Here is a 54671-nt window from a genome sequence, read left to right as displayed (position 1 = left end):
GTCCAGACCACCGGCGAGGGAGAGGGGCTTTTCTTCTGCGGCGGCAAGGCGGTCCCCATTCAGTGGAGCCGGAAAGACCGGAACAGCGCGTTTGCCTACACGCTGGAGGATGGCCGCGCTCTGGCCCTGGGCCAGGGGAGCAGCTATGTCTGCATCATCAGCCCTAAGACCAGCACGGTGGAATACGAATAAGCGAAGGGACCGCCCCGTTTCCGAGGCGGTCCTTGGTTTTATTTGCGGCAGGCGCAGCAGCATTCCTCGTAGTTCTCAGGCATCCGCACCGTGTTGGGCGGGAAGAACTCGCCCACCGGGAAGGAGATGTTCCGGAAGATGCCGCAGGGGTCTTCGGTACCGCTGCCGCAGGAGCACTCCTTATCGGGCATACAATAGTCGTATACGGGGACCAGGAGCTGGGAGTCCCGCTCCAGCCGGACGATGGAGAACTGGCCCAGAGTGACGTAGATGCGGCGGCTGTCGTCGCCGCTGGAGAGCTCCCCGTCGAAGCAGCTGTTGACGAAGGAAGGCACCTCGCACAGCTCGCAGTCGCAGTCCCGCTTGCCGCAGCAGTCCATGATCCGGGCATCCAGGACGATGGGGTCCACGGCCTCGACTACGGCGATGGGGAGATTGGAACGGCTGGTGAGCTGGAGGTCCGGCTCGCCGGTGCGGAGCTCGGAGGAGAAAATTTTGGCGTTCCCCTCGCTGCCGAAGAGGATGGCCCGTTTGTCGAAGACACAAAGGCCCTCTACCGTAACAGGGGCGGGGCAGCTCAGATACGCTTGCAGGGTGACGGAGTAGAAGAAACGCATGTCGACGGTGTAGAAGCCCCGGTTGAAGCTGACGGGCTCCACGTCCACATAGACATAGAGCAGCTTGGCGCTGCCGCCCTTGACGGACAGGGCGCGGTTAATGACATCCACATATTGAAGCTTGGGATAGAAGCGCAGGTCCTCGATGCAGTCCTTGTCACGGCAAGAATCGTACACTTTCCGTGTATGAATGCAAACTGCCTCTCGGATGCCGCTGAGGTCCTCCACGGGACCGGGCATGACTTTCTCGGGCATTGCAATACCTCCTAATAAGTAGCTGGCGAAAGAACAAGGTCCTTTCAATCCAGTGTATGCGCCGCCGCCCGGGAGGTGAGGGAGGAGGCGCTATTTCAGTTCCTCCCGCAGGAGGGCGTACATGCAGTAGGACTGCACCCGCCCGTTTTTATAGACGCCCCTGCGCATAGTGCCCTCGCAGACGAAGCCCGCCTTTTCCAGCACCCGGCGGGAGCCCAGGTTTTCCGCAAAGGGCTCTGCGAAAATGCGGAGGATGTCAAAGCGGTCAAAGGCTTCCCGGCAAATCTGCCGCACCGCCTCCGTCATGATGCCCCGGCCCCAATAATCCTCTGCCAGCCAGTAACCCAGCTCAGCGGATTTTTCGTATACATCGTCCTTTCTGGAGACGCTGATACTGCCGGCGGCCCGGCCGTTGACGGCGATGGCCCGCATGAGCTGCCGGGTTTCGCCCTGAGCGATGCAGTCTTCCACAAACCACTTCGCGTCCGCCAGGGTGTAGGGGGAGGGGAAGATGTTCCGCAGATTCGCCGCAATGTTCGGGTTATCCGCCGCCTCCGCGACGGCCTCTATGTCTGCCCGCCGCCAGGGCCTCAATATAAAGGATGTCATAGTCTGCCTCCCAAGATAAAATTTGACATTTATTATATCACGGGGACGGACGGCTGTCCACCACCTTGGGGCCGGTTCAGGCCACAATTTAATGTTTCTCTTGACATGAGCGGCAAATAAACCTATAATAATGAGCGACAACTGAATAGAATGAATGTCTTCAAGGCAGGGTGAAATTCCCGATCGGCGGTAAAGTCCGCGAGCATGTAAATGCTGATTTGGTGAAAGTCCAAAACCGACAGTATAGTCTGGATTAAAGAAGGTGTATTGGATATGTCAGTATTAATCTGATACTATGCACTTTTTGCCTATCCGTCAAATGCTTTGTCGACATTTTTCAATACACCTTAAAATGGTAACACCTAAAGGCATTTCATTGCTTTTAGGTGTTAATTTTTTTAGGAGGTATTTTCATGAACAGTACAACAAAAAAGATCACAACAATCAGTATGCTCTGCGCTTTTGCCTATGCCGCCACTTTCATTGGGCGCGTTCCGCTTGTACTCTTTCTGAAGTACGACCCAAAGGACATTATCATTGCAACCAGCGGATTGATTTTTGGCCCGCTTGCCTCATGTTCCGTCGCATTTATTGTCTCTTTAGTTGAGATGTTTACGATCAGTGAAAACGGCATTTTAGGTTTCTTAATGAATGTTATTTCAAGTTGTTCCTTTGCGTGTACCGCTGCATTTGTTTACAAGAAAAAGCGCAAAATATCCGGAGCCATTGTTGGGTTATTATGCGGGTGGGGGTGTATGGTTGTAGTAATGCTGTTTTGGAATTATCTAATCACCCCTGTTTATATGGGCTATCCAAGAGAAGCCGTCGTAGAACTGCTAATCCCGGTGTTTCTGCCTTTTAACTTGATTAAAGGCGGCTTAAATGCAGCACTGACCATGATTTTATATAAACCTGTTGTTATAGCTTTAAGGCGGGCTCATTTAATCGAAGCAAATAGATTAAAACCTTAGGCCTTGTTTGAAAAATGGCAAAACGCCGTCTTTGGGCATCTTTTTCCGCCAGGACTGCGTTGATTTGACTTGAAATCCGTCAGGATTCCCGCGTCAAATCGCCTTGCCTGGCAAAAAAATCTGCCCCAATCCGGCATTCCGCCAATTTTCAAACAAGGCCTAAGCAAAATTGAATGTTAGGGAATAAAATTCTTCTGGATGTTGAGCTGCTTCTTTCGGAACGCACCTGGCTTCCGCGGCTGCTCGATCACGCATCTTTTGTTACAGTCCTTTTTTCAGGGAGTGAAAAACGCTTGGCATTCTCCGTTTGGAAAACAAAGGAAATAACATAAAGAAAAGGCTTGCAAAACTTTCAGTATCTGGTATAATAGATACATTCTGATTATACAAAAGGAAGGAAGCTCGGAATGGATTACACAATTCTCATGTTGATCGTCATGGTGGCGATCATGTATTTCCTGATGATCCGCCCGGAGAACAAGCGGAAAAAGAAAGCCCAGGAAATGCGGGACAGCCTGAAAAAAGGCGACGTGATCACCTCCATCGGCGGTATTATCGGCCGGATTGTCTCTGTCGGAAAGGACACCATCGTCATTGAAACCAGCGACGACCGGGTCCGCATGGAACTGACCAAGTGGGCCGTCAGCTCCGTGGGCGTGCAGAGCGGAGAGCAGCCCGAGGAGAAGAAGGAGGAGAAAAAGCCCGCCAAGAAGGAAGAGGAAAAGAAGGAATCCGACAGTGGAAAGAACGACTGGAACCCGGAAATCTGAATTCTCATAAATCCGGTTCCATTTTGCCTCCGCCTCATGGCATAAAACCATCCTCCCCTGGAATATGCTCCTTTTGAGAGCATGTTTCGAGGGAGGATTTCTTATGGCGAAGGGACGAAAAAAACTTGCGGTGTGGCAGGGCTTTTTGGCAGGGGGACTGCTGTCGCTGGGCGTGTATCTGCTGGGTTTGATGTTTTTGGCGCTGCTGATGGTAAAGGGTACGCTGTCGGAGGGCGGAAGCTTTCCTATGGTGGCGGCGCTGTGCATTGTGGCCGCCCTGGCCGGGGGCCTGCTGACGGTGCGCCTGACCTTGAGGAGAGCGGGAGGCGTTCTGACGGCGGTCATGTTCCTGTCCGTGCTCCTCCTGGCGGGCTTGGGTTTTTGGGAGGAGATCGCCTGGCTGGGCCAGGGAGGCGTCCTATTGCTCTGCGGCCTGGCCGGGGGACTGTTGGCCGGGGTTGCCGGGCCCAAAAACCGGCGGCGGCGGAAATGAAAAATGAGGTTCTTGTTGGATTGCACAAAAGTGCCGTTCTTTTCCAAAATATCCCTCCGGCGGCGCAGCCGGCCCGCCGCCGGAGAGGGGAGGGGAGGGGGACGCAGATATGGGATGCGCGGAGGATGCGGCCCCCTAAATATGGGCAGCGGCGCAGCCGGCCCGGCTGGCTGCGCCGCTCTGTTTGAGCGGTTTACATAATGCGGTTTACATAATATTTTGTCATAAATCCCAAAAAGATTCTTTTTTGGGGGAAACATCTTGCAGAAAGCAAAAAAATGAGCTATATTATTAATGTAAATAAATCTTATGCGGTTGCACACCTTCTTACTTGCCGTTACCGGCAGGAGGGTGTTTTCTTATCTGACTGCAAGTTATCCGACTTTTCTAAAAATGCGTATAAGCCGCCGGCCCTCCTCATAGGATGAGATGAGGTGAGGCGCTTTGAAGTGGAAAAGGCGGGAGACGGCGGAGTGGAGGCGGCAGTTGTCCCGCCTGTTGGTTCTGGCGCTGTTTTTTTTCGCCGGCATTCTTTTGGGACAGGTTTTTTCCAGTCGGGTTCCGGATACCACGGGCGATGAGCTGGCCCGCTACCTGAAGGATTTCTTGAAGGTGGGAGAGGAAGACCCGTCTCCCCGGGCGGCGCTGTCGGCGGCGGTTTTGTATTTTCGTTATCCGCTGGCGGCGTTTTTGCTGGGATTTGCGTCCATCGGTGTGCTGGCGCTTCCGTTAGTGACCGGGGCTTTCGGCGGCTTTTTGTCCTTTTCCGTCTGCTGTTTCACGGCGTCCTTTGGCCCGGACGGGGTGTTGCTGGCGCTGGCGGTGTTCGGCCTCCGGTGCGTGGTGACGCTGCCCTGCTATTTCCTGCTGGCCGTTCCGGCGCTGGAGCGCTCGGCAGCCTTAGCCTGTCTCTCTCTGGGCGGCGGGCGGAGAGCCGGTCCCGCTCTGTATGGCCGGGAGTGGTGGGGCCGCCTGGCGGTCGTCGCGGGGGTGCTGCTGGCAGGGGTCTGTGCCGACCTGATGCTGACCCCCTGGTTTTTGCGGCAGCTTTTAGAGCGGATGCTGATTGGATAGGAAACACGGTTTCTGATTGGTAAGACTGGTAAAGAGAGAAGGGATTGCTACGGACGAGATCGCGCGTTATGAGGAATATCTGGTGCGGGAGAAACACGCCTCCCAGAATACGGTGTCTTCTTATCTGCGGGACATATCCCAGTTTGCGGATTATTTGCAGGCCCGGGGCCCGGAGCTGCTGGAGGTGACCGCCGAGACGGTTCAGTCCTATATGGACTGGATGCTGAGCCGGGGTAAATCCGCCGCTTCTGTGACCCGATTTTTGGCCTCCGTCAAATCCTTCTACAATTTTCAGATATTTAGCGGCAAGGTGAAGGCGAATCCCGCCAAGGGCGTCGCCGCCGCCAAGGCGGAGCGGAAGTATCCGAAGATATTGACCTCCAAGGAGGTAGACTTGTTCCTGGAACAGCCCCAGTGCGTGGACGCCAAGGGATTTCGGGACCACGCCATGCTGGAGTTGCTGTATGCCACAGGCATCCGGGTCAGCGAGCTGATTACCCTGGACCTGGAAGACCTAAACCTGGCGGCCGGCTTTATTCACTGTTCCAGCAAGGGCAAGGAACGGATTATCCCCTTATACCGCACGGCGGTGAAGGCCCTTCAGGACTATGCTTGGAAGATTCGGCCCCAGCTGATCTCCGATGAGGAAGAGACCGCCCTCTTTGTCAATATGAACGGGGAGAGGATGAGCCGTCAGGGCTTTTGGAAGATCATCAAGTATTACCAGGAAAAGGCGGGGATTGAGAAGGAGATCACGCCTCACACCTTGCGGCATTCCTTTGCGGTCCATCTGTTGGAAAACGGTGCGGACCTGCGGTCTATCCAGGAGATGCTGGGTCATGCGGATATCTCTTCTACGCAGATTTACACGCACGTCGTGAAGGGGAACTTGAAGGACGTTTATCAGAAAGCCCACCCGAGGGCCTGATGGGTACATAAAAACCGTCCCCGCAATGTAACCGTTTGAAATGTATGAAGGTACGGCAATCAAGGTGCTGTACCTTCGTTTTCTATGCCGGAACCGGAGGAAAGGCCCCCTTTCCTTCGCCGATGCACGCCGCGCCTAGGAGCATGGGGTTGGAAAAATCCAGCCCATGCCTTTTCCCTAGGCCCGCAAATCAACCGTTTTTTCTGTTGCGCATTCCAGTCAAATTTGCTATACTAACTAAGAATGCAAGCCGAAAGGGGCGGAGTATGCGGATATTAGGCATCGATCCCGGCTTTGCCACCATTGGCTTTGGACTGGTGGAGGCGGAACGGGGGCAGGCGCGGATGATAACCTATGGGGCCATTACCACCCCGGCGGGGCTGCCCCTGAGCCGGAGGCTTTACCAAATCGGCACCGACATGGAGGAGCTCATCAGCCGGTTAAAACCGGAGGTTATCTCCATTGAAGAGCTGTTTTTCAATACCAACATTACCACTGGCATCGCCGTGGCCCACGGCAGGGGGGTGCTGCTCTATGCCGCCGAAAAGTGCGGCGTGCCCCTGTACGAATACACCCCTTCCCAGGTAAAGCTGGCGGTGACGGGCTACGGCAAGGCGGAGAAACGGCAGGTGATGGACATGACCCGGCGCCTCTTGAAGCTGGAAAAGGTCCCCCGGCCCGACGACGCCGCCGACGCCCTGGCGCTGGCCTTATGCCACGCCCGGAGCTTTACCTCCCGGCTGCCTCGGAATGAGGGCGCGCCGGAGACGGTCTGACGAAGATAAAACGGAGGCGCTATGTTTTATTATCTGGACGGCACGGTAGCGGAGATTCTGCCCTATCTGGCGGTTATTGACTGCGGAGGCGTGGGCTATGCCTGCAAAACCACCAACAACACCCTAGCCGCGCTGAAAAAGGGCCAGCGGAAAAGGCTCTACACCTATCTGAACGTGGCGGAAAACATTTTCGAGCTGTACGGCTTTGCCACCCAAAGCGAATTGAAAAGCTTTCAACTGCTCATTGGCGTCTCCGGCGTAGGGCCTAAGGCAGCGCTGGCCGTCTTGTCCGCCGGCACGCCGGAGACATTGGCTATGGCCATCGTCACGGGAGATGAAAAGGCCCTGACCGCCGCGCAGGGGATAGGGAAGAAGATTGCCCAGCGCATTATTTTGGAATTAAAGGACAAGATGGCCAAGGAGTCCGCCGGGGGACTGGATTTTTCCGGCGGCAAGGGTGCGCCCGCTCCGGCGGTGTTTGGGAACAAGGCGGCGGAAGCCGCCCAGGCCCTGGCGGTGCTGGGCTACTCCAGCCAGGAGGTCTCCGTGGCCTTGAAGGGCCTGGATCTGGATTTGCCGCTGGAGGAGATTGTCCGGCAGGGGCTGAAGCGCATGGCTAAGCTCTAAACAGAAGAGATCGCAGTAACTGTATAGCAAATATCCTTTACAATATATTTTACGCTTTTTCGGCAAGGTTTTGCTTTTTAGCCCCCTAAATTTCCGGAAAGCTAAAACGCTTTACACGGCTTCTGCGGAACTATGCCGTAAGGAAGGTGCGTTTTTATGGCGAAATACGAGTACCGCTTCCATGGAAACTTTGACACGGCGCTGGACCGGCTCCACCAAGGCATCCTCAGCGGCAGCGTCACCGCCAGCTTTGAGGACGGCAGCGACTATTCTGCCGGAGGCGTCCGCTGCGCCGTGCGGGTCTATGAGCGCTACAGTCTTGCCGGGGGAAACCGGCTCAGCCTGACGCTGACGCTTCTGGGGCAGGGGGAGGAGCTGTTTCTCTCCGCCATTGCCGCCGGAGGCAGCCAGGGGATGTTTCTTAAGCTCAACACCTTTGGGGAGGAGTCCTTCCTGGAGAAGGTGCGGGAGCTGGCCGAGCGGCTGTGACCGTTTCAAGTGGAGGGAGGCGCCTGCGGTGATTTTATCCAGGCTGGTTGCTATTGGATTTTTGGGGAGCATTTTCGCGATGTTCCGTTTTGCCAAATACTGCCGTCTGCTGAACGGTCATGACCTGGAGCAGGAGGAGGCGGAGCGGTATCAGGCCAGGGCCCAGCGGTGGCTGGCGGCCGCGGGCACCCTGCTGGGTACGGCGGTGCTTTCCATCATCGCCGGCGGCATCTTTCAGTGAAATTTCCCGGGAAAAGGACGTGAGCGTTTGAGCATCGACTTTGGAAGCGATATTTACGAAGAGCCTATTGTGGCGAAAACCTTCCTCCAAGAGGACGCCCAGGAGAGCTCCCTGCGGCCCAAAAGCCTCCGGGATTACATCGGTCAGGAGAAGGCCAAGGAAAACCTGTCCATCTTCATCGAGGCCGCCCGGAAGCGGGAGGAGTCCCTGGACCACGTCCTGCTCCACGGCCCCCCGGGCCTGGGCAAGACCACCTTGGCGGGCATCATCGCCCAAGAGATGGGGGTCAACATCCGCATCACCTCCGGCCCCGCCATTGAGAAGCCGGGGGATTTGGCGGCGCTGCTGACCAACCTGAATGAGGGAGATCTCCTCTTTGTGGATGAAATTCACCGGCTGAACCGCTCTGTGGAGGAAATTTTGTACCCGGCCATGGAGGATTACGTGCTGGACATCATCGTGGGGAAAGGCCCGTCCGCCAACTCCATCCGGCTGGATCTGCCCAGGTTTACCCTTGTCGGAGCCACGACCCGGGCGGGCCAGCTTTCCGCGCCCCTGCGGGACCGCTTCGGCGTGACTCTGCGGCTGGAACTCTACACGCCGGAGGAGCTTGCGAAAATCGTTACCCGGTCCGCCGGAATTCTGAACGTGGACATTGTGCCGGAAGGAGCCTATGAAATTGCCCGGCGCTCCCGAGGCACGCCCCGAATCGCCAACCGGATGCTCCGCCGGGTGCGGGATTTCGCCCAGGTCCGGGCGGATGGCGTTATCACAAAAGACGTGGCGGACAAGGCCCTTTGTGCCCTGGAAATTGACTATCTGGGCTTGGACCCGGTGGACCGGAGGATGATGGAGGCCATCATCGACAACTACGGAGGCGGGCCTGTGGGCCTGGATACCCTGGCCGCCACCATTGGGGAGGAATCCGTCACGTTGGAGGATGTCTATGAGCCTTATCTGATGCAGCTGGGCTTTTTGACACGGACCCCCCGGGGGCGCTGCGTGACGCAGAAGGCCTATCAGCACCTGCATAAGCCCATTCCCGGCGGCGCGGCCCCGGAGGACGTGATGGAGCAGCTGCGGTTGTGAGCGGCGTGTATCTGGCCTCTGTCCGCCTCCGCCGGGAGCTGCCTGGGGAAAGCTGGCTCCGGCTTCTGGGGCCGGTAAATTACTTAATAGAGGGCGGCGTCCTGAACTTCGACCGGCCCGTCACCTTCCTGGTGGGGGAGAACGGGACGGGGAAATCCACCCTGCTGGAGGGAATCGCCGTGGCCTGCGGCTTCAACCCGGAGGGCGGCACCCGGAATTTCAATTTCTCCACCCGGGCCACCCACTCCGTGCTGGGAGAGTATCTGACTCCCGCCCGGAAACGGTATCCCAGGGATGGCTTCTTCCTCCGGGCGGAGAGCTTTTACAATGTGGCGACCAACATTGACGAAATGGATGAGGAGCCCTCCTTTTCCCCGAGGCTGATTGACAGCTACGGCGGCGTATCCCTCCACAGCCAGTCCCACGGGGAGAGCTTCCTGGCCCTGGTTCAGAACCGTTTCGGCGGGGAAGGGCTGTACCTGCTGGACGAGCCGGAGGCGGCCCTGTCGCCCTCGCGCCTCCTGACGCTGATGGGGGAGATGGACCAGCTGGTGAAGGCGGATTCCCAGTTCATCGTGGCGACCCATTCGCCGATTTTGATGGCGTTTCCCGGGGCCAGAATTTACGAGCTGAGCGAAGAGGGCATCCGTGCGGTGGAGTACCGGGAGACAGAGCACTACCAATTGACAAAGCGCTTCCTGGACGATCCGGAGCGGATGTTGCGGTATCTTCTGGAGGAGGAAATATGACGGAGTTTTTGTTCTGGCTGTTCATGCTGGCAACCGCCCTGCTGATTCCCGGGAGCATGCTTCTCCTGGGACGGAGCTTTGCGAAAAAACCGCCGGGGGAGATCAACGGCGGCTATGGCTACCGTACGGCCCGCTCCATGCGGAACCGGCAGACCTGGGAGTTCGCCCATGCCTACAGCGGGCGCTTCTGGGTCCGGGCAGGGCGGCCCACGCTGGCGGTTTCCCTGGTGTGGATGGCGCTGCTGTTTGGGCGGGACATTGGCACGGTGGGGAAGCTTGGCACAATTTTATCTGGAATACAACTGATCCCGTTCCTGGCGGTGATCCCCGCCACAGAGCGGGCGCTGAGGCGGGAATTTGACAATTTTGGAAGAAAGAGGTAACGAATCTATGGGCAAGCTATTTGGCACCGACGGCATCCGGGGCATCGTGGGGGAGAACCTGACGGCGGACCTGGCCTTCCGGGTGGGGCAGGCCGTGGGCACGGTTTTGATGGAGGAAAAGGGGGGGCAGCGCCCCACGGTGGTCCTGGGCAAGGACACCCGCATCTCCTCCGATTTGCTGGAGGCGGCGCTGATTGCGGGGCTGTGCTCCGTGGGTAGCGACGTAAAACCCGTGGGGGATATTCCTACGCCCGCCGTGGCCTACCTCACCCGGCAGGAAAAGGCGGACGCGGGCATCGTGGTTTCCGCCTCCCACAACCCCTATGAGCACAACGGCATCAAGGTTTTCAACAGCCAGGGCTACAAGCTCTCCGACGCGCTGGAGGAGCGGGTGGAGGAAAAAATCCTTTCTAAAGAACCCATGGCTCTCAAGACCAGGGGGGAACTGGGCCGCCGCCATCACGGCATGAAGCAGCTCAAGCGGGATTACATCGACTTCGTGGCCTCCACCATTGACTCGGATTTGGCGGGGCTGCGCATCCTGGTGGACTGCGCCAACGGCGCCGCCAGCGCCACGGCCCCGGAGCTGTTCGGACGGTTCAAGGCCCACACCGTCTTCCTCCACCGGACCCCCGACGGCGTGAACATCAACGACCGCTGCGGTTCTACCCACCTGGAGGACCTGGCGGCCCAGGTGGTAAAGGAGGGCTATGACATCGGCGTGGCCTTCGACGGCGACGCGGACCGCTGTTTGCTGGTGGATGAAACCGGCGGCGTGATAGACGGCGATAAGGTCATGGCCGTCTGCGCCCTGGACATGAAGCGCCGGGGCGCCCTCCGGGGAAACGCCATCGTGGCTACGGTGATGAGCAACCTGGGCCTCCACGAGTTCTGCCGCAATCATGGAATCGACCTGGCCTGTACCGCCGTGGGAGACCGGAATGTACTGGAGGAAATGCTCCGCCGGGATTTCCGCATCGGCGGCGAGCAGTCCGGGCACACCATCTTTACCGCCTTGGAGACCACCGGAGACGGGCAGGTGACGGCCCTTCAGTTCCTCCAGGTCCTGGCCCGGGCGGGGAAGAAGGCGTCGGAGCTGGCCTCCGTCTGCGCCGCCTATCCCCAGGTGCTTATCAACGTGGAAGTGCCCCACAGCGGCGGCGTGAAGGAGAAGATCATGGCCTCCCAAGAATTGGCGGAGGCGGTCGAAAAACAGGAGGCCGCCCTGAACGGGGAGGGCCGGGTGCTGGTCCGCGCCTCGGGGACAGAGGCCCTGATTCGGGTAATGGTAGAGGCAAAGACGACCGAAATTGCGCATAATACGGCCGATTTTCTGGTTAGCCTTATAAAATCACTAAAATTTTAGGGAAATCTCGCGTTTATTTTGATAATTTGCTTGACATTTTCCTTGGCAGATGGGTATAATACAACATGCACAATACTTATGAGAACGACATGCCGGAGATGGGGATGCAGAGCGATGAGGAATTGTGCCTCCTAGCCGCGTCGGGAAACCGCCTGGCGGAGGAAGCCCTCGTTACCCGGTATAACCGCCTGGTCCGCACCTGCGCCCGCCCCTTCTTCCTGGCGGGCGGCGACAGCGAAGATCTTACGCAGGAAGGTATGGTGGGTCTCATCACGGCCGTCCGGGAATACGACGCCGGGAAAGAGGCGTCCTTTCGTACCTTCGCTGAAATCTGCATCCGCAGCCGACTCTACTCTGTGCTCCGCGCCTCGGCGCGGGATAAGCAGCAGCCGCTCAATCAATCGCTATCCCTAGACGACTCCCATTTTGACAGCAATCCCCTCACCTCTGGGACCAATAATTTGGCGCAGCGTAATCCCGAAGATTTCCTGATCGACAGGGAACACACGGCAGCCCTCTTATCCGGTGTCCGGAAACAGTTGTCCGAGTTTGAAGCAAAGATTTTGGGGTTCTATCTGGACGGTCTTTCTTGCAGGGAAATTGCAAAAGCGGTGAACAAACCCCCGAAATCCGTGGACAACGCCGTGCAGCGCATTCGACGCAAGGTGGCGCGGCAATTACTTTCCGGCGATCTCAGCAAACGCTGAACGCAATATAATTTTCTTTTCAAAGAGAGGGTAAAATCATGTACGAAGACAAGACCTTAGTATGCAAAGAGTGTGGTCAGGAGTTCGTGTTCACCGCCGGTGAGCAGGAGTTCTATGCCGAGCGCGGCTTCCAGAACGAGCCCCAGCGCTGCAAGGCCTGCCGCGACGCCCGCAAGAACGCCGCCCGCGGTCCCCGGGAGTATTTCACCGCTGTCTGCGCCGCCTGCGGCGGCGAGGCCCGCGTGCCCTTCGAGCCCCGCTCTGACCGTCCGGTCTATTGCAGCGAGTGCTTTGCCAAGATGCGCGAGGAGCAGCGCTAATCGGTTTTTCCGGTTTTCGTCTCTTGTGCCAATTCGCTGAAAACGTCCCCACGCGAAAGCGTGGGGACGTTTTTTGGGCACGGAGGGTCAAAGGTCTGTCTCAAAGACTAAATCCATATCCTTTATCTTTCCGTAATCGCTGATATTCGTCGGAATATACCCAACATAGCGGCAGCCCTTGGCCGCGTATTCGTCAATGATATCCCGGTGCTCCTCTGATTTTGCTCCGCAAAACTTGCCAATATGAACGTTTACATATACATATTTTTTCACAGCTGCGCCTCCCATTTCATATAAGAGCAGCACCTAAAAATCATGAGAAACGTTCTGCGGTCCAGGAATCGCAGGGGCGCGTTGCCGTTCTTGACGGGCGTCAGCCCGCCTGTGTCCTCCGCCCTGCCCTCGATTCCTTTTTTCTCATTATTTCTGGAAACTACCCTAGTTTTATTATACCACAAGCGGATATGAAAGGCAACTATAGGCAAAATCTGCCATTTGCAAATCACCTCTGGATTTATGCGGTGTTCCATGGTTTTCCTTGAAAGAGTCGGAGAGCTATCGGGAGGAAAGAAAAGCATAAGGGCCGCTTTCGGCTTTTGTCGGATTTTCTATTGAATTCGGGCAAATAATAGAGTATAATAGCGGAACGATGGCTGTCTGCGGAAATTTGTTCCAAGGAACCGGACAGCCGAACGCTGAAACCTATTTCAACACGGAGGAATCCAGAAATGATCGAGATTACAAAAGACACCATCATCGGCGATATCCTGGACATCGCCCCCCACACCGCGCCTATCTTCCTGTCCATCGGCATGCACTGCCTGGGCTGCCCCTCCTCCCGGGGAGAGACCGTGGAAGAGGCCTGCATGGTTCACGGCATCGACGTGGAAAAGCTGCTGGCCCTGGTGAACGAAGAGGCCAACAAAAAGCCGGAGTGACGCCGTCTTGCGGGACTTGGAACTGACGCCCCGCCTCCGGCGGCTGGCGGACTGGGTGCCTCCCGGCGCGCGGCTGGCCGATATTGGCACGGATCATGGATATCTGCCCGTGTGGCTCCGGCTCCACGGGCGCGTGGCCTCCGCCATTGCCTGTGATCTGCGGGAAGGGCCTTTGGCCCGTGCCAGGGAGACCGGGAGGACCTGGGGAGCGGACGGCATTGACTACCGGCTCGGGAACGGCCTGGCGGTGGTCTCTCCGGACGAGGCGGATGCCGTCGTCATTGCCGGGATGGGGGGCGAGAACATCGCCGCCATTCTGGCCCGGGCTCCCTGGACCGCCGGGGGGAAGCACACGCTGCTGCTCCAACCCCAGACCCGGGCGGAAGTTCTGCGGGCGTTCCTTGCGGAGAACGGCTATGCCATCCGCCGGGAGGCCCTGGTGGAGGACCGGGGCGTCCTTTACCCGGTGATGGAGGCCGGGGGAGGGGAGATGTCCCTGACTCTGGGGCAGCTTCACGGCGGGGCGGCCCTGCTCCACGACCCGCTGGGGGAGCGGTACATCATCCAGAAAATCATCCGCCTGCAAACAGCGGTGGCGGGAATCAACCGCTCCGGCAAAGGGCTGGAAAAAGCGGACAGACTGCGGGAAATCATCACCGCGCTGCTGTCCATGAGAGAGGAGTGGCGGCGTGCCAACGGTTCGTGAAATTGAGGCGGCTCTTTTTGAACTGGCGCCCCGGGAGGGGACGATGGAGTGGGATAACGTGGGGCATCTGCTGGGGGATCCCCGGCAGAATGTCAACCGCTGCATGGTGGCGCTGGACATCACCCACGCGGTGGCGGAGGAGGCCATCGCGGCGGGCTGTCAGTTGATCGTTTCCCACCATCCCATTATGAACTGCAAATGGTCCCAGGTACAGACGGTACGGGACGATACCTTCCAAGGCAGTTTGTTGACGCGGCTGCTGCGGGCCAATGTGTCCGCCATCTGCATGCACACGAATCTGGACATTGCGGAAGGCGGCGTCAATGATGTGTTGGCCCAGGTTCTCGGCCTCCAGAAGCTGGAGCGCTTCACCAGCGAGGGGGTGTGCCGCTGCGGCTGGCGGGCGGAGCCCATGGCGCTGCCGGAGTTTGTCCGCTTTGTCTCTAAGACCCTAGGCTGCAACGGCGTGCGTTACGCTGACGCCGGGAAGCCCGTTCACCGGGTGGCCGTGGGCGGCGGAGCCTGCGGGGAGTTTGAGGACGCCGCCATTGCCGCCGGATGCGACACCTTTGTTACCTCTGATTTGAGCTATCACCAGTTCGTGGACGCTAAGGTTAAGGGCATCAACCTCGTCGACGCGGGACACTTCCCAACAGAAGACCCGGTCTGTGAGAAGGTGATTGCCTTTTTGGCCGGACGGTTCCCAGATCTGCAAATTCAAAAATCCGCTTCCCATAAGGAAGCGATTCAGTACTATGTGGAAGGAGAATAAACGCCATGTCAGGACATTCCAAGTGGCATAATATCCAGAAAACCAAGGGCGCGGCGGACGCCAAGCGCTCCGCCGCCTTCACCAAGATCGCCCGTGAAATCATCGTCGCCGTCAAGGAGGGCGGCTCCGGGGACCCCAATAATAACTCCCGCCTGGCCACGGTCATTGCCAAAGCAAAAGCAGTCAACATGCCCAACGACAACATCAAACGGACCATCGACAAAGCCCTGGGAGCGGGGAATACCGACAGCTATGAGGCCGTCACCTATGAGGGCTACGGTCCCGGCGGTGTGGCCGTCATCGTAGAGGCCCTGACCGACAACCGCCAGCGCACCGCGCCGGAGGTCCGCCATGCCTTTGATAAGTGCAACGGCAACCTGGGAGCCATCGGCTGCGTGTCCTGGTCCTTCGACAAAAAGGGCGTCATTGTCATTGACAATGAGGAAGGGGAGCTGGACGAGGAAACCGTCATGATGGACGCGCTGGACGCCGGCGCGGCGGACTTCGAGGCGGACGGCCCGGCGCTGGAAATCACCTGTGATCCCGATGCGTTCAACGATGTGGTAAAAGCCTTGGAAGAGAAGGGATATAGCTTCGTCAGCGCAGAGGTGGAAATGGTTCCCCAGAACTACATCACACTCAGTGGTGAAGGCGACGTGAAAAACATGCAAAAGCTCATCGACATGCTGGAAGATAGCGACGATGTGCAGAATGTGTGGCACAACTGGGACAACGACTAACGATAAGGCGCGGGACAGGCCGGAGAGAGCCTGTCCCACTTTAAGGCTCCAATATTAAACAAAAAATTTGTTTTGCTTAAATTATGCAATCTAGAAGGGGCCGCCGTCCACAGGGACAGCGGTCCTTTTTCATCCTTTCCTGCGCCGGTAGAGGAGGGCGGCACAAATTCCTACTAGAAGAGCGGCTAGGGATGCCGCGACTGCGAGCAGGGCGCCTACACTGAGGGAAGCGGGCCCTTCTCCCGGAAATTCTCCGCCGGAGAAGCCGCCTCCGGGCGGCCCCGGCGAACCTTGCCGGAGGATTTCTACGGATTGGGCTTCCATTGCCGGTATGGCTGGGGGTTCCTGCGATTGGCCGGGAGGCCCTTCCGCAGAAGGCTGTTCGTCCGGTTGTTCCGAACTGCCGCCGGGAGGGGAGGGGCGTTCCCCTCCGCCAAAGCCGCCCCGGTCCATGGTGCCCATATCAGAGAGCGTGATAGAGGACGCGTCTACCAGGGCGGAAGCGTCCGCCGCCTGGCCGTCCTCCGTGGAGGGGATGGTTCCCGCCAGTTGTCCAGCAATGCTCTCTGCCCGGAGGCGGCAGAAAGTGCGGAGGGTTTCCACGCCGGCTTCAAACTCCTCATAGGTATAAAACCGGGTGGGGTCTTTTTCCACGTAGGGTGCAATCAGCTCCACCGCGGTATCGATCAATCCGGCGGTATCCACAGTCTCTAGAAATTCTTGAAAGTATTGGTGGTACAGCGCGGTATACTCCTGACTATCAAAAATCCAATCGACCATGGGACGGCTGTCGCCGCCGGATACAGGCGTGTCAATGGGTGCGTTAACCTCGCTGCCTGCGTCTCCGCCCTGGAAGGTGCCGTAGGCCAGGTTATAGTCCCAGGGAATCATAGAGAGACGGCCCTCTTCTTCGTAAAGATAGTAATTGTGAACCATAGATCCGGTGTAGCTGTCGCCGTTGCGGACAAAATTGTGGACCACAAAATAGCGGAGGACCTTGTCGATATCCAGAACGCCCTCCAGACTCTCTCCCTCGCTGAGGGCTTTCAAGGAGGCGATCAGCCGGGCCTGATCCGCCTTGGTGATGTCCGTTTTGGCGTTTTGGAAGATGTTGGAGTAGCTGTCCGGGTCGTCGTCAATGTACCGGAGCTTTACGTCGTCGCTGCCCATGCCGCCGCCGGGACCACCGCCGCGATGGCGTTCGCTTTCGGAAGTATTCTGCGTGCTATCGAATGGCTGAGCCTCGGGCGGAGAGGGGAAGGAACCGTTTTCGCTAAAGTCCATAACATTCTTCATATCAAATTCCCGGCCATTTCCCCGCCCTCCGCCAAAGCTCATGCTGTCCGGCTTGTAAAGCTCGCCGGAGTCATTGCCGTAATTTCGCCGGAGGAAGCCGTCCTCCACGCCCTCCACTGCCAGGTACAGCCCCCAATCCTGGCCGTTCACCGTGATGTAGACATAGCTGCAAAGGGGCGCGTCCACACCAAAGGCTCCCATCATTTGATAGGTAAGGTAGTCCTTCATATAGGTGGTGTCCTGAATGATGTTGTTCAGGCTCAGCTTATCCAGGCCGTAATAGGTCCTGCCGCTGTCGTAGTGGTCGAACTCCAGCTTGAAGCTGTAGCGGTCGCTGTCCATGGAGGAAACCATGGTGAGAGAGGTGTTTCCCTTGGCCCGGATGGCGGTGTTTTGATAGGCTTCGCCGTCGATGACGACCGCGCACTGGGCGTATTCCTCGTTCTCACAGGTCTCCAGGAACCCGTCCCAGTCATCCATAACGATGTCGATGGTGTGGACTTGCTCCGTATCGAAAAGCCGGGTCTCATAGCCCATGACCGACGCGGCGGGCCGGATGCCCAGGGCTTCGCCGTTCATGAACCCGAATGTAAGCAGCAGGCAGAGGACCAGGGCGGCGGCACAGAGTTTGTCTACGTATTTGTGGGTTGACATGGAGGACCTCCTTTAACCCATGTAATCTCCGTTGTAGCTTACCAGCACCGCGCTGCGGACGCCGGGGAGGTCCGCCAGGGCGTTGATAAAGCCGGTGTTGCCGTCCTTCAGGCGGATCTCCAAATTCAGCTCCACCGCGTCCTTCTGAACCGTCTTGCTTTTTACCACACAGCGGCGGGTGTTCTGCCGGAGGAAGTCCGCCGCCCGGGTTTCACTCTCCAGCCCGTCGCACTGAAGCACGGCGATGTAGGGATCACAGCGGGATTTCCGGTTGACGAATACCAGCAGCATGAACCCAATGACCATACTGCCGAAGACCGCCAGCGGAATCAGCCCCGCCGCCAGAACGATGCCCACGGCAATGGACCAGAAGAGGAAGGCAATATCCAGAGGTTCTTTGATGGCGGTGCGGAAGCGGACGATGGACAGCGCGCCCACCATGCCCAGGGACAGCACCACATTGCTGGTAACCGCCAGGATAACCATGGTGGTAATCATGGTCAGGGCCACCAGGGTCACGCCGAAGCCGGAGGAATACATGACCCCGGTGAAGGTCTTCTTGTAAACCAGGAAGATGAACAGGCCCAGGCCGAAAGCCAGGACCAGAGCCAGGCTCATGTCCAGGAGACTGACGCTGGTGACGTTCTCCAGAAAGCTGGATTTAAAGATGTCCTGAAAAGTCATAATGAATCGTTCCTTTCTTGATTATCCGTAAACGCGGCAGACCGCGTATTTGGAAAAGGCGCAGGTGTGCCGTCCGGGAAGCTGCACCGCTTCCCGAATGATATCCGGGAGGAATTCGTCCCATTTTACTTCCAAAATGGAAGGGGCATCCCCGGCGGGGACGGTGACGGCGGCGGGATTCAGGAAGTCCGTGGACCCCAGTCCGGTGCGGATGTTGTAATCCAGGGTGACCCGCACGTTCCCGGCGGGGAAGACAAAAGCGTCCCGGGTGTAGTCCACAATCGTTTTGGGCCGGAGGCCGTTGGATTTCATTTTCCAATAGAGCTCTTGAATCAGCGGCCTTCCGCCGCCGGGCATCCAGTCCAGGTCTCCCTCCAGTAGGGACCGGACCTCCTGGGCGCTTAGAAGGACGGAGCGCTTGCCGCACAGGCCGTCCCATTTGCTCTTTTTCTCCAGGCAGATGTAAGAGGCGTCGCCGCTGTAATACCGTATTCGGAATTTCTCCCGCCGGGACACGCCGTCGATTTTCTCCCGCAGGGCCGTGTCCTTGGGGTCGTCGAAATACAGGCTCCGTATCTCGTAGCGGCCGTTCTGCCCGTGGCTGTCCCGCCGGGCCACGGCGGAAAGGCGGGAGGCAAGGATCAGGCGGTCGGCGGCGGTGATCTCGTGCTTCCACTCGTGCCGAGGTTTCATGCTGGAACTCCTTTCGTTCAACAGGATGGGGGCATCATACAGCGGCTTTCTTAGTTCAACCTTAAAAATGGAAATATGGGAAAAATTTTTTCTGGGGCCTGAACCGCTTGAAACAGGCGGAATTTGCCGGATTCTACCGCTGGTCGGTTGCTTTTTTTCCGGGGTTGGGTGTAGACTGACAGGGAGGTGAAGCACATGAACAAACAGCAATTCGGAAATTTTATCGCGGAGAACCGGAAAGCCGCCGGGCTGACGCAAAAGGAATTGGCGGCCCGGGTCCATGTGACGGACAAGGCGGTGAGCAAGTGGGAACGGGCCCTGAGCTACCCGGACGTGACGCTGCTGGAGCCCCTGGCGGAGGCCCTGGGCCTGGGAGTGGAGGAGCTGATGGCCTGCCGGAGAATTGAGGTACGAAAGGACGAGGAGGAAGAAGCTTTGGAGAACATCAGAGAGGAACGGCCCGTACAGAATTTGATGGAGATTTCCCGGGAAAATCTGAAGTCGGAGCGGCGGAAGCACGTCTGGCAGACGGCCCTGGCGCTGGCGCTGATGCTGGCGGCGACTCTGGGGACCATTTGGTATTGCAGTACATACGTCCGTGAGCAGCTGGACAACACTATCGTGCTAAAGGAAACCGTGGGAAATGAGAACTACCTCTATGTGGAAAACCAGGGCCACTTGCTCCGCCTGAAGTGCGGGGCGGATGTGGACTTCGACAGCATTACATTGGAAAGTGAGCATGGTGATGAGCGGTCCTATCGTATGGACTGCCGTTGGAACCGGCGGACCTATGAGGGAAGCGTTTCCTCCTGTGAGGCAACAGGAAGCATTATTCTGGGCGGGATGATGGATGTGCAATTTGAAGTGGAGAGAGACCGGCTGTTCTGGTATGACGAGGTCAACTACACCAGCGAAGACTACTACCCGGACCCCTATAGTGAACCTAGAGGATTGCTTTATCTCTGTAACTTCCGCTTCTGGACCGGAAAATGGGACATGGAGACCGGCGAGTGGAAAGACCGGGAAACCGTTCTGCTGGTGGAAGACTGCCTGAACGCCGTAGTGGACGACATCGATGGGGACGGGCACAACGAGGTGGTGGTCCGCACCCGCTGGCCGGAGAAGCCCTACATGGTCTACGACTGGTGCAGCGACAATCAAGTCAAGGAAATAGACCAGTTTTGGCTGGACAGCGTCTCCCCGGAATTGCAGGAACGGCTATTGACCATACCGGAAGAGTCTGCCCGTGCTCAAGCGAGGCTGGGCAGCCACCCGCCCGTCATCGGAGAGACCCTATAATAAAGAGGACCGTCCGCAGATCATGCGGACGGTCCTCATATATTGCGAGCAAAACTGTAAGCCGGGTTCTGTATTTGACAGCCATCTATCTAGGCGCGCTGTTGCCAGCGCGCTCCAGCCACCCCGGGAGCGGCCGGGCCAGCCTTTCGGGGACGAACCCCGACGCTCCCATACCGGTGTTGCTCCGGATAGAGTTTACAGCATCGGACTGTTCCCAGCCGATGGGTGCGCTCTTACCGCACCTTTCCACCCTTACTGGAACGGAAAACCGAACCAGCGGTATATCTCTGTTGCACTTTTCCTGAAGTCGCCTTCGGCGGGCGTTACCCGTTATCCTTGCCCTGTGGAGCCCGGACTTTCCTCATGGACGGCCTTTCGGCCTGCCCACGCGGCTGTCTGTTTTCCTCGCGATGCACATTATACAGGCAAAGGACCAGCTTGTCAACCCGTCTCCCGGAGCCAGCGGGACAGTTCGTCCAGCTCCGGCGGCGTATGGAACCAGTGCTCCGCACCCTCCGCGATCCGCAGACGGCAGGAAAAACGCTCCGCGAAGGCGGAGACGGTTTCCTCCGCCACAAGGGTGTCCCCGGAGCCCCGGAGGATGTCGGTGGGGAAAGGCCAGCGGTCAATGGGATGGCGGCGGATATAACCGTAATCGTCCCAGCAGAGGGTCTGGCCCATGGGGGTGGGAATTTCTCCCTCCGCCTCCAGGCGTGTCTCGGAAATCTGGAACCAGCCCATCATGTCCCGGGTCAGGCGCTCCATGTCCACCACCGGGGAGAGAAACCAGGCGTGGCATATGTTTCGTTCCCGGCAGGCCAGAAGGCTGAAATAGGCCCCCATGCTGACGGCGAAAAGGCCGACGCTGGCCCAGCGGCTTTCGGCGTAGTCCAGGACAGCGGACAGATCCCGGACGCAAACAGGAGGCTTACAGCGAATGGGGCCGTCTTTTCGGTCTCCGTGCTCCGGCAGGTCAAAGCTCAGAATCTGGCAATGCGGGAACGCCTCTGCCAGGAGGCGGAAGGGGACGTCCGTTTTGCTGGACTGGGCCCCGTGGACGGCCACGATCACACGCTCCGATGGGAAGCCCCAGAGCGCGGCGGGAATGGTTTTGATTTGAAAAAACTGCGGTTCCATCATGGATCTCCTTTCTTTTCCTGCCTGACAGAATATCACAATTTTCCTCCGCAGACAAGTCTTGCCGGAACGGCGTTCCCGTGGTAAAATAGAGACGCGATTTTGGAAAACCCCCGCCGGAGGGCGGGAAGGATAAGGAGCGATTTTGGTGAAATTTGAGGAATATCTGTCCTCTTTGCGGAACAAAACCGTGGCCGTCATCGGCATCGGCGTATCCAACCGGCCCTTGATCGAGCTGCTGCTCTCCCGGGGCGTGGCGGTGACCGCCTGTGATAAAAAAGACCGGGCCACCCTAGGCGCTCCGGCGGAGGAGCTGGTGGGAAAGGGCTGCCGCCTCCGGCTGGGGCCGGACTACCTGAAAGACCTGACGGAGGACGTTATCTTCCGCACGCCGGGAATGCGGCCGGATCTGCCGGAGCTCAACGCCGCCGTGGAGCGGGGGAGCACGCTGACCAGCGAGATGGAGGTTTTCTTCGAGGTCTGCCCCTGTCCCATTCTGGCCGTTACCGGCAGCGACGGAAAGACCACCACCACCACCATCATTGCGGAGCTGCTCCGGGCGGCGGGAAAAACCGTCCACCTGGGGGGGAACATCGGCCACCCGCTGCTGTCCGAGACCGGAGGCATGAGGGCGGGGGACATTGCCGTGCTGGAGCTGAGCTCCTTCCAGCTCATGACCATGACCCGAAGCCCCCATATTGCCGTCGTCACCAATCTGGCGCCGAATCATCTGGATGTCCACAAGGATTATGCGGAGTATATTTCTGCAAAGGAAAATATCTTTACACATCAGTTTGCAAGCGATATTGCCGTCTTTAATGCCGACAATGAGGTTACCCGGTCCTTTGTCGGACGCCAGCGGGGGGCGCTTCGCACCTTCAGCCGCCGGGAAACGGTGGAGCGAGGGGCGTATCTTGCGCCGGACGATGCCGGAGAGGGGCAGGCCATCTGGATGTCCAATGAAAACGGCCGCCGCCAGGTGCTTCCTCTGGCGGAAATCAAGCTTCCCGGGATTCACAATGTGGAGAACTACATGGCCGCCATCGCCGCCGTAGACAGACTGGTTCCCGACAAGATTATCCGGGACTTTGCCAAAAACTTCGGCGGTGTGGAGCACCGGATTGAGCTGGTCCGGGATCTGGACGGCGTGCGGTACTATAACGATTCCATCGCCTCCAGTCCCAGCCGGACCATCGCGGGACTGAACGCTTTCCCGGAAAAGGTCATCCTCATCGCCGGGGGGAAGGACAAGGGCATCTCTTACGGCAGCCTGGGCCCGGTGGTCAACGAGCATGTGAAGCTGCTGATTCTCTGCGGGGCCACCGCCGGGGTGATCCGCGCCTCAGTGGAACAGGCGGAAAACTACGGCGGTTTGGAAATCGCGGATGTGGAAGACTACCATCAGGCCGTCTCCCTGGCCCGGAGCCGGGCGAAGGAAGGAGACGTGATAATCCTGTCTCCCGCCAGCACCTCCTTTGACCGTTTCGCCAACTTTATGGAGCGTGGAAGGGTTTTCAAAGAGATCGTGAACAGCCTGAAATAAAACCAAGCCTTCGGCGCATAAAGTGTCTCGGGGGGTGGTAACGCATGGGCTTTTTCTACTACCGGCGGCGAATGGCACGGCGGAATTTGCTGGCTGTTCTAGCCTTTTCCGCCATGGCGGCAGCTATGGCGGCTGTGATTTTCGCCACAACCCAGATGCGGCCCATCCTGGTGAGCCTGGCCACCACCCGAGTTTCCAACATGGTAAACCGCATCGTCTCCGAGGCGGTGGACGAGGCCATCGACAGCGGAAACATCACCTACAGCGATCTGATTACCTTTGAAAAAGACAACGAAGGGCGAATTACCGCTATCTACAGCAACATGGCGGCTTTCAACCGGCTTCAATCCAACATTTTGGATATCATTTTGGCCCGGATCGACCAGGTGTCCACCCGGGAACTTTCCATTCCGGTGGGCAGCCTCTCCGGGTCCGTGCTTCTGGCGGGAAGGGGCCCCCGGATTTCCGTGCGGATGGAGTCGGTGGGCTCTTCCTCCGCCAATTTTGAGAACGAATTTACCTCGGCGGGCATCAACCAGACAAAGCATCAGATTGTGCTGAACATTGATGTGGCCGTCAGCATTCTGCTGCCGGGATTTTCCACAGCCACTACCGTTTCCAACGCCGTCACTGTGGCAGAGACCGTCATCGTAGGATCCGTGCCGGACACCTACACGTATTTCAGCTCCACGCCGGAGAGCTACGTAAGCGACGCGAAGGACTATATACTGAACTAGGAGGACCACATGGACTACCGTGAAGAGATCAAGCAGCTCCGGGACGCGCTGAACGAGCACGGCTACAAATACTACGTGCTGGACGCGCCCACCATCAGCGATTATGAATACGACATGCTCAACCGCCGGCTGGAGGAGCTGGAGCTTCAGCATCCGGAGGAGGTAACCCCGGACTCGCCCACCCAGCGGATTGGCGGAAAGCCCCTGGAGGGCTTTGAGTCCTACACCCATGAGGTTCCCTTGGAGAGCTTGCAGGATGTGTTCAGCGGGGAAGAGGTGGCGGAGTTCTGCGAGCGGATGAACGAGGCGCTGGGGGTGGAAGCTGCCTACTCCCTGGAACCCAAGGTGGACGGCCTGTCTGTGGCGCTGGAGTACCGGGAGGGCGTTTTCGTCCGGGGCGCGACCCGGGGAGACGGGCGGACCGGGGAGGATGTGACGGAAAACCTGAAAACCATCCGCTCCATTCCAATGGTACTGCCGGACAAGCTGCCCCGGCTTATTGTCCGGGGAGAGGTTTATATGTCTCGGGCCGTCTTTGAGGAGCTGAACGCCCAGCGGGAAATTCAGGGAAAACCCTTGCTGGCGAATCCGCGAAACGCCGCCGCCGGCTCCCTCCGGCAGCTGGACCCGAAGGTTTGCGCGGAGCGGAAGCTGGACATTCTGGTCTTTAACCTGCAATTGGCGGAGGGAAAGGAATTTGTCTCTCACCAGGAGACACTGGATTATCTGGTCTCTCAGCGGTTCCGGGTCATTCCCCACAAAACCCTTTCCGGGACCTTGGCGTGTCAGGAGGAAATTGCACGCATTAACGACGAACGTCTGGATTACCCCTTCGATATCGATGGCGCAGTTGTAAAGGTTAACTCCTTGAGTGACCGAGAAAAATTAGGCAGTACGGCGAAGTTTCCAAAATGGGCGGTGGCCTTTAAGTATCCGCCGGAGAAAAAGCCTGCTCAAGTGCTGGATATTGTCATTCAAGTAGGCCGTACCGGCGTGCTGACTCCGAAGGCAGTGTTGACGCCTGTCCGCTTAGCAGGGACAAACGTGACCAACGCGACATTGCACAACCAGGATCTCATCAAGGAAAAGGACATCCGCATCGGAGATACCGTGGTTGTCCAGAAAGCAGGGGAGATCATACCGGAAGTGGTGGAGGTAGATTTCTCTAAGCGCCCGGAGGGGACAGAGCCTTACCGCTTCCCGGAGGTCTGTCCGGTCTGCGGCGCGCCGGTTCGCCGGGATGAGGACGGCGTGGCCATTCGCTGTACCGGGGCGGAGTGCCCCGCCCAGCTCCTGCGGAATCTGACTCACTTTGCCAGCCGGAACGCCATGGACATTGACGGCTGCGGCCCCGCCGTGGTGCAGCAGCTCATCGACAGCGGCATGGTGTCCAATCCGGCGGACCTCTATGGCCTGGAAGCGGAGAAGGTGGCAAAGCTGGAACGGATGGGAAAGAAGTCCGCGGAGAATTTGCTGGCGGCCATTGCGCGTTCCAAGTCCAATGATCTGTCCAGGCTAATTTTCGGACTGGGTATCCGGCAGGTAGGGGAAAAGGCGGCAAAGGTGCTGGCCGTGCACTTTCGCAGCCTGGACGCCCTGTGTGCCGCCGGAGTGGAAGAATTGACGGAAATTGACGATGTGGGCGGCGTGACGGCTCAGTGCGTGGTGGATTATCTGTCCTCTTCTCAGGCCAAAGATTTGATCCAGCGCCTGAAAGACGCCGGGGTCAACATGGAGAGCACGGCGGAACTGGTGGACGAGCGGTTTGCCGGGATGACGTTTGTCCTCACCGGGACCCTCAGCCGTTTTGACCGCAAGGCTGCACAGGCGATGATTGAGGAGCGGGGCGGCAAAGCCGCCGGGTCTGTCTCTAAGCGAACCACCTATGTAGTGGCGGGGGAGGCCGCGGGCAGCAAGCTGAAAAAAGCGGAGGACTTGGGCATCCCTGTTTTAACAGAAGAAGCCTTTGCAAAAATGCTGGAATGACAGAAAAGAGCAGCGGGTTTCCCGCCGCTCTCAGTTGCTTTACTTGTCGAAAGCCGGATTCATATAGTAAACGTTCTTCTCATTCATTTTGTCCTTTGCTAACCGTAGGCCCTCGCCGAAGCGTTGGAAGTGGACAATTTCCCGGGCCCGGAGGAATTTGATGACGTCGCTGACGTCCGGGTCGTCGGAGAGGCGGAGGATGTTGTCGTAGGTTACGCGGGCTTTTTGCTCCGCCGCCAAATCCTCTGTCAAGTCCCCAATGACATCCCCGGTTACCTGCATGGTAGCGGCAGACCAGGGGAAACCGGAAGCGAACTGTGGAAACACGCCGGTGGTATGGTCCACGAAGTAGGCGTCAAAACCGGCGGCCTTAATCTGCTCCTCGCTGAGATTCCGGGTCAGCTGGTGGACCAGAGTGCCCACCATCTCCAGATGCCCCAGCTCCTCCGTGCCGATGTCCGTCAGCAGGCCCTTCAGCTCCGCATAGGGCATGGAATAGCGCTGGCTCAGATACCGGAGGGAAGCCCCCAGCTCCCCGTCGGGCCCGCCGTATTGGGAGATAATGGCCGCTGCCAGCTTGGGATTGGTGTTCTTGACCTTCACCGGGTATTGAAGCTTTTTCTCATATACAAACATCAGTCATTCCCTCCTACGTCCCAGGGCCACGGGTCCTTGAGCCAGGCGTAGCCGTCCTCCGGGGTCAGGTCGGTGCTGGTCAGGGGGCCATACATCTTCTCATATTTTTCCCGGCCCTCTTTGGCCAGCTTGATATAGGACCAATAAAGCTGGAGAACCTCCTGGTCGTTGGCGTGGGTGTCCAGGTACAGGTTCAGCTCTTTGATGGCAAAATCCAGCGCCATTAGCTCCACCAGAGCGGTGTTGGCCAGCTTAGTTTTCGCCTGGATGGCCGCTTTAAAGGGCAGGTCCAAACCGGGAAACAACGTGCCAGCCTGAAGGGCCTCCGCCCGGCTGAAGCGGGGAGGGTTCTGCTCCTGCATCGGAATATAAGGAAACGCCAGCGGGGCGCAATTGCCGGGGAGTGTGCCCATTCCCGCGCCGCAGGAACCGGCCGGTGTCTGATTAGGTCTTTCCATATTTGCTTTCCTCCTTGTGTAAGAATGGCGCAAGGTGTCTCGCGCTCATTCCATTGTATGCCGGCGGCGGCAAAGGGGCTACCTGGGAAGCAATGGGACAATTGTTCGGGCTGCGGCTTGCTTTTTGGGGAGGTACTTGCTATAATGGAAAATATCCATAGGCGTCACAGGAAAAGGCCGCATATGGGATAAGCCGCCGGACATATCCTCTTAGCATGAAGCTTTGCGAAGGGGGCGCTGTCCGTGGTCATCCTGCTGCGAAAACGCGATTTGGTTCTCTCATGCCTGTTCTGCTGCTTCTTTTTGGGTTTGGCGGCAGTACTGTGGAGGGGGAGCGCTGTTCCGGCGTTCCATGTCCGGGACGAAGTTCCCGTCACTGTGGTGATCGACCCCGGCCATGGCGGGGAGGATGGGGGAGCGGTTTCTCCCGGCGGCGTGGCGGAGAGCCAAATCAACCTAGCGGTGTCCCTGCGGGTCAGCGATCTGCTGCGTTTCACGGGACTGCGGACACGGCTGACCCGGATGGAGGACGTGACCATCTGCGATCAGGGCTTGGACACGATGCATCAGCGGAAGACCTCTGACCTCAAAAACCGGGTGAAGCTGGTGGAGGAGACGGAAAACGCCATTCTTCTGAGCATCCACCAAAACAGCCTGCCTTCGTCTCCGGTAACCCATGGGGCCCAGGTGTTCTGGAACCGGCAGGAAGGGGCGGAAGCGCTGGCGGAAAGCATTCAGGACGCTTTGAACACCGCTGTCAACGCCGGAAACGGCAAGCATCCCCGGCAAATCCCTGACAGTATTTATTTAATGAAACATATCACCGCGCCGGGCGTTTTGGTAGAATGCGGATTTCTCTCCAATACACAGGAGACGGAGCGCTTGCAGGACCCGGCCTATCAGCTGCGGCTGGCGGCCGCCGTCACGGCGGGATACCTGAACGCCGGGGCGATGGAAAACGAATCTGGAGACTTGAGATGAAACAGCCGAAAACACTTTTTTACTGCACGGAGTGCGGCAATGAGACGCCCAAGTGGGCGGGGCGCTGTCCCGCCTGCGGCGCGTGGAATACGGTGGTAGAGCGGCCGGAACCTGCTGTGAAAGGGAAGGGGAGGAGCGCTTCCTCCCGGGCCGCCGCTCCTCCCAAGGCCCTCCCGGTGACGGAACTGGGGGACAGCGTGGAGATCCGTTTTTCCACCGGCATGGGAGAACTGGACCGCGTCCTGGGCGGCGGGGCCGTCAAAGGCTCTTTGGTCCTGGTGGGCGGTGCGCCCGGTATCGGAAAGTCTACGCTGATGCTGCAAATCTGCGGGAAGCTGTGCAGGTTCGCGAAGGTATTGTATGTATCCGGCGAGGAGTCCCAGCACCAGCTGAAGCTCCGGGCCCAGCGGCTCCATGTGGAAAGCGAAAACCTGCTGGTGCTGTCGGAGACCGGCCTGGGAGAAATGCTGGAGGCGGTAAACCAGGAGCAGCCGGATGTGTTGATTGTGGACTCCATTCAAACGCTTTATAATGATGCGCTGGATTCTCCGGCGGGCAGCGTCAGCCAGGTAAAAGACTGTACCATGGCCTTGATGCAGCTGGCCAAGGGGAGCAGCATCACGGTGTTTGTCATCGGCCATGTGAACAAGGAGGGCTCCATCGCCGGGCCCAAGGTCTTGGAGCATATGGTGGACTGTGTCTTGTACTTCGAGGGGGACCGGCATACCTTCTGCCGCATCCTCCGGGCGGCGAAGAACCGCTTTGGGGCAACCAATGAAATCGGCGTCTTTGAGATGGGGGACGGCGGGCTGACGGAGGTGGAAAATCCCTCTAAAATGCTGTTGTCCGGCCGGCCGGAAGAAACGCCGGGAACCTGCGTCACCTGCGTGATGGAGGGGGCCCGGCCGGTGCTGGCGGAGGTTCAGGCCCTGGTGGTAGGTTCCGCGGCGGGAAATCCCCGGCGGACGAGCAACGGCTTCGACTACAACCGGGCGGCCATGCTGCTGGCGGTTTTGGAAAAGCGAGGGGGATTGAAGCTGTCTACTTGTGATGCCTATTTGAACATCATCGGCGGGCTGCAATTGGACGAGCCCGCCGCGGACCTGGCCGCCGTGGTGGCGCTGGCCTCCAGCTACTTGGACAAGCCCGTCCCCGGCGATCTGGCGGCCGTCGGGGAAGTCGGACTCACCGGAGAGCTGCGGAGCGTCAGCCAGCTGTCCCAGAGGGTAGCCGAGGTCCGGCGGCTGGGGTTCAAACGCTGTGTGATTCCGGCCCGTCAAGGGCTGGAGAGCTTCCCGGATTTGCAGCTTCTGCCCGTTCAGAATATCGGTGAGGCGATTCGAGCCGCTTTGCGGGGATAAAGTGGACGCAGGCGCCGCCTAAAGCGGGCACGCCGGCGGCGGCGGCGCTGTCCAGTGTGCATAAGCCGTCAGATTGATAGACACATTCGCTGGTGCATGGAATCAAGGCGATCCTCCGTTCCGACAATGGTCCTTTGATGTTCCATAGTGTGACCGGAACGGCGGATTTTATGACAATGGCCTGGCTTGAAGATGGACAAGCGTCCGGCGGCAGGCCGAAGAAAAATGATATCTCTACAAGGGAGGAGGCAAAGGAAAGGCGTAGGCGATTGAACAAAATAAATCAAGGTTTTTTGTGAAATGACCGCTGAAACAGGCCGGAAGCTGAACCACTGAAACGAGTGGGAAAACAGCTTCCGGCCTGATATTTTGCAACAACAACCGCTATTTTGTTCAGTCGCCCCTAGGCGGGGAAGGGAATGTATTACATGCCCGGCTGACGGTGAGCTGCCGCAGTTCGATTCTTGTAATACAGCCAGGGCATAGGATGCCGAAGGCCGCAGCGTGTTACCGATACCGAGCTGAGAGGCCAATCATCTTGACCGCCAAGGCATTCTGGACGCTATCCTGGATATCCAGCAGCTTTTCCACGACAGTGACAACCAGGACGGGGGACAGCAGTTTGTGAGTAAATTTCGCAAGTCCAGGATAGAAAAGGAGTTTAAGGACGGGCGGCCTGGAATCACGGTTTACCACGGCAGCAAGAAAAGCGCGGTCTTGATTCGCATTTATGACAAAGCGGCAGAACGGGACTTACCAGAGGACCAGCACTGGGTTCGGGTGGAACTCCAGCTCCGAGACGAGCGGGCAGAGGCGTTCTGCTCTGACCCGGCTCCAATTGGCGTCCTGTTCCGGGGTGTGCTGGTGAACTACGTTCGCTACGTCGACGATCCAGGGACAGACAGCAACCGCTGGCGGTGGCCCATGAAAGATTACTGGGAAAATCTGATTGAGCAGGTTGGCCGGATTCGGCTCTATGTGAAGCCGGGAATAGAGTATAATATCCGACAGCTGGACACGTTTGTCTTTGAGCAGGCCGGAAACGCCATTTCCGCAGATGTTGAAATCTACGGCGCGCCGTTCTTTCTGCGCAAAATTCAAGAGCGAAATATTTCGGAAAATCCAAAATACAGGAGGCTTGTGGAACAGTATGGCAAAAACAAACCAAAAGTGCGTCCGCCTCTCGGACCGAGTGACGAAGTACATAGAGCAATACCGTGGGGCCAATTTCTCGGAGAAGCTGGAAAACCTCGTCCTGGATATGGAGGAACGCCGGGACGAACTGGTTCAGGACTGGAACCAGCTCCAGGCGCAGATTTCGGACAAGCACCGCGAGATGGTGATGATCCAAGACCGGGTGAAGAAGCTCCGTGAGGCAGACCGCCGCCTCGGGCCGCTGGTGGAATCTCTGCTGGACTTGATGCGGCTCCCGTGATATAATCTTTTGATAACCGAAATACCATCAGGGAGGAGGCAAGGGAAAGGCGTAAGCGATTGAACAAAATAAAAATTTTGTTCAATATAGGGGAGTATCCGGCCGTCATAGCTTTCTTTATCCCAATCGCAAGAAGTCTTTCCCAGATCCATGGTCGATTACCGTACTGAAGCTCCGCCGATCCTGCGGGACTTCCTCGCTTACCACGAAACCGTCAAGGCCCATTCCAAGCAGACGGTGGACGAATATTTCCTGGACTTGCGGAATTTCTTCCGCTATCTGAAGCAGACGCGGGACTCCAGCTTGTCTGGCTTGGCGCTGGACGAGATCGACATCAAGGACATCGATCTGGAATTGGTCTCCACGGTAACGCTGACGGATATTTATGGCTATATGACCTATCTGAGCCGGGACCGCGTTCAGCACCAGAACAGCCGGAATTCGGACTATGGGCTTAACACGGCCTCCCGCGCCCGGAAGCTGGCAACGATTCGGTCGTTCTACAATTACTTGACCAATAAAGCCCATCTTATTCGTGAAAATCCTGTCAAAGATATCGACTCGCCGAAGCTGAAAAAAAATCTGCCGAAATATTTGACCTTGGACCAAAGCATAGAACTGCTGGACTCCGTGGACGGCAAGAACCAGGAACGGGACTATTGCATTCTGACGCTGTTTCTCAATTGCGGACTGCGGATCTCAGAGTTAGTCGGTTTGAACCTCCGGGATATTCAAGGAGAGTCTATCCGCGTCCTTGGCAAGGGCAACAAAGTCCGTATCCTCTATTTAAACGATGCCTGCCAGGACGCGCTGAACCGTTACCTGGCCATCCGCCGCCCCATTGCCGGACGAGATGCCAGCGCGCTGTTTTTGTCCTCCCGCAACGAGCGAATCAGCCGCTCCACGGTCCACGCCATGGTGAAAAAACGTCTTGCCGCCGCCGGAATTGACGAAAGCGAGTATTCCTCTCACAAGCTCCGCCACACCGCCGCCACGCTGATGCTGCAAAATGGCGTAGATGTCCGGGCGGTCCAGGAGGTCCTAGGCCACGACCACCTGAATACGACGCAAATCTATACCCATATCGACAATGAATCTTTGCGAGTGGCTGCAAAGGCAAATCCCTTGTCAAAGATTAAAAATAGTAGGAAAAAGGATGATTCAAAGTGAGAAAAGCCGCCTCTAAAGAGGCGGCTTTTCTGAACAAAATTTTCAGGGCCGTACGACGCCGGTAATATGCAGGAAACGGATTTTCCGGTACTCATAAGTAGATAGCGGCCGGTAATCCGCGTCATAGCTGTGGGCGGCAATCAGGACGTTTTCCAGCGTTGCCGGGTTTCCCACGGACACCACAATGGGCGAATGCTGGAACTCCTCTCCTTTGAAGGAAAGCTGAACGATGTCCCCCGGCAGCAGGTCTTCCAATTGGCAGGGCTCTGCCAGCGGTCCCATAGAAAAGCTATCCCTTGTCAAGAAATTGTACAAGTACGGAACCCCTGTCCAGGACGGGGATTTCCGGTTGGCGTCAATATAGTACCAGCCATAAGTAGGCGTAAAGTTCATCACGCCGCTTCCGGCGTAGATGCACTGGGACGCAAAGTTTGTGCAGTCCCCTCCCAGATGCTCATAATCGTAAAAAAACGGGTTCCGTCCATAGGCCCACTGGTGAGCGTACAAAACGGCGGCTTCCCGGTCATATGGATGCAGCTGCATACCGCTTCCCTCCCCTTCCCTCTCAGAATATGCGAGGCGAGACGGAAGGGTGCGTCAGCGCTTTGTAACCGGCAGCCAGACCTGGAAGCGGCTTTCCTCTCCAGGCCGGTTCAAATAGACCTCAATGTCCGGCGCCTTGGCCCACCCATAGCCGGAATCCGGTAAATATTCCGAGACGATCCGCTTTTGAAGCTCCTGCATGGCCTCCGGCAGACGGCCCGTCCCGGCGAAAACCGCCCAGGTGGCGGCGGGCACCATCCATTCATGCATTCCCTCCGGGGCGGGGGCGCTGGAGGCCACAGCGATATAATAGAAGTTTTCCTCCTCGTCACAGGTGCACACGCCCAACATTCCGGCCGGCTCCCCGTTCATCAGCGGAACCAGCTCCGCTTGCCGCGGGCCGATCTCCGCCCAGAATTTCGGGACCACTTGAAAGCTCTTTTCCACATCCATGGGCAGCGGCGTGCGGAAGCCCACAATGCGGAAAGCCTCCCGTTTTTCGATCTGATACTCCATTTCCTCGGCTCCTTTGAGTACAAATTTGAAGTGGATACTCGGAAAGGCTTTTAGCTTTACACCTTCTTGCTTTGCTTGGGATGGAGGCAGCTTGTGTACCGCCTGGAAGGCCCGGTTAAAGGCGGTAGGCGATTCATAGCCATAGCGCAGGGCCACGTCCAGCACTTTCTCCCCGTTTTGCAGATCCGCCGCCGCCCGGGTCATGCGCCTCCGGCGGATGTACTCGCCAAGCGGGATTCCGGCCAAGTAAGAAAACATCCGCTGGAAGTGGTAGGCGGAACAGCCCGCCAGCCTGCCAAGCTCCTTTGGGTCGATGTCCCTATCCAGGTTTGCTTCCAGATAGGCCAGCGCCTTGTTCCAGTCGTTCAGCCAATCCATACCATCCCCTCCTTGTCTCAAAAGTATACCGCGTTCTGCCGCCGCTGTCCTCTCTGTTTCCGTGCGGAAAAAAAGAGGTAAAAAGCGGAGGCGCTCCGCGCCTCCGCCTTTGGTCCGCTATGTGGAAATAAATCAGGCCTTGTGGTCGCAACCCAGGACGTCCACCAGCTTATGGCGGACCAGCTCCTTGATGTTGGCCCGGGCGGGCTTAAGGTACTGACGGGGATCAAAGTCGCCGGGATGCTCGTTGAAGTGCTGCCGGATGGTGCCGGTCATGGCCAGGCGCAGGTCGGAGTCAATGTTGATCTTGCAGACGGCGCTGCGGGCGGCCTGACGGAGCTGCTCCTCGGGGATGCCCACGGCGTCGGGCATCTTGCCGCCGTTGGAGTTGACCATCTTCACGTAGTCCTGAGGCACGCTGGAGGAGCCGTGGAGCACGATGGGGAACTCGGGCAGGCGCTTTACGATCTCTTCCAGGATGTCGAAGCGCAGCGGGGGCGGAACCAGGATGCCCTTCTCGTTGCGGGTGCACTGCTCGGGCTTGAACTTGAAAGCGCCGTGGGAGGTGCCGATGGCGATGGCCAGGGAGTCGCAGCCGGTCTTGGAGACGAACTCCTCCACTTCCTCGGGACGGGTGTAGTGGGAATCCTCGGCGGAGACGTTGACCTCGTCCTCCACACCAGCCAGAGCGCCCAGCTCCGCCTCCACCACTACGCCGCGGTCATGGGCGTACTCGACCACCTTTTTGGTGATTTCGATGTTTTCGGCAAAGGGCTTGGAGCTGGCGTCGATCATGACGGAGGTGAAGCCGTCGTCGATGCAGGATTTGCAGGTCTCGAAGGTATCGCCGTGGTCCAGATGCAGCACGATGGGAATCTCGGGGCACTCGATGACGGCGGCCTCCACCAGCTTCACAAGATACGTGCGGTTGGCGTAAGCCCGGGCGCCCTTGGACACCTGGAGGATCACGGGAGCCTGCTCCTCGCGGCAGGCCTCGGTGATGCCCTGGATAATCTCCATGTTGTTGACGTTGAAGGCTCCGATGGCATACCCTCCGTGATAGGCCTTTTTGAACATCTCGGTAGAAGTGACCAGTGCCATAACAATCATCTCCTGACAAATTTTATTTGTCCCGCCTCCGGCCGGGCGGGAAAAAGGCCCTAGGGCCCCTTTCCCCTCCTTCGCGGAGACGAAAACGATTTTCTTTTATGATAATATCACAAAAAAAATAAAATGCAAGTATTTACAATTCTTTTTTTGAATGGTATGATAAAAAATACCTTGGGCTCTGTCCCCTGGGCTTGAAATGGAAGAAAAAATTTTTTGAGGAGGCTGTTTCTCATGAGTGAATTGAAAGGCGCCTGCATCTTCGGCCAGTCCGGCGGACCCACTTCCGTCATCAACGCCAGTGCGTACGGCGTTATCCGCACCGCGCTGGAAAATCCCAATATCACCCGCGTCCTGGGCGCGGAGCACGGCATCAAGGGCGTGCTGAACGACCGGCTGTTCGACATGGGCGAGGAGGACCCCGCCGAGCTGGAGCTGCTGAAATACACCCCTTCCTCCGCTCTGGGCTCCTGCCGCTATAAGATGAAGGACCCGGATGTGGATGATACCGACTATAAGCGCATCCTGGAGATCTTCAAAAAGTACGACGTCCGCTACTTCTTCTACAACGGCGGAAACGACTCTATGGATACCTGCAACAAAATCAGCAAATACATGCAGAAGGTAGGCTATGAGTGCCGGGTCATGGGCGTGCCCAAGACCATCGACAACGACCTCTTCGGGACCGACCACTGCCCCGGCTTTGCCTCCGCCGCCAAGTATATCGCGACGAGCTGCATGGAGGTCTATCAGGACGCCCGGGTCTATGACACCGGCATGGTCTGCGTTATTGAAATCATGGGCCGTCACGCCGGCTGGCTGGCCGGCGCCGCCGCCCTGGCCACCGCCTATGGCGCGGGCCCCGACCTGGTGTATCTCCCCGAGGTGGACTTCGACATGGATCAGTTCCTGTCGGATGTGGACCGTATCTATAAGGAGAAGGGCAACTGCATGGTAGCCGTCTCCGAGGGCATCCACTACGCCGACGGTTCCTTCGTCTCCGAGGCGAAGACCTCCGCCACCGACGGGTTCGGCCACGCTCAGCTGGGCGGCCTTGCCGCCATGCTGGCGGACGCCGTGAAGCAGAAGACCGGCGCCAAGGTCCGGGGCATCGAGCTGAGCCTCCTCCAGCGCTGCGGTGCGCACCTGGCCTCCGAGACCGATATCGAAGAGTCCTTCATGTCCGGCAAGGCCGCTGTGGAAAACGCCGTGGCGGGCATCACCGACAAGATGGTGGGCTTTGAGCGGAGCTATGAGAACGGACAGTATGTCTGCAAGACCAAGCTGCTGGGCCTGACCGACGTGGCCAACACGGAGAAAAAGGTGCCTCTGGAGTGGATCAACGCCGCCCACAACGGCGTGGAAAAGCCCTTCATCGACTATGTCCTGCCCCTGGTCCAGGGCGAGCCCAAGCTGCCCAAGCAGGACTCCCTGCCCCGGTTTGCCAAGCTGAAGAAGGTTCTGGCAAAATAAAAATTCCGTCCCTTTATGGAAAGCGCCCCGCTTTTACGAGCGGGGCGCTTTCAGTTTATTTCTCAATGCCGGACCAGGCCAGCTTCCACTGGCCATCCTGACGGGTCAGTTCCATGGTGAGATAGTTGTAGCTCTCCCCTTCCTCCAGGTTCAGCCGATGCTTTACCGAGACCGTGGCGGAGGCAGGATCTTTGTCATTGTCCAGGGTATAGTCCACAGAGGCAATGGTGACATATTCCCAGACGTTCTCCCCATAGGCGTCCGCATCAGCGTCCTCTGCCAGCAAGTCGGAAACGCCGGAAAGATCGTTGGACAGCAGCGCCGGGAACAGGCGCTCCGCCGTCTCATAAAGGGAGCGCATCCATTCGTGGGCAATCCGGTCTAGAGGGACCACCCGGAAGCTGGAAACCATATCCCGGAACTGCATGCCCATTCCCTCTTCCGCCTCCAGGAAGTAGCGGGCGGTGAGGACAAAGGTCCCCCCCTGTCCGTCGTCCACAAACCAGAGCTCCGCCTGTTCAGAGTTCCAGTCTACGCCCGCACTGGCTCGGAGATAGGGAATCTTTGGCAGCACGGCGCTCTCATCATCCAAAGAGACGGTCTTGTAACGGTCTGCCAGAGCTTCCGCCGCTGTGTTCCTGGCCTCTTCCGGCGAAACTGCGGAAAGGTGGAAAATATCCAGGCCGCATTCCGGAAAATCCTCCGGCAAAGGATTGGTACTTCTAATACTGTAAAGCCCTTTTTCTTCACGGATAGCATATTGCTCCTCGTTGACATAAATGAGAAAATCCACTGCTTCCGCCGATTGGGGCGCGTAGCTCAAAAGGCGCAGGGCTCCAATTTCACTGCCCCCCTCCGGCAGGAAGAAGCGCCAGCCGTCGGGGTCCGGTTTTTCCGTCTCCGGCGGCGGCACTGTGCCGGGCTCCACGGTTGCCGCCGGGGCCCGCGTCGTGCTGGGGGGCGGTGTTGTCCGCGGGAAAATACCGCCCCCCGCAATCAGAACCAGCGCGAGGCAAGCTGCGGCGGCCACGATGTATCCGAGCCCACGGCTTCCCCTGCGCCGCTCACTGCGGGCTATCAACTCCGGGTCCGCCCCGCCGATGGCGAGAAACAGCCGTTCCTGATTCTTCATAGCAAGCCCTCCTTCTCCAAATGACGCCGCAGCTTCTCCCGGCTGCGGAACAGGCTGGTCCGCACGGTAGCCTCCCGCATTCCATAGCGCCGGGCGATGTCCGCCATGGGCTCCGTAAACCAATAGCGCCGCAGGAAAACGCTGCACTCCCGCTCCGGCAGGGTGCGGAGAAAGCGGTTTACCGCTTCCTCCAGTTCCGCCGCCTCCAAGGTCTGGAGGGTGTCTTCCGTTGAGGCGCAGTCCGCCAGCTCGTCCAGGACCAGAGGCAGCTCGCCTCTCCCCCGCTTCTCCGTATGTCCGGCCCGCCAGCGGGTAAGGGCCAGATTCCGGGTGATTTTTCCAAGGAACGGGGCCAGCAGGCCCGGCCGGTTCTCCGGCATGGCGTTCCAGGCGCCCAGCCAAGTGTCGTTTACGCACTCCTCCGCATCCCGGCGGTCCGGCAGGATGTTCCGGGCAATGGCCCGGCAGTAAGCGCCGTATTTCTCCCCAGTCCGCTGGATGGCCTCCGGGTTCCGGGACCAGTACAGATCTATAATGGCATGGTCTTCCATATCCTCTCCCCTTTCATGATTGGTGGAAGGGCCCTTCGTTCATATAGACGGGAAAAACAGGCGGGCGTTCCCTTCAATTTGCGAAAAACCGTCCGCCTGTTGGCGGACGGCGAAAACCTTTGGACAGCAACACATTGAAAATTCTCCTGCCATCAGCTGTTTTTCTGGTAGATGGTCCAAAGCCCGTTCATCAGAAGGAACTTGTCGTAGAGAATCTGGTTCCGGCAGTAGCGCACAATCACAGGGGCGTTTCCCCCGGTGGCGACAACGCTGACCTCCCGGCCCGGGAACTCCTCCCGGATACGGTCGATGATTCCATCCAGCATTCCGGCGGTTCCGTAGACAATGCCGGAGCGCATGCAGTCCTCGGTGTTTTTTCCGATTAACGCCTTGGGATGCTGAAGGGAGATGTCCGGCAGCTGGGCGGCCCGTCGGCTCAGGGCCTCCAGGGAAACGTTGACCCCCGGCAGGAGAAGGCCCCCCTCGTAGGTCCGGCCTTCGGAGATGACCCCGATGGTAGTGGCCGTCCCCATGTCGATGGTGATGATGGGAGGTGTGAATTTCTCCAGCGCCGCCACAGCATCCGCCACGATATCGGCCCCCACCTGGGTCTGGACCGTCAGGCGGATGTTCAAGCCGGTCTTCACGCCGGGGCCGACAACCATGGGCGGCTTGCCCAGAAGGCGGGTGAGGGCCTTTTCCATCATGAAATTCAGCGGAGGGACGACACTGCACAGGATAGCCCCGGTGACATCCTTATAACTGAAATGATACAGGGTAAAGAGGTTCATCAGGTCGATGCTGATCTGGTCCGCGGTCTTCCGGCTGTCCGTGTCCAAAGAGGCCAGAAAGCGAAGGGTTTTGTCCTTGTCGAAAAGGCCCACGGAGGTATTAGAGTTGCCTACATCAATGGCAAGCAGCATGGGAAGCGCTCCTTTCGTTCCGGTTCTTGCACATTTTTTATTATATAGTAGCACGAGTCGGGCCGTCTTGCAAGAGCGGCCAAAAAATGTGCTTGCAGCCATACGTTTGTTCTGGTACAATGAGAGCATCAAGCGAAGGGAGAACGCTCCATGACTTATTTGACGAAGCTGGCTTCCCCCATGGGCCCCCTGTCCCTGGCTTCTGACGGGGACAGCATCCTGGGCCTCTGGCTGGAGGGGCAGAAGTATTTCGCCGCCGGGCTGGAGTCGGAAACCGAAGAGCGGCCGGATCTGCCGGTTTTCCTTCAAGCGTCAGCGTGGCTGGACGCCTATTTTGAAAAGCGGAACCTCCCTCCCCTGCCGCCCCTGGCTCCCAAGGGAAGCGCGTTCCGGCAGAGGGTGTGGAAGCTGCTGCTGGAAATTCCCCTTGGAGAGACTGCTACCTATGGAGGCTTGACAGAGAAGTTAAAAGCCTCCGGCATCCCCGCCTCTCCTCAGGCGGTGGGCGGCGCTGTGGGGCATAACCCCATCTCGATTATCATTCCCTGCCATCGGGTGGTGGGGGCGGACGGCAGTTTGACGGGTTACGCCGGAGGCGTGAAGAAAAAGCGCTTTCTCCTGGAACTGGAGGGCGTCGATTTATCCCGGCTTTACACGCCGAAAAGAGGGACGGCGCTGTGAGGGAAAAGCGGATGTTCCTTCCAACGGCGGTCCACGAACGGGCCCCCGCTCCAAGCCAAATGCCGCCGGAACCGCCGCCCGTGCCGGGAAAATTCCCCTGTCCCTGCTGCGGCTGCAAAACCTTCCCCGTTCCCAAGGAGGACGCCCTCGCCTATATCTGCCCGGTGTGCCTCTGGGAAAACGACGTGTTTGATCCCGGCGAGGACCAGCCCAGTGATGAAAACCGCGGTATGACCTTGGCGGAAGGCCGGGAGGCTTACAAGAAGCTTGGTGCCGTCCGGGAGGAATTTTTGAAATACGCGCGGAAGCCCCTGCCGGAGGAGCTTCCATAAGCAGAAAAACGGGCATGGTTTTCCATGCCCGTTTTTGTTATAATTATAGGGTTATAGGATAATGCAGATAAGCCCCCCGCTGCCCTCGTTGATGATGCGGGTCAGGGTCTCCTGAAGCTTCTTCCGGGCGTCGTCCGGCATCCGTTTCAGCTTGCCCTGGAGGTCGTCGCTGACCAGTTCATGGAAGCTCCGGCCAAAGATGTTGGACTGCCAAATCTTGCTGGTGTCCCCCTCGAACTCCTGGAGCAGGTAGTTTACCATGTCCTCGGACTGCTTTTCGTTCCCCACGATGGGCGATACCGCCGTCTCAATGTCCGCCCGGATCATGTGGATGCTGGGGGCGCTGGCTTTCAGCTTCACGCCGTAGCGGCCTCCCTGCTTCATGATTTCCGGCTCTTCCAGCTTCAGCTCGTCGATGCTGGGCACCACGATGCCATAGCCCGTTTCCTTCACATCCCGCAGGGCCCCGGCTACCTTGTCGTACTCCGCCTTTACCGCCGCCAGGCGGGTCAACAGGCTCATCAAATCCCCGTCGTCCCCCACCTCAAAGCCGGACTGCTCCGACAAGGTGTGATAGAACAGTTCCCGGGGCAGGCTCAGGCTGGCCGCCGCCACGCCGGTGCCCAAGTCAATGGAGGTAATTTTCGCCTCGCTGATGTTCTCGCAGGCCCCCAGGGCGGAGATGACGCCCTCCACCTCCCGGATGTGCTGAAGCTGGGAGGTTCCCTGGCGCACCGCGTCGTAGAGGCTGGCTTTGATGGGGTGATCCGTCGGCAGGGCGTCCACCCAAGGGGGCAGGAACAGGTCCAGCTCCTGCATGGGGAACTCGTAGAGGACGGCCCGCAAGATATCCGCCACGTCCTCCTCCCCCAGGTCCAGGCAGTTTACCGGGACGCAGTTCACCTCATAGCGGCTGCTGATATCCCGGGCAATGGCCTCCGCCCGGTCGCTTTTGGGGTCCACGGAGTTCAGCAGGACGATGAAGGGCTTTCCCAGCTCCTGGAGCTCCCGGACCACCCGCTCCTCCGCCTCCAGGTAGTCCTCCCGGGGAATGTCGGAGACGGTGCCGTCGGTGGTGATGACAATCCCGATGGTGGAGTGCTCCGAGATCACCTTCCGGGTGCCGATTTCCGCCGCCTCCGTCATGGGAATCTCGTAATCGTACCAGGGAGTGGTCACCATCCGGGGGGCGTCGTCCTCAAACTGGCCGATGGCCCCCCGTACCATGTAGCCTACGCAGTCGATGAGCCGCACGGAGAAGGACGCGCCGTCGGGCAGCTGCACCTGGGCCGCCTCCTCCGGGACGAACTTGGGCTCCGCCGTCATGATGGTCCGGCCGGAACCGCTCTGGGGCAGCTCATCCCGGGCCCGCTCCTTGCGGTATACATTTTCAATGTTGGGAATTACCTGGGTTTCCATGAAGCGCTTGATGAAGGTGGACTTGCCGGTCCGCACCGGGCCCACCACGCCGATGTAGATATCCCCCGCCGTGCGGGTGGCGATATTCTGATAAATGGTCGTGTTCATAGCATCCCGTCCTTTTTCCGCTCCATATTCATGTTCCAATCTATGCCCGTCCGGCGGAAAGTATGACGGCCCGTCTTGTTTTGGAGAAAACACACAAGGAAGTTTCGCCTCTGGCTGGGCTGATTTGGTCGAAATCACGCTTTACAGGTGTTCTTTAATATGGTAAACTGCTAGCGTATTAAACGAACAGGCTTGCCTGTTCCATTTTGGAGGATGAAAGCATGATGAAAAGCAAGAAGTTTTGGGCCCTCCTGCTGGCCCTTGCCATGGTCCTGAGCCTGGCCGCCTGCGGCGGCAAGGACGCAAGCTCCGATAAAAGCGGAGATGCCGGACCCTCAGCGGCCGCTCCTGAGGACCAGACCTCCGGCGGCGCCGGAGACGAGCAAAAGGACTCTGACAGCGATCTGGCCTATGTCCAGAACAAAGGAACCCTGGTGGTGGGCATGACGGACTTCGCCCCCATGGACTACCGGGACGCCAACGGCAATTGGATTGGCTTTGACGCCGACATGGCCTCCGCTTTCGCCGAGAGCCTGGGCGTCAAGGTGGAGTTCCAGGAAATCACCTGGGATTACAAGGTCATGGAGCTGGATGCCAAGAGCATCGACTGTGTCTGGAACGGCATGACCTTAAATGACGAGGTCAAAGCGGCCATGGACACCGGAAACGCCTACTGCCTCAACGCCCAGGTGCTGGTGGTCCCCGCCGATAAGGCCGCGGATTTTGAAAGCCTGACCAGCCTGGAGGGCCTGAACGTGGCCGTGGAATCCGGTTCCGCCGGTGAGGACGCCGCCGAGGCCCTGGGCGCTTCCACCACCGCCGTGGCGAAGCAAGCCGACGCGCTGATGGAGGTTTCCGCCGGTACGGCCGACGCCGCCGTCATTGACCTTCTGATGGCCGGAGCCATGATCGGTGAGGGAACCAACTACGCGAACCTGACCTATACCGTCAACCTGAACACCGCCCAGGGCCTGGAGTCCGAGGAGTACGGCGTGGGCTTCCGCAAGGGGTCCGATCTGGTGGCCGCGTGGAATGACTTCTGGTCCGCCGCCATTGCCGACGGTTCCGTCCTGGAAACCGGCACCACTTATGGCGTACAGGAGTCCCTGATTTTAGAGTAAGTCCTTCCTGATTTCCATCCGCAAAGGCAGAGAGGTTCCCTCTCTGCCTTTGGACGGTTTTCCTCCCCTAAATTTCCAATGAGAGGACGATTCCATGCTTTCCTTTTTTAGCTCCACCGAATTTCTGACAGTTGTAACCGCCTTGAATACCGGCTTTATCAAAACCCTCCAGCTTTTTTTCGTCACGCTGGTGGGGGCGGTTCCCCTGGGGCTGGTCATCTCCTTCGGCTCCATGAGCCGTATTCCCCCCCTGCGCTGGCTGACGAAAACCATAGTCTGGATGATCCGGGGCACGCCTCTGGTCCTCCAGATCATCGCTCTCTACTATGTGCCCGGCTTGAAGGGCTTCCACATCTGGAGCGGAGGCGAGTCCGGGCGGTTTACCGCCGTGGCGGTGGCCTTTGTCATCAACTACGCGTGCTATTTCTCGGAGATTTACCGGGGCGGCATCCAGGGCGTGCCCGTGGGACAGCAGGAGGCCGGGCTGGTGCTGGGTATGACGAAGCGGCAGATTTTCTTTAAGATCACGCTGCTGCAAATGGTCAAGCGCATCGTCCCCCCCATGTCCAACGAGATTATCACCCTGGTCAAGGATACCTCCCTGGCCCGGGTCGTGGCCCTGCAGGAGGTCATCTGGATGGGCGAATCCTTCATGAAGGGCAACCAGGGCTACGCGGGACTGGTGTGGCCGCTGTTTTTTACGGCGGTGTACTACCTTGTGTTCAGCGGCGTGGCGACCATCCTCCTGGGGAAACTGGAAAAGAAACTGGAATATTTCCGTTGAGAGGAGTTGACGGCGATGGCGATTTTAGAGGTCCAACACATTGAAAAGCACTTCGGGGACACCCAGGTCCTCAGCGATATCAGTTTTTCTCTGGAGGAGGGGCAGGCCCTTTCCATCATCGGCTCTTCCGGCTCCGGCAAGACGACCCTGCTCCGCTGCCTGAATTTCCTGGAGCGGCCGGATCATGGCTCTATTGCCGTGAAGGGCGGCGTTATCTTTGACGCGGCGGACCCCTCCACACAAGCGGAGAAGGACATCCGCCAGAAGCGGCTTCACTTCGGCTTGGTGTTTCAGAATTTCAACCTCTTTCCTCAGTACACGGCATTGCAGAACGTCACGCTGGCCCGGGAACTGCTGGTCAAGGAACGGGGCGGCGAGAGCAAGGAGGAGATCATAAAAGCGGGCCGGGAGCTGCTGGCTCAGATGGGCCTGGCGGATCGGGCGGACCACTACCCCCACCAGCTTTCCGGCGGACAGCAGCAGCGGGTGGCTATTGCCCGGGCGCTGGCCCTCCACCCGGACATCCTCTGCTTTGACGAGCCCACCTCCGCTCTGGACCCGGAGCTCACCGGGGAGGTGCTGCGGGTTATCCGCTCCCTGGCGGAACAAAAAACCACGATGATCATCGTCACCCATGAGATGGCCTTTGCCCGGGACGTGGCGGACCAGGTGATCTTTATGGACGGCGGCATCATCGTGGAGCAGGGCGACCCCAGGGAGGTCATCGATCATCCGAAGGAGGAGCGGACGAAGCAGTTCCTCTCCCGGTATGCAAACGGTTGAATTTTCATTTGGATAAGGGGAGCAAGATTACAGTAAAAAGGAGTGCGGGAGGATTCTCCCGCACTCCTTTTTAAGCTCTTTTTCTGGGAATCAGCAGCATCTGGTCCTGGGGAATCTCCCCTTCCTCCTCCAGCTGGTTGGCGGAGAGGATGGCGGCGATGGTGGTGTTATATTTCTTCGCCAAATCCCAGGCGCTTTCCTGCCGCCCGATGCACCGCAGAACCAGAGAAGGCGCGCCGCCCAGGTCCTTGGTATTCTCCGTGTCCAGTTTCGCGGCGGAGACGCATACTTTTTTCACCCTGGCCGCCGCCTCTACGTGGAAGTCCACCGGGAAGCGGACCTCGATCCCCCGGTCGCCCAGAGTGCCCTGGACCTCCTCGGAGCAGATGGCCCGGGCGGTGACGCGGCAGTCCTCCGGCAGTTCCAGCTGACAACCGGCGTCGATGCTCCGCTCCGCCACCAGGGGCACGCCGCCTTCATCTAAATACATGGCCCGGACCGTCACGCCGGCCCGAAGAACCGCCATGCCTCCCTCCCGGCTGACGGACACCGTGCCGCACTTTGCCGACAGGGCCAGGATGGACTCGGCTACCACGCCGATTTCCAATACCTCCCGCAGGGTCTGGCGGCGGGTCAGGTTCTCGCAGAAGCTGGTGATGCTCAGCGGCGCGGCCTCATAGGTCATATCATAGGCGGTGGAATACAGGTCGCTGAGCAGGGTCAGCTCCTGCTCCTCCCGCAGCAGGGCCGTGGCATGGAGATACAGCGTCACGGCAATCTGGCGGCCCTCCGGGTCGTCGCCGTCGATTTGCAGGTCCGTACCCGTCAGCTGTAATTGCAGGCTGGCGGCAGAACCTTCCACGGCTCCCTCCACCTCCATAATCTGAGAAAAAGGCAGCTCCGAGGCGGCGGAGCTGCAGCCGCCGTTGTTGTCCCGGTAGAGCAGGCTGATGGAGAACACTCCCTTGAAAATCAGCTTGCTCCCCACAATTTTTGTCTCTGTGACGGTGCTGGAAACCTGACTGGTCAGCAGCTCCGCCGCCCCCTCCCGGCCTGGAGAGAGGTTCATCTCCTCGGTAAAGGTAAAGTCCTTCTCCGCAATGTGGGTCAAAAGAATGGCGTGCTGGTTCTCCTGGCGTTTTTCCACCTGGAGCCCCGGTTCCGCTTCCGTGTCGGCGCAGAAGACCAAGGGCTTGCGTTGGAAACCGGTTATATGGGTCACCAGCTTGCAGTGGGTAAAAATTTTCCGGGGGTTCAGCATCCGGGCCTCCAGAAATTCCGTCTCCGTCTCCGCCGTCAGGTGCTGGCAGCCCGGCAGGGCCCGGCCGTCGCTCTCGGCGGTGAAGGGGATGGCAAATTCCAGGGTGCGGACGCCGCTCTCCCCGTCGGGGGTATAGAGCACCGTGACCCGGACGGTGCCGGAGAGCTCCGCCTTTCCGTCCCGCAGCTCACGGCTGTGGAGGTAAACCTTCCCGTCCGTCTCGATGATGCGGGCAATATCGGGGCAGTAGTCCGGCACGATGGTCTCCGCCGTCTCCTCCTGGGTGAGGGTCAGCTCTCCGCCCGTGTCGTAGGCGTCCAAAGACACTTTTTTCAAATCCAGTTCCATGAAGAACTCCTTCCTTTCCCGGCAGGCATAGAATCCATGTCCTACTCTATGCGCCGCCGGGGCGGGATATGTTTCAGACCTTGAAAATCTTCTTCAGAATGCCCCGGAGCATTTTGGGGGACTTCCAAACGACGATATTCATATGACGCCTCCTCTCCATTCTCAACGCCGGCAGCAGGCGCAGCCGCAGCCGATCAGCAGAAACGCGACCAGGAACATCAGCACGCCCACCGGAAACACCACGGAAATCAAAATTCCCGCACCCAGGGCCACAGCGAAAAGACCCAGCAGGCGGATGCCTCCTCCGCCTCCGTTTCCGCAGCCCCCCATTCCAAAGCCGCCAAAGCTCCCGTTTCCACAGTTCATTGCGTCACGCCTCCTTTCCTTCCTCTCCAGTATATACGCGGAGGCTGTCCAGCGTGAAAAACGCCGCCCCAAAAATGGAGGCGGCGTTTTCTCACTTTTTCTCCTGCCAATCCCGCAGGGGCTTCAGCTCCTCGTAGAGGCGGAGGTAGCTGTCGTGGCGGCTCTTTTGCAGCTTCCCCTGCCGGAGCGCTTCCAGCACGGCGCAGCCCTTCTCCCGGGTGTGGCTGCATCCCACAAAGCGGCACTGGTCCAGATACGGGGCGAACTCCAGAAAGGTCTCCGGCAGGCGGCGCTTTAACGCAAAGTCCAGTTCCTCGGCGTCAAAGGAGGAAAAGCCGGGGGTATCCACCACCTCCGCCCCGCAGGAGAGACGGTGCAGTTCCACATGGCGGGTGGTGTGCCGCCCCCGGCCCAGGGCCGTGCTGACCTCCCCCACCTGGAGGTGAAAATCCGGGTCCAGCGTGTTCAAAATGCTGGATTTCCCTACGCCGGAGTTTCCTGTAAAGGCAGATAACTTTCCGGCTATCAGCCCCTTCAAATCCTCGACGCCTTCCCCGGTTTCCGCGCTGACCCGCAGGGTTGGGAAGCCGGAAGCCCGGTATATCTCATAGAGACGGTCCGCCGGGTCCAGGTCGCACTTGTTCAGCACCACCGCCACAGCGCAATCCTTCAGCGCGGCAATGGCGGCTACCCGGTCAATGAGAAAGGGATCTGTCTTGGGGATAGCGGCGGAGGCGATAACCACCAGCTGGTCGATGTTGGCCACAGCGGGCCGGGCAAACGCGTTCCGCCGGGGCAGGATTGTTTCCACAAACCCTTCCCCATTGCCCAGCTCCCGGACCTCCACCCGGTCCCCCACCAGGGGGGAAATCCCTTCTTTGCGGAATTTCCCCCTGGCCCGGCAAGTCAAAACCGTTTCTCCGGTGTCCACATAATAGAAGCCGCTGAGGGCCTTTTGAATCCGTCCCGTCATACTATTCAAATGTTATTTCCTGGGTCTGATCCTGGGCAAGCACAGTGTCAAAATAGACCTTGATGGTCTGCGTGCCGGAGCCTTTGAGAGTCACATTGGCTGTCATATCAGAGCAACGTACCCGTTCGTCATACTGCGGATTTTCTTCATCGCCCACGTAAACCTGTACCAGGACCGTCGTACCTCCATCCTGGGGCAGCGGGATTCCGATGGTTATTTCTTTGACGGTGATTCCCTTGCTGACTTTGAATTGAATGGTGTCCCCCTCTTCCACAGTGGTAAGAGGTTCCAGACTCTGCCAGATGACGCTGTTGGGCTCAGCCTCGCTTTCCACATATTCAATATCGCCCTCGCCGCAGACCAGGTGCAGGGAGTCGAGCAGGGTCCGCAGTACCTGGTCGATCTGCATGCCGACAAAGTTGGAAACGACCACCGGCTTTTGTTCCGTCCCCTTGCTGACGATCAGGCGGACGATGTCGCCGTCTTTCAGTTCCTCGCCCTCGGCAGGGATACTGCGAATGATAAAGCCCTCCGTGATCTCGTCGTTGAACTCCATTTCGGCCTCGTCGGCCATGATTTCCAGGTTGTATTTCGTCTTTAGGTCTTTCAGAATTACATTTGCCTGGGCCACGGTCTTATTGGTCACGTCCAGCATCTCTCCCGTGTCCTCCCCGGCGCTGACCCAGACCTCGATGGTCAGGTTGTCGCCCTTGCGGTGGCTTCCTTCTGTGGGATTCTGCCGGACGATGACCCCTTCCGGGTACTCGTCATTGAACTCGCTGCCCTTTTCCTCCAGGATGAAGACGTCCTTCACCTCCGCCAGGTTGGCGGCCTGCTCCGGCGTGTAACCCACCACCGAGGGCACCACATAGGTCTGGGGCTCCTGGGTCTGCTGCCGGATGGAATCCGTGACCATGTTAAACAGCACATAGACCAGCGCCAGGGCCAGCACCACCGTGATGCCCACCAGCACCTTCACCCCGGCGCCCCCCCCCCGGCGGGGCGGCTCATAGTCGTCGTCATAATCCCGGAAGCGCTCCCGGACCCGCTCCGGCTCCCGGTTTTTCGGCGTGGGATGAAGGGTCCGGTCATAGGTGCGGATGGGCTGAGTGGGCTCCGCCGGCTCCTCCGGCCGGAGATCCATCATGGTAAAGTCCAGGTTAATGTTGGGGTTCTTCCGGAAATCCTCCAGGTCGGCGATCATGGCGTCGGCGGAGGCGTAACGGCGGCTCAGGTCCGGGGTCATGGCCTTCATGCAGATGAGCTCCAGCTGCTGGGGGATCTCCGCGTTCAGCTCCCGGGGCGCCAGGGGCACGGAGCTGAGGTGCTGGATGGCCACGGACACGGCGGAATCCCCCTCGAAGGGCAGCCGCCCGGTGAGCATCTCATACATAACCACGCCGGAAGAATAGATGTCGCTGCGGGCGTCGGTCCGCTCCCCTCTCGCCTGTTCCGGCGAAATGTAGTGAACGGAGCCCAAGGCCTCCTGGGTCAGAGTCTGTGCGGAGTTTTCCAGGCAGGCGATGCCGAAATCGGCCACCTTCACGCTGCCGTCCCGGAGGACCATCACGTTCTGGGGCTTGATGTCCCGGTGGACAATGCCCCGGCTGTGGGCGTGGCTGAGGCCTCGCATGATTTGGGTGATGAAGTGCAGGGATTCCCGCCAGTTCAGCTGGCCCCGCTTCTCCATATATTGCTTTAATGTGATGCCGTCGATGAGCTCCATAACGATATATTCCGTGTCCCCTCCCCGGCTCACGTCGTAGACCGACACGATGTTGGGGTGGGACAACTGGGCCACGGCCTGGGACTCCGCGTTAAACCGGCGGCGGAAGTCCTCGTCCTGGGCCAGATCGCTTTTTAATATTTTTAACGCCACAAGGCGGTTGAGCCGGTGGCATTTCGCCTTGTAGACTACCGCCATGCCTCCGGTGCCGATGCGCTCCAGAATTTCATAGCGGTTGTCCAGCATTTTTCCAATGTACTGATCCATGCAGCTCCTCCTTCCTTACAGCTTCTTCGCCAGGACGACGGTGACATTGTCCGACGCGCCCCGGCTCTTGGAGATGGCCAGCAGCCGTTCCATACAGGTGTTCGTATCGCCGTGAAGGACCTCCCGCATAATCTCCTCGTCCGTGACCGTATTCACCAGCCCGTCGGTACACAGCAGGAGGAAGTCCCCCGGCAGGAGCTGGCAGGTGTAGCAGTCGCACTCCGGATCGATATCCGGGCCCAGCGCACGGGTGATGAGGTTCCGGTTGGGGTGGCGGCGGGCCTCCTCGGCGGTGATGTCCCCCCGCTCCACCATGTGCTCCACCAGGGAGTGATCCCGGGTCACCTGGTGGATGCGCTGCTTATTGATATGATACGCCCGGCTGTCCCCCACATTGGCGATGACCACGCCCCCGTCGAAGGAAACGGCGGAGACCAGGGTAGTCCCCATGCTGTGATACTCCTCCGAGGTCCGGGCGGCCTCCCGCACGGCGCGGTTCGCCAGGGCCACCGCCACCACGGAGATCTCCCGGAGCCGGTCCGGCTTGGCCTCCTGCGAGAGGCGCTTTTCCATCTCCGCGGAAAAGGTGTCCACGGCGATGCGGCTGGCCAGCTGTCCGCCGGCGGCCCCGCCCATCCCGTCGCAGACCACGCAGATCGTGTGTCCAAAAGCCGTCTTCACCGCGTAGGCGTCCTGATTCTCTTTACGGACGAGGCCGGTGTCGGTCATGCTCCATAGATTCATCATTGGGAATCCTCCCCTTTCTCTGCCTTCCTGCGGAGTTGTCCGCAGGCGGCGTCTATATCTCCACCCAGGCTCCGCCGCACGGTGGCGGTTAAGCCGTGAGATTCCAGGCGTTTTTGAAACGCCGCCGTCCGGCGGGAGGGCCGGAAGGGGCTTTCCGTCACGTCGTTCAGCGGAATCAGGTTCACATGGCCGGGCATCCCCCGCAGCCGCTTGGCGATGAGGTCCGCCTGCCAGTCCTGGTCGTTCACGCCGTCGATCATGGCGTACTCAAAGGAGATCCGCCGCCCGGTCTTCTGGAAATACGCATGACAGGCGGCAAACAGCTCCTCCACGTCATAGGCCCGGTTAACGGGCATGAGCCTGGACCGGGTTTCCCGGTCCGGCGCGTGGAGGGATACGGATAAGGTCAGCTGCAAACCCAGCTCCGCCAGGCGGCGGATGCCGGGCAGGACGCCGCAGGTGGACAGGGAGATGTGCCGCATCCCAATGTTCAACCCGTCGGGGCAGTTGACGATCTCCAGGAATTTCAGCACGGCGTCCAGGTTGTCCATGGGCTCTCCGATGCCCATCAGCACAATGTTGGAAATGGGAGCCCCGGAGTCCTTCTGGGTGAAGATCACTTGGTCCAGCATCTCCCCCGGGGTCAAGTCCCGGACCTTTCCCGCAATGGTGGACGCGCAGAAGGCGCAGCCCATCCGGCAGCCCACTTGGGAGGAGATGCAGACGGTATTCCCATGGTGATAGCGCATCAGCACGGACTCGATGCAGTTGCCGTCCGCCAGTTCCCACAGGTATTTGATGGTGCCGTCCTTGGCGGAGGCCTGTTTCCGGGCCGCCGTTGGAACGCTTAGGCTACAGGTTTCCGCCAGACGCTCCCGCAGGGACCGGGGCAGATTGGACATCTCGTCAAAGGAGGCCGTGCCCCGGCTCAACCAGGAGAAAACCTGCTTTCCCCGGAAGGCGGGCTCCCCCAGTCCCTGGAGGAAGTCCCTCAGCTCCGGGAGGGTCATGGATTTGATATCGGTCATGGTTCGCCTCAAACGCGCCGCGTCATGCGGCAGATGTAAAAGCCGTCGGTGTCGTGGAGGTGGGGCCAGAGGGTAATCTGCCCTTCCACCTGCCCAATGGGCTCCGGCAGAAGAAACCTTTCCCGGGAAAACTCCGGATGGGTCCCCAGGAACGCATCCGCCACTTCCTCGTTCTCCTCCGGCAGGATGGTACAGGTGGAGTAAAGCAAGGTTCCGCCGGGGCGGACATAACGGGCGGCGTTTTCCAGAATGGCGTTTTGGATCATCGGCAGGGTGAAGAGGTCGTCCGCCTTTTTCCGGCGGATATCCGGCTTCTTGCGGAGGATGCCCAGGCCGGAGCAGGGAGCATCCACCAGCACCAGATCAAAACCGTCCCGCCATTCCTCCCGAAAGACCCGCCCGTCGGCGGCCTCCGTGCGGATGGAGGTCAGTCCCAGCCGGGCCGCGCCCTCCCGGATGCGCTTCAGCTTATTCTCGTGGAGATCGCAGGAGATGATTTCTCCCCGGTCCCCCATGGCAATGGCGGCGGCAAAGGATTTTCCGCCGGGGGCGGCGCACACGTCCAGCACCCGGCCTTTGGGCCCCGCCGCCAGCACCGCCAAGCGGGCCGCCGGGTCTTGAATGTAAATCATGCCGTCCCGGAACGCCTGGAGACGCTCCAGGTCCCCCGTGCCTTGCAGCAGCAGACAGTCCGGAAGCCACGGGTGCGGCTCCGCCCGGACGCCCTCAGCCTCTAAGGCATGTACCGCTTCCTCCGTGGAACAGCGGAGGGTGTTGACCTGGGCGGCGGCGGGAGGCTGGCGGTTGCTGTTGGTTAAAAACGCCTCCGTTCCCTCCCGGCCCAGCAGGGCCAGCAGCCGCTTCACCAGCCATTTCGGGTGGCTGTAACGGATAGAGAGGTATTTGGCCTCATCCCGGTCCGGGATGGCGGGCAGAGCCTCCTTCTCCCGGCAGAGCCGCCGGAGGACGGCGTTGACCAAGCCCGCCGCCGCTTCCCTTCCCGCGTCCTTGGCCAGCTCCACCGACGTGTGAACGGCGGCGTTGTCCGGCACCCGGTCCAGAAAGAGAATCTGATAGGCCCCGATCCGCAGAATATCCGCCAGGGGCGGCTGGAGGTGGTCCAGCTTCTGGGAGCAGAAGCCGGAGAGGTAAAAGTCCAGCAGCGTCTCGTTCTGGATGACGCCGTAGACAATCCGGCTGCACAGCCCCGCGTCGGCGGGCGAAAGCCCCTTTAGATGCGATCCCAGCGCCGCGTCCGCCCAGGCCCCCCGCACGCGGCAGGCGGTCAGGACGGCCAGCGCTTCCCCACGGGCGCTCATCCCCGGCCTCCGCCCCGGCGGCTGTCACGCCCGCCGTTCCGGCCCAGGAAGATGAGCACATACCGCAGCAGCTGCAAAGCAGACATCAGCAGCGCCGCCACATAGGTCAGCGCCGCCGCCCGGAGGACCTTCCGGGCTCCGGTCAGCTCCTCATGGTCCAGCAAATTCCGGCCCTCAATGGTCTCCAAAGCCCGACGGGAGGCGTTGAACTCCACCGGCAGGGTCACCAGCTGGAAAAACGTCGTCAGGGAAAACAGCAGGATTCCCACCAAAAACAGGCTCTGGCTGTAGAACAGCAGCCCGATGAGCAGCAGGATCATGGAACAGCGGGAACCCAGATTCGTCACAGGCACAATGGCGCTCCGCAGACGAACCGGAGCGTAGCCCACGGCGTACTGGACAGCGTGGCCCGCCTCGTGGGCCGCCACACCCACCGCCGCCACGGTGGCGGAGGAGTACACGGCTTGAGAGAGATAGATGGTATTGTCCCGGGGGTCGTAGTGGTCCGTCAGCTTGCCCCGGGTGGAGGTGATGGTTACATCGTAAACCCCGTTGGCCCGGAGCACCGCCTCCGCCGCCTGGGCGCCGGTGAGGCGGCGGCGGTTGGAGACCCGGCTGTACTTATCGAAGCTGCCGCTGACCTGGACCTGGGCCCAGAGGGACAGGATCATCACCGGGATCAGCAGAAGGAAATAGATGTTGTTGGCCAGGAAGTCTCCGTAGCCACCATAATAATAAGGCATAAGCACCCTCGAATTTTAGCGTTGAATGGGATGTCCCAATAAATAAGCCCCGGCGGACATGCGCTTGCCGCCTTTGGCCTGGAGCTCCGTCACCCGGAGGATCTTCCCGTCGCCGCAGGCGAGGTCTATCCCCTGCTTCCCCGCCGCCGTCACCGTGCCGGGGCGGGCCGAAGTTTCCTCTCCGGTTTCCTGCACGGCGTAGAGCTTCATCTCCTCGCCGCTGATGACGTCCGTCGCCGCGCAGGGCCAGGGAATCAGGCCCCGGACCTGGCAGCTGATTTCATGGGCGGAGCGGGTCCAGTCCACGGGGGACAGCTCCTTCCCCAGCATGGGGGCGTAGGTGTGTTTTTTGTGGTCCTGGGGAATACGCGCGGCAGTCCCATCCCCAAGGGCTTTGACAGTCTCGGAGAGGGCCTCCGCCCCCAGCTCCGCCAGGCGCCGGGTGAGCTCCTGGGCGTCCTCCGTCTCGCCGATGGAGGTGGACCTTTGCAGGATGACGTCCCCCGCGTCCAGCTCCTTGGCCATATACATGATGGAGACGCCGGTCTCCGTCTCCCCGTTCAGCACCGCCCAGTTGATGGGCGCCGCCCCCCGGTACTTGGGCAGCAGGGACGAGTGGACGTTGATGGAGCCCAGGGGCGGCACGTTCAAAATGTCTTCCGGAAGCAGCTTTCCATAGGCCGCTACCACAATCAGCTCCGGCTTCAGGGAGCGCACCAGTTCCAAACTCTCGGAATTCCGCAGCGCTGCGGGCTGATAAACCGCCAATTTATTTGTGAGGGCATATTCCTTTACAGGCGTTGGTGCGAGCTTGTGCCCTCGATTTTTCGGCTTGTCCGGCTGGGTCAGAACGCCGCAAATCTCGTGTCCGTCCTCCACAAGACGGCGGAGAGAAGCTACGGCAAAGTCCGGCGTGCCCATGAAGAGAATGCGCATCAGTCCGCCCCCTCTTCCTGGCTGAAATACTCCTCCACTTCCTCATCTGTCAAGAAGCGGTCAATATGCTCCGTGTAAAGGTGACCATCCAAATGTTCCAGCTCGTGGCAGTAGCAGCGGGCCGTCAGGCCCTCCCCCTCCACTTCAAACCACTTTCCGTCCCGGTCCTGAGCACGGACCCGCACGTAATTGGGCCGGGTTACCAGCCCCCATTTGCCGGGAACGCTGAGGCAGCCCTCTGGGCCGGTCTGTTCTCCGCTCTGTGCAATGATGGACGGATTGATGAGTTCGATGTATTCCTCCGTGTCGTCGTCCATCACCACACAGGCCCGGCGGAGAACGCCCACTTGCGGAGCCGCCAGTCCCGCGCCCCCTGCCTCGGAGAGTGTATCCAGCAAATCATCCATCAGCAGATGCAGGCGGCGGTTAAATTCTGTTACCGGACGGCACACCTTATTCAGGCAGTCCTCACCCTGCACCACAATTTTGCGTAATGCCATTCTTTGAACCTCCTAGTCCGCGGCATTGCATTCCGCGAAAATGTTAAATCCCCGGTTTGCGCTGTTTCCGGCAAAGGTCCGCAGCAACCCGCCGATTTCCTCCCGGGTTTCTTTGTCATTTTTGCCCATCAGCAGGATACGGTAGCGGTAACGGTTGTTGACCTTTAAAACCGGAGCCGGGGCAGGGCCCAGCACTTCGCCGTCCCCAAACCTCCTCCGCAGCGCGTCCCGGACGCCGATGGCCGTCCGGAGCACCGATCCTTCTTCCACGCCGGAGACCGTAAGGGTGAAGAGATCGGCGAAAGGCGGAAGGCGGCGGAGCTTCCGCATATGAATCTCGCTCTCGTAAAAACGGTCGTAGTCCTGCCGGGCGGCGCATTGAATCACACCATTTCCCGGCGTGTAAGTCTGGATGACTGCCCGGCCGCATTTATTTCCCCGGCCCGCCCGGCCTACCACCTGGGTCAGCAGGGCAAAGGTCCGTTCCGCCGCCCGGTAATTCTCCACATACAAGGAAAGGTCGGCGGCCAAAACCCCCACGAGGGTCACATTCTCAAAATCCAGCCCCTTGGCTACCATCTGGGTGCCCAGCAAAATGGGAATGCGTTCCTTCTCGAAGCGCCGCAGCAGCTTTCCGTGGCCCTCCGCCGTGGTATCCGCGTCCATCCGCAGAATTCCCGCGCCGGGAAACAAGCCCGCCAGCTCCTCTTCTACCTTCTGGGTG

Annotated in this window: 61 protein-coding genes, 1 other RNA gene, 1 pseudogene and 1 riboswitch (2 of these 64 running past the window's edge); of the genes and pseudogenes, 35 read left to right on the top strand and 28 right to left on the bottom strand. The window is 59.1% G+C overall.

What is annotated here, in order from left to right; all coding sequences use genetic code 11:
• Nucleotides 1-192, top strand: the final stretch of a protein-coding gene (locus Q1M04_RS02475; RefSeq protein ID WP_297997903.1) for a DUF3048 domain-containing protein. The gene continues 894 nt to the left of window position 1, outside the view; only the last 192 of its 1086 coding nucleotides appear in the window; the start codon falls outside the window, past its left edge; it ends in the stop codon at nt 190-192.
• A gap of 38 nt (nt 193-230) precedes the next feature.
• Here Q1M04_RS02475 and Q1M04_RS02470 read toward each other — a convergent pair whose 3' ends face one another.
• Together Q1M04_RS02470 and Q1M04_RS02465 are read right to left on the bottom strand one after the other, a co-directional pair.
• The gene (locus tag Q1M04_RS02470; RefSeq protein ID WP_293279821.1) at nt 231-1064 is read right to left on the bottom strand and encodes a hypothetical protein; all 834 of its coding nucleotides are present in this window, start codon (nt 1062-1064) and stop codon (nt 231-233) included.
• A gap of 90 nt (nt 1065-1154) precedes the next feature.
• Complete coding sequence (locus Q1M04_RS02465; protein WP_297997902.1) at nt 1155-1673, bottom strand: GNAT family N-acetyltransferase; 519 nt, start codon at nt 1671-1673, stop codon at nt 1155-1157.
• 152 nt (nt 1674-1825) lie between these two features.
• Nucleotides 1826-1941: riboswitch (FMN riboswitch) on the top strand.
• 145 nt (nt 1942-2086) lie between these two features.
• On the opposite strand from Q1M04_RS02465, the gene Q1M04_RS02460 reads away from it, so the two are divergent.
• The 15 genes from Q1M04_RS02460 to Q1M04_RS02390 all read left to right on the top strand — a co-directional run bounded on the left by Q1M04_RS02460 (nt 2087) and on the right by Q1M04_RS02390 (nt 12656).
• The gene (locus Q1M04_RS02460) at nt 2087-2644 is read left to right on the top strand and encodes an ECF transporter S component (protein WP_297997901.1); all 558 of its coding nucleotides are present in this window, start codon (nt 2087-2089) and stop codon (nt 2642-2644) included.
• 407 nt (nt 2645-3051) lie between these two features.
• On the top strand, nt 3052-3414 hold the full coding sequence (gene yajC / locus Q1M04_RS02455) for a preprotein translocase subunit YajC (RefSeq protein WP_204792206.1): 363 nt from the start codon (nt 3052-3054) through the stop codon (nt 3412-3414).
• A 103-nt stretch (nt 3415-3517) separates the two neighbouring features.
• Nucleotides 3518-3907 carry a hypothetical protein gene (locus Q1M04_RS02450; RefSeq protein ID WP_297997899.1) on the top strand — a complete coding sequence of 130 codons (390 nt, stop codon included), beginning with the start codon at nt 3518-3520 and terminating at the stop codon, nt 3905-3907.
• A gap of 444 nt (nt 3908-4351) precedes the next feature.
• Complete coding sequence (locus Q1M04_RS02445) at nt 4352-4981, top strand: stage II sporulation protein M (protein ID WP_297294194.1); 630 nt, start codon at nt 4352-4354, stop codon at nt 4979-4981.
• A gap of 25 nt (nt 4982-5006) precedes the next feature.
• Nucleotides 5007-5909 (top strand): site-specific tyrosine recombinase XerD, encoded by a 903-nt coding sequence (gene xerD / locus Q1M04_RS02440; RefSeq protein WP_204790622.1) that lies wholly within the window; start codon nt 5007-5009, stop codon nt 5907-5909.
• Nucleotides 5910-6175: 266 nt separating this feature from the next.
• A complete protein-coding gene (gene ruvC, locus Q1M04_RS02435; RefSeq protein ID WP_297997898.1) occupies nt 6176-6685 on the top strand; it encodes a crossover junction endodeoxyribonuclease RuvC in 510 nt (169 codons plus the stop codon).
• Between the two features lie 21 nt (nt 6686-6706).
• Nucleotides 6707-7312, top strand: coding sequence for a Holliday junction branch migration protein RuvA (ruvA, locus tag Q1M04_RS02430; RefSeq protein ID WP_297997897.1), 606 nt, complete (start codon nt 6707-6709; stop codon nt 7310-7312).
• A gap of 156 nt (nt 7313-7468) precedes the next feature.
• Nucleotides 7469-7801, top strand: a complete 333-nt coding sequence (locus Q1M04_RS02425; protein ID WP_204790610.1) for a DUF6054 family protein — start codon at nt 7469-7471, stop codon at nt 7799-7801.
• Nucleotides 7802-7829: 28 nt separating this feature from the next.
• On the top strand, nt 7830-8042 hold the full coding sequence (locus Q1M04_RS02420; RefSeq protein WP_300446375.1) for a hypothetical protein: 213 nt from the start codon (nt 7830-7832) through the stop codon (nt 8040-8042).
• Nucleotides 8043-8069: 27 nt separating this feature from the next.
• On the top strand, nt 8070-9131 hold the full coding sequence (ruvB, locus tag Q1M04_RS02415) for a Holliday junction branch migration DNA helicase RuvB (protein ID WP_204790612.1): 1062 nt from the start codon (nt 8070-8072) through the stop codon (nt 9129-9131).
• Nucleotides 9132-9169: 38 nt separating this feature from the next.
• Complete coding sequence (locus Q1M04_RS02410; RefSeq protein ID WP_366131757.1) at nt 9170-9880, top strand: AAA family ATPase; 711 nt, start codon at nt 9170-9172, stop codon at nt 9878-9880.
• Entirely contained in the window at nt 9877-10263 is a 387-nt protein-coding gene (locus Q1M04_RS02405; protein WP_293279968.1) for an SdpI family protein, read from the top strand. Before Q1M04_RS02410 ends, Q1M04_RS02405 begins: the two co-directional genes overlap by 4 nt.
• 7 nt (nt 10264-10270) lie before the next feature.
• Nucleotides 10271-11629: a phosphoglucosamine mutase gene (gene glmM, locus Q1M04_RS02400; RefSeq protein WP_297997895.1), complete on the top strand. Its 1359-nt coding sequence runs from the start codon at nt 10271-10273 to the stop codon at nt 11627-11629.
• 65 nt (nt 11630-11694) lie between these two features.
• The gene (locus tag Q1M04_RS02395) at nt 11695-12336 is read left to right on the top strand and encodes a sigma-70 family RNA polymerase sigma factor (RefSeq protein ID WP_204790616.1); all 642 of its coding nucleotides are present in this window, start codon (nt 11695-11697) and stop codon (nt 12334-12336) included.
• Between the two features lie 38 nt (nt 12337-12374).
• Entirely contained in the window at nt 12375-12656 is a 282-nt protein-coding gene (locus Q1M04_RS02390; RefSeq protein WP_204790617.1) for a zinc-ribbon domain containing protein, read from the top strand.
• Nucleotides 12657-12743: 87 nt separating this feature from the next.
• On the opposite strand, the gene Q1M04_RS02385 is transcribed toward Q1M04_RS02390, so the two are convergent.
• Nucleotides 12744-12929 (bottom strand): DUF4177 domain-containing protein, encoded by a 186-nt coding sequence (locus Q1M04_RS02385; protein WP_243413988.1) that lies wholly within the window; start codon nt 12927-12929, stop codon nt 12744-12746.
• 455 nt (nt 12930-13384) lie between these two features.
• Here Q1M04_RS02385 and Q1M04_RS02380 point away from each other — a divergent pair, with 455 nt between their 5' ends.
• The 4 genes from Q1M04_RS02380 to Q1M04_RS02365 are packed head-to-tail and all read left to right on the top strand — an operon-like array spanning nt 13385 to nt 15812.
• On the top strand, nt 13385-13594 hold the full coding sequence (locus Q1M04_RS02380; protein WP_293280622.1) for a DUF1858 domain-containing protein: 210 nt from the start codon (nt 13385-13387) through the stop codon (nt 13592-13594).
• Between the two features lie 7 nt (nt 13595-13601).
• Nucleotides 13602-14300, top strand: a complete 699-nt coding sequence (locus Q1M04_RS02375; protein ID WP_297996820.1) for a class I SAM-dependent methyltransferase — start codon at nt 13602-13604, stop codon at nt 14298-14300.
• Nucleotides 14284-15072, top strand: a complete 789-nt coding sequence (locus tag Q1M04_RS02370) for a Nif3-like dinuclear metal center hexameric protein (protein ID WP_297996822.1) — start codon at nt 14284-14286, stop codon at nt 15070-15072. The genes Q1M04_RS02375 and Q1M04_RS02370 overlap by 17 nt, the downstream gene beginning before the upstream one ends.
• 5 nt (nt 15073-15077) lie before the next feature.
• Nucleotides 15078-15812 carry a YebC/PmpR family DNA-binding transcriptional regulator gene (locus Q1M04_RS02365; RefSeq protein ID WP_293280619.1) on the top strand — a complete coding sequence of 245 codons (735 nt, stop codon included), beginning with the start codon at nt 15078-15080 and terminating at the stop codon, nt 15810-15812.
• A gap of 129 nt (nt 15813-15941) precedes the next feature.
• Here the strand turns inward: Q1M04_RS02365 and Q1M04_RS02360 are convergent, their stop codons facing one another.
• Genes Q1M04_RS02360 through Q1M04_RS02350 form a run of 3 tightly spaced genes read right to left on the bottom strand, consistent with a single transcriptional unit; the run spans nt 15942 to nt 19139 of the window.
• Nucleotides 15942-17762 carry a CotH kinase family protein gene (locus Q1M04_RS02360; RefSeq protein WP_297996824.1) on the bottom strand — a complete coding sequence of 607 codons (1821 nt, stop codon included), beginning with the start codon at nt 17760-17762 and terminating at the stop codon, nt 15942-15944.
• A 12-nt stretch (nt 17763-17774) separates the two neighbouring features.
• On the bottom strand, nt 17775-18446 hold the full coding sequence (locus tag Q1M04_RS02355) for a DUF4956 domain-containing protein (protein ID WP_297996826.1): 672 nt from the start codon (nt 18444-18446) through the stop codon (nt 17775-17777).
• 21 nt (nt 18447-18467) lie between these two features.
• Nucleotides 18468-19139 (bottom strand): polyphosphate polymerase domain-containing protein, encoded by a 672-nt coding sequence (locus Q1M04_RS02350; RefSeq protein ID WP_297996828.1) that lies wholly within the window; start codon nt 19137-19139, stop codon nt 18468-18470.
• Between the two features lie 195 nt (nt 19140-19334).
• On the opposite strand from Q1M04_RS02350, the gene Q1M04_RS02345 reads away from it, so the two are divergent.
• Nucleotides 19335-20438, top strand: a complete 1104-nt coding sequence (locus Q1M04_RS02345) for a helix-turn-helix domain-containing protein (RefSeq protein WP_297996830.1) — start codon at nt 19335-19337, stop codon at nt 20436-20438.
• Nucleotides 20439-20479: 41 nt separating this feature from the next.
• On the opposite strand, the gene rnpB is transcribed toward Q1M04_RS02345, so the two are convergent.
• Together rnpB and Q1M04_RS02335 are read right to left on the bottom strand one after the other, a co-directional pair.
• An RNA gene (rnpB, locus tag Q1M04_RS02340) (RNase P RNA component class A) lies at nt 20480-20846 on the bottom strand.
• Between the two features lie 33 nt (nt 20847-20879).
• Nucleotides 20880-21575: a carboxylesterase gene (locus Q1M04_RS02335; RefSeq protein WP_297996832.1), complete on the bottom strand. Its 696-nt coding sequence runs from the start codon at nt 21573-21575 to the stop codon at nt 20880-20882.
• A gap of 148 nt (nt 21576-21723) precedes the next feature.
• Between Q1M04_RS02335 and murD the strand changes: the two genes are divergently transcribed.
• Genes murD through ligA form a run of 3 tightly spaced genes read left to right on the top strand, consistent with a single transcriptional unit; the run spans nt 21724 to nt 25841 of the window.
• Complete coding sequence (murD, locus tag Q1M04_RS02330) at nt 21724-23118, top strand: UDP-N-acetylmuramoyl-L-alanine--D-glutamate ligase (RefSeq protein WP_297996835.1); 1395 nt, start codon at nt 21724-21726, stop codon at nt 23116-23118.
• A gap of 44 nt (nt 23119-23162) precedes the next feature.
• Nucleotides 23163-23855, top strand: coding sequence for a sporulation protein YunB (gene yunB, locus Q1M04_RS02325; RefSeq protein WP_204790051.1), 693 nt, complete (start codon nt 23163-23165; stop codon nt 23853-23855).
• Nucleotides 23856-23864: 9 nt separating this feature from the next.
• Nucleotides 23865-25841, top strand: a complete 1977-nt coding sequence (gene ligA / locus Q1M04_RS02320; protein ID WP_297996837.1) for an NAD-dependent DNA ligase LigA — start codon at nt 23865-23867, stop codon at nt 25839-25841.
• A 39-nt stretch (nt 25842-25880) separates the two neighbouring features.
• On the opposite strand, the gene Q1M04_RS02315 is transcribed toward ligA, so the two are convergent.
• On the bottom strand, nt 25881-26477 hold the full coding sequence (locus Q1M04_RS02315; protein ID WP_297996840.1) for a manganese catalase family protein: 597 nt from the start codon (nt 26475-26477) through the stop codon (nt 25881-25883).
• On the bottom strand, nt 26477-26935 hold the full coding sequence (locus tag Q1M04_RS02310) for a spore coat protein CotJB (RefSeq protein ID WP_297996842.1): 459 nt from the start codon (nt 26933-26935) through the stop codon (nt 26477-26479). The genes Q1M04_RS02315 and Q1M04_RS02310 overlap by 1 nt, the downstream gene beginning before the upstream one ends.
• Before the next feature lie 243 nt (nt 26936-27178).
• Between Q1M04_RS02310 and Q1M04_RS02305 the strand changes: the two genes are divergently transcribed.
• The 5 genes and pseudogenes from Q1M04_RS02305 (at nt 27179) to Q1M04_RS02290 (ending at nt 31882) form a co-directional block, all read left to right on the top strand.
• Nucleotides 27179-27916: an N-acetylmuramoyl-L-alanine amidase gene (locus Q1M04_RS02305; protein ID WP_297294197.1), complete on the top strand. Its 738-nt coding sequence runs from the start codon at nt 27179-27181 to the stop codon at nt 27914-27916.
• Nucleotides 27913-29277 carry a DNA repair protein RadA gene (gene radA / locus Q1M04_RS02300; protein ID WP_204791899.1) on the top strand — a complete coding sequence of 455 codons (1365 nt, stop codon included), beginning with the start codon at nt 27913-27915 and terminating at the stop codon, nt 29275-29277. The genes Q1M04_RS02305 and radA overlap by 4 nt, the downstream gene beginning before the upstream one ends.
• A gap of 552 nt (nt 29278-29829) precedes the next feature.
• Nucleotides 29830-30330, top strand: a pseudogene (locus Q1M04_RS16090) (replication initiation factor domain-containing protein); the annotation flags it as partial.
• Nucleotides 30331-30427: 97 nt separating this feature from the next.
• Entirely contained in the window at nt 30428-30712 is a 285-nt protein-coding gene (locus Q1M04_RS02295) for a hypothetical protein (protein WP_297996845.1), read from the top strand.
• A gap of 150 nt (nt 30713-30862) precedes the next feature.
• Nucleotides 30863-31882, top strand: coding sequence for a tyrosine recombinase XerC (locus tag Q1M04_RS02290; protein ID WP_297996847.1), 1020 nt, complete (start codon nt 30863-30865; stop codon nt 31880-31882).
• 42 nt (nt 31883-31924) lie between these two features.
• Here the strand turns inward: Q1M04_RS02290 and Q1M04_RS02285 are convergent, their stop codons facing one another.
• The 3 genes from Q1M04_RS02285 to fba all read right to left on the bottom strand — a co-directional run bounded on the left by Q1M04_RS02285 (nt 31925) and on the right by fba (nt 34420).
• Nucleotides 31925-32425, bottom strand: a complete 501-nt coding sequence (locus Q1M04_RS02285; protein ID WP_295755151.1) for an amidase domain-containing protein — start codon at nt 32423-32425, stop codon at nt 31925-31927.
• Between the two features lie 54 nt (nt 32426-32479).
• Nucleotides 32480-33319, bottom strand: a complete 840-nt coding sequence (locus Q1M04_RS02280; RefSeq protein ID WP_297996848.1) for an AraC family transcriptional regulator — start codon at nt 33317-33319, stop codon at nt 32480-32482.
• 132 nt (nt 33320-33451) lie between these two features.
• Nucleotides 33452-34420 carry a class II fructose-1,6-bisphosphate aldolase gene (gene fba, locus Q1M04_RS02275; protein ID WP_293278874.1) on the bottom strand — a complete coding sequence of 323 codons (969 nt, stop codon included), beginning with the start codon at nt 34418-34420 and terminating at the stop codon, nt 33452-33454.
• A 240-nt stretch (nt 34421-34660) separates the two neighbouring features.
• Between fba and Q1M04_RS02270 the strand changes: the two genes are divergently transcribed.
• Nucleotides 34661-35899 carry a 6-phosphofructokinase gene (locus Q1M04_RS02270; RefSeq protein WP_297301286.1) on the top strand — a complete coding sequence of 413 codons (1239 nt, stop codon included), beginning with the start codon at nt 34661-34663 and terminating at the stop codon, nt 35897-35899.
• A gap of 55 nt (nt 35900-35954) precedes the next feature.
• Here the strand turns inward: Q1M04_RS02270 and Q1M04_RS02265 are convergent, their stop codons facing one another.
• The 3 genes from Q1M04_RS02265 to Q1M04_RS02255 all read right to left on the bottom strand — a co-directional run bounded on the left by Q1M04_RS02265 (nt 35955) and on the right by Q1M04_RS02255 (nt 38505).
• Nucleotides 35955-37031 carry a hypothetical protein gene (locus tag Q1M04_RS02265; protein WP_297996851.1) on the bottom strand — a complete coding sequence of 359 codons (1077 nt, stop codon included), beginning with the start codon at nt 37029-37031 and terminating at the stop codon, nt 35955-35957.
• The gene (locus Q1M04_RS02260) at nt 37028-37582 is read right to left on the bottom strand and encodes an RNA polymerase sigma factor (RefSeq protein WP_297996853.1); all 555 of its coding nucleotides are present in this window, start codon (nt 37580-37582) and stop codon (nt 37028-37030) included. The genes Q1M04_RS02265 and Q1M04_RS02260 overlap by 4 nt, the downstream gene beginning before the upstream one ends.
• Nucleotides 37583-37734: 152 nt before the next feature.
• Complete coding sequence (locus tag Q1M04_RS02255; protein WP_297294160.1) at nt 37735-38505, bottom strand: type III pantothenate kinase; 771 nt, start codon at nt 38503-38505, stop codon at nt 37735-37737.
• A 150-nt stretch (nt 38506-38655) separates the two neighbouring features.
• Between Q1M04_RS02255 and Q1M04_RS02250 the strand changes: the two genes are divergently transcribed.
• Nucleotides 38656-39186, top strand: a complete 531-nt coding sequence (locus Q1M04_RS02250; RefSeq protein WP_297996855.1) for a methylated-DNA--[protein]-cysteine S-methyltransferase — start codon at nt 38656-38658, stop codon at nt 39184-39186.
• Entirely contained in the window at nt 39183-39518 is a 336-nt protein-coding gene (locus Q1M04_RS02245) for a CPCC family cysteine-rich protein (protein WP_297996857.1), read from the top strand. The genes Q1M04_RS02250 and Q1M04_RS02245 overlap by 4 nt, the downstream gene beginning before the upstream one ends.
• A 51-nt stretch (nt 39519-39569) precedes the next feature.
• Here the strand turns inward: Q1M04_RS02245 and spoIVA are convergent, their stop codons facing one another.
• The gene (spoIVA, locus tag Q1M04_RS02240; protein WP_297996859.1) at nt 39570-41045 is read right to left on the bottom strand and encodes a stage IV sporulation protein A; all 1476 of its coding nucleotides are present in this window, start codon (nt 41043-41045) and stop codon (nt 39570-39572) included.
• A gap of 221 nt (nt 41046-41266) precedes the next feature.
• Here spoIVA and Q1M04_RS02235 point away from each other — a divergent pair, with 221 nt between their 5' ends.
• The 3 genes from Q1M04_RS02235 (at nt 41267) to Q1M04_RS02225 (ending at nt 43733) form a co-directional block, all read left to right on the top strand.
• The gene (locus tag Q1M04_RS02235; protein ID WP_366131392.1) at nt 41267-42166 is read left to right on the top strand and encodes a transporter substrate-binding domain-containing protein; all 900 of its coding nucleotides are present in this window, start codon (nt 41267-41269) and stop codon (nt 42164-42166) included.
• Nucleotides 42167-42260: 94 nt separating this feature from the next.
• Nucleotides 42261-42950 (top strand): amino acid ABC transporter permease, encoded by a 690-nt coding sequence (locus tag Q1M04_RS02230; RefSeq protein WP_295755133.1) that lies wholly within the window; start codon nt 42261-42263, stop codon nt 42948-42950.
• Between the two features lie 15 nt (nt 42951-42965).
• Nucleotides 42966-43733: an amino acid ABC transporter ATP-binding protein gene (locus tag Q1M04_RS02225; RefSeq protein WP_297294164.1), complete on the top strand. Its 768-nt coding sequence runs from the start codon at nt 42966-42968 to the stop codon at nt 43731-43733.
• Between the two features lie 70 nt (nt 43734-43803).
• Here Q1M04_RS02225 and Q1M04_RS02220 read toward each other — a convergent pair whose 3' ends face one another.
• From Q1M04_RS02220 to priA, 11 genes are all read right to left on the bottom strand, one after another.
• Nucleotides 43804-45342, bottom strand: a complete 1539-nt coding sequence (locus tag Q1M04_RS02220; protein ID WP_297996862.1) for an SPOCS domain-containing protein — start codon at nt 45340-45342, stop codon at nt 43804-43806.
• A 162-nt stretch (nt 45343-45504) separates the two neighbouring features.
• Nucleotides 45505-45708: a hypothetical protein gene (locus tag Q1M04_RS02215; RefSeq protein WP_204789487.1), complete on the bottom strand. Its 204-nt coding sequence runs from the start codon at nt 45706-45708 to the stop codon at nt 45505-45507.
• A gap of 91 nt (nt 45709-45799) precedes the next feature.
• Entirely contained in the window at nt 45800-46681 is an 882-nt protein-coding gene (gene rsgA / locus Q1M04_RS02210; protein ID WP_297997035.1) for a ribosome small subunit-dependent GTPase A, read from the bottom strand.
• Between the two features lies 1 nt (nt 46682).
• Nucleotides 46683-48674 (bottom strand): Stk1 family PASTA domain-containing Ser/Thr kinase, encoded by a 1992-nt coding sequence (gene pknB / locus Q1M04_RS02205; protein WP_295755129.1) that lies wholly within the window; start codon nt 48672-48674, stop codon nt 46683-46685.
• Between the two features lie 15 nt (nt 48675-48689).
• Nucleotides 48690-49421: a Stp1/IreP family PP2C-type Ser/Thr phosphatase gene (locus tag Q1M04_RS02200; protein ID WP_293279309.1), complete on the bottom strand. Its 732-nt coding sequence runs from the start codon at nt 49419-49421 to the stop codon at nt 48690-48692.
• Complete coding sequence (gene rlmN / locus Q1M04_RS02195; protein WP_297996865.1) at nt 49418-50449, bottom strand: 23S rRNA (adenine(2503)-C(2))-methyltransferase RlmN; 1032 nt, start codon at nt 50447-50449, stop codon at nt 49418-49420. The genes Q1M04_RS02200 and rlmN overlap by 4 nt, the downstream gene beginning before the upstream one ends.
• Before the next feature lie 8 nt (nt 50450-50457).
• A complete protein-coding gene (gene rsmB / locus Q1M04_RS02190) occupies nt 50458-51768 on the bottom strand; it encodes a 16S rRNA (cytosine(967)-C(5))-methyltransferase RsmB (RefSeq protein WP_297996867.1) in 1311 nt (436 codons plus the stop codon).
• Nucleotides 51765-52511, bottom strand: a complete 747-nt coding sequence (locus tag Q1M04_RS02185) for a zinc metallopeptidase (protein WP_297294169.1) — start codon at nt 52509-52511, stop codon at nt 51765-51767. The genes rsmB and Q1M04_RS02185 overlap by 4 nt, the downstream gene beginning before the upstream one ends.
• A gap of 15 nt (nt 52512-52526) precedes the next feature.
• On the bottom strand, nt 52527-53447 hold the full coding sequence (gene fmt / locus Q1M04_RS02180; protein ID WP_297996869.1) for a methionyl-tRNA formyltransferase: 921 nt from the start codon (nt 53445-53447) through the stop codon (nt 52527-52529).
• The gene (def, locus tag Q1M04_RS02175) at nt 53447-53947 is read right to left on the bottom strand and encodes a peptide deformylase (protein WP_293279301.1); all 501 of its coding nucleotides are present in this window, start codon (nt 53945-53947) and stop codon (nt 53447-53449) included. Before def ends, fmt begins: the two co-directional genes overlap by 1 nt.
• Before the next feature lie 12 nt (nt 53948-53959).
• Nucleotides 53960-54671: the final stretch of a primosomal protein N' gene (priA, locus tag Q1M04_RS02170; RefSeq protein ID WP_297996871.1), read on the bottom strand. It continues 1733 nt past the right edge of the window; the window shows 712 of its 2445 coding nt (coding positions 1734-2445); the start codon falls outside the window, past its right edge — the gene reads right to left on this strand; the stop codon is at nt 53960-53962.

This window comes from uncultured Oscillibacter sp. (genome assembly GCF_950073225.1).
Taxonomy (GTDB): domain Bacteria; phylum Bacillota; class Clostridia; order Oscillospirales; family Oscillospiraceae; genus Oscillibacter.
The sequence above is the reverse complement of the archived record's forward strand: the minus strand, read 5'-3'. Positions and strand labels throughout refer to the sequence as shown.

Excerpts from the sequence above, each read along its gene's own strand:
- Q1M04_RS02470 (WP_293279821.1), bottom strand. The coding sequence starts at position 1,064 with ATGCCCGAGAAAGTCATGCCCGGTCCCGTGGAGGACCTCAGCGGCATC.
- Q1M04_RS02465 (WP_297997902.1), bottom strand. The coding sequence starts at position 1,673 with ATGACATCCTTTATATTGAGGCCCTGGCGGCGGGCAGACATAGAGGCC.
- Q1M04_RS02460 (WP_297997901.1), top strand. The coding sequence starts at position 2,087 with ATGAACAGTACAACAAAAAAGATCACAACAATCAGTATGCTCTGCGCT.
- yajC (WP_204792206.1), top strand. The coding sequence starts at position 3,052 with ATGGATTACACAATTCTCATGTTGATCGTCATGGTGGCGATCATGTAT.
- Q1M04_RS02450 (WP_297997899.1), top strand. The coding sequence starts at position 3,518 with ATGGCGAAGGGACGAAAAAAACTTGCGGTGTGGCAGGGCTTTTTGGCA.
- ruvC (WP_297997898.1), top strand. The coding sequence starts at position 6,176 with ATGCGGATATTAGGCATCGATCCCGGCTTTGCCACCATTGGCTTTGGA.
- ruvA (WP_297997897.1), top strand. The coding sequence starts at position 6,707 with ATGTTTTATTATCTGGACGGCACGGTAGCGGAGATTCTGCCCTATCTG.
- Q1M04_RS02425 (WP_204790610.1), top strand. The coding sequence starts at position 7,469 with ATGGCGAAATACGAGTACCGCTTCCATGGAAACTTTGACACGGCGCTG.
- Q1M04_RS02405 (WP_293279968.1), top strand. The coding sequence starts at position 9,877 with ATGACGGAGTTTTTGTTCTGGCTGTTCATGCTGGCAACCGCCCTGCTG.
- glmM (WP_297997895.1), top strand. The coding sequence starts at position 10,271 with ATGGGCAAGCTATTTGGCACCGACGGCATCCGGGGCATCGTGGGGGAG.
- Q1M04_RS02395 (WP_204790616.1), top strand. The coding sequence starts at position 11,695 with ATGCACAATACTTATGAGAACGACATGCCGGAGATGGGGATGCAGAGC.
- Q1M04_RS02390 (WP_204790617.1), top strand. The coding sequence starts at position 12,375 with ATGTACGAAGACAAGACCTTAGTATGCAAAGAGTGTGGTCAGGAGTTC.
- Q1M04_RS02380 (WP_293280622.1), top strand. The coding sequence starts at position 13,385 with ATGATCGAGATTACAAAAGACACCATCATCGGCGATATCCTGGACATC.
- Q1M04_RS02365 (WP_293280619.1), top strand. The coding sequence starts at position 15,078 with ATGTCAGGACATTCCAAGTGGCATAATATCCAGAAAACCAAGGGCGCG.
- Q1M04_RS02360 (WP_297996824.1), bottom strand. The coding sequence starts at position 17,762 with ATGTCAACCCACAAATACGTAGACAAACTCTGTGCCGCCGCCCTGGTC.
- Q1M04_RS02355 (WP_297996826.1), bottom strand. The coding sequence starts at position 18,446 with ATGACTTTTCAGGACATCTTTAAATCCAGCTTTCTGGAGAACGTCACC.
- Q1M04_RS02350 (WP_297996828.1), bottom strand. The coding sequence starts at position 19,139 with ATGAAACCTCGGCACGAGTGGAAGCACGAGATCACCGCCGCCGACCGC.
- Q1M04_RS02345 (WP_297996830.1), top strand. The coding sequence starts at position 19,335 with ATGAACAAACAGCAATTCGGAAATTTTATCGCGGAGAACCGGAAAGCC.
- Q1M04_RS02335 (WP_297996832.1), bottom strand. The coding sequence starts at position 21,575 with ATGGAACCGCAGTTTTTTCAAATCAAAACCATTCCCGCCGCGCTCTGG.
- yunB (WP_204790051.1), top strand. The coding sequence starts at position 23,163 with ATGGGCTTTTTCTACTACCGGCGGCGAATGGCACGGCGGAATTTGCTG.
- ligA (WP_297996837.1), top strand. The coding sequence starts at position 23,865 with ATGGACTACCGTGAAGAGATCAAGCAGCTCCGGGACGCGCTGAACGAG.
- Q1M04_RS02315 (WP_297996840.1), bottom strand. The coding sequence starts at position 26,477 with ATGTTTGTATATGAGAAAAAGCTTCAATACCCGGTGAAGGTCAAGAAC.
- Q1M04_RS02310 (WP_297996842.1), bottom strand. The coding sequence starts at position 26,935 with ATGGAAAGACCTAATCAGACACCGGCCGGTTCCTGCGGCGCGGGAATG.
- radA (WP_204791899.1), top strand. The coding sequence starts at position 27,913 with ATGAAACAGCCGAAAACACTTTTTTACTGCACGGAGTGCGGCAATGAG.
- Q1M04_RS02295 (WP_297996845.1), top strand. The coding sequence starts at position 30,428 with ATGGCAAAAACAAACCAAAAGTGCGTCCGCCTCTCGGACCGAGTGACG.
- Q1M04_RS02290 (WP_297996847.1), top strand. The coding sequence starts at position 30,863 with ATGGTCGATTACCGTACTGAAGCTCCGCCGATCCTGCGGGACTTCCTC.
- Q1M04_RS02285 (WP_295755151.1), bottom strand. The coding sequence starts at position 32,425 with ATGCAGCTGCATCCATATGACCGGGAAGCCGCCGTTTTGTACGCTCAC.
- Q1M04_RS02280 (WP_297996848.1), bottom strand. The coding sequence starts at position 33,319 with ATGGATTGGCTGAACGACTGGAACAAGGCGCTGGCCTATCTGGAAGCA.
- fba (WP_293278874.1), bottom strand. The coding sequence starts at position 34,420 with ATGGCACTGGTCACTTCTACCGAGATGTTCAAAAAGGCCTATCACGGA.
- Q1M04_RS02270 (WP_297301286.1), top strand. The coding sequence starts at position 34,661 with ATGAGTGAATTGAAAGGCGCCTGCATCTTCGGCCAGTCCGGCGGACCC.
- Q1M04_RS02265 (WP_297996851.1), bottom strand. The coding sequence starts at position 37,031 with ATGAAGAATCAGGAACGGCTGTTTCTCGCCATCGGCGGGGCGGACCCG.
- Q1M04_RS02260 (WP_297996853.1), bottom strand. The coding sequence starts at position 37,582 with ATGGAAGACCATGCCATTATAGATCTGTACTGGTCCCGGAACCCGGAG.
- Q1M04_RS02255 (WP_297294160.1), bottom strand. The coding sequence starts at position 38,505 with ATGCTGCTTGCCATTGATGTAGGCAACTCTAATACCTCCGTGGGCCTT.
- Q1M04_RS02250 (WP_297996855.1), top strand. The coding sequence starts at position 38,656 with ATGACTTATTTGACGAAGCTGGCTTCCCCCATGGGCCCCCTGTCCCTG.
- spoIVA (WP_297996859.1), bottom strand. The coding sequence starts at position 41,045 with ATGAACACGACCATTTATCAGAATATCGCCACCCGCACGGCGGGGGAT.
- Q1M04_RS02235 (WP_366131392.1), top strand. The coding sequence starts at position 41,267 with ATGATGAAAAGCAAGAAGTTTTGGGCCCTCCTGCTGGCCCTTGCCATG.
- Q1M04_RS02230 (WP_295755133.1), top strand. The coding sequence starts at position 42,261 with ATGCTTTCCTTTTTTAGCTCCACCGAATTTCTGACAGTTGTAACCGCC.
- Q1M04_RS02225 (WP_297294164.1), top strand. The coding sequence starts at position 42,966 with ATGGCGATTTTAGAGGTCCAACACATTGAAAAGCACTTCGGGGACACC.
- Q1M04_RS02220 (WP_297996862.1), bottom strand. The coding sequence starts at position 45,342 with ATGGAACTGGATTTGAAAAAAGTGTCTTTGGACGCCTACGACACGGGC.
- Q1M04_RS02215 (WP_204789487.1), bottom strand. The coding sequence starts at position 45,708 with ATGAACTGTGGAAACGGGAGCTTTGGCGGCTTTGGAATGGGGGGCTGC.
- rsgA (WP_297997035.1), bottom strand. The coding sequence starts at position 46,681 with ATGACGGGACGGATTCAAAAGGCCCTCAGCGGCTTCTATTATGTGGAC.
- pknB (WP_295755129.1), bottom strand. The coding sequence starts at position 48,674 with ATGGATCAGTACATTGGAAAAATGCTGGACAACCGCTATGAAATTCTG.
- Q1M04_RS02200 (WP_293279309.1), bottom strand. The coding sequence starts at position 49,421 with ATGATGAATCTATGGAGCATGACCGACACCGGCCTCGTCCGTAAAGAG.
- rlmN (WP_297996865.1), bottom strand. The coding sequence starts at position 50,449 with ATGACCGATATCAAATCCATGACCCTCCCGGAGCTGAGGGACTTCCTC.
- rsmB (WP_297996867.1), bottom strand. The coding sequence starts at position 51,768 with ATGAGCGCCCGTGGGGAAGCGCTGGCCGTCCTGACCGCCTGCCGCGTG.
- Q1M04_RS02185 (WP_297294169.1), bottom strand. The coding sequence starts at position 52,511 with ATGCCTTATTATTATGGTGGCTACGGAGACTTCCTGGCCAACAACATC.
- fmt (WP_297996869.1), bottom strand. The coding sequence starts at position 53,447 with ATGCGCATTCTCTTCATGGGCACGCCGGACTTTGCCGTAGCTTCTCTC.
- def (WP_293279301.1), bottom strand. The coding sequence starts at position 53,947 with ATGGCATTACGCAAAATTGTGGTGCAGGGTGAGGACTGCCTGAATAAG.